Origin of the sequence: Iningainema tapete BLCC-T55, assembly GCF_014698965.1 — a bacterium.
Lineage (GTDB): Bacteria > Cyanobacteriota > Cyanobacteriia > Cyanobacteriales > Nostocaceae > Iningainema > Iningainema tapete.
The window spans coordinates 1-57,428 of the sequence record NZ_JACXAE010000092.1 but is presented as its reverse complement, the minus strand read 5'-3'; the positions used below and the strand labels follow the sequence as shown (position 1 = coordinate 57,428).

General features: G+C 41.4%; 58 protein-coding genes, 1 tRNA gene and 1 pseudogene. 36 read left to right on the top strand and 24 right to left on the bottom strand.

The window, feature by feature from the left end:
- Position 1: 1 nt before the first annotated feature.
- On the bottom strand, positions 2-316 hold the full coding sequence (locus ICL16_RS30900; protein WP_190835419.1) for a YkvA family protein: 315 nt from the start codon (positions 314-316) through the stop codon (positions 2-4).
- Positions 317-513: 197 nt separating this feature from the next.
- Between ICL16_RS30900 and ICL16_RS30895 the strand changes: the two genes are divergently transcribed.
- Positions 514-1,281, top strand: a complete 768-nt coding sequence (locus tag ICL16_RS30895; RefSeq protein WP_190835418.1) for a MotA/TolQ/ExbB proton channel family protein — start codon at positions 514-516, stop codon at positions 1,279-1,281.
- Positions 1,282-1,317: 36 nt separating this feature from the next.
- On the top strand, positions 1,318-1,944 hold the full coding sequence (locus ICL16_RS30890) for an ExbD/TolR family protein (protein ID WP_190835417.1): 627 nt from the start codon (positions 1,318-1,320) through the stop codon (positions 1,942-1,944).
- Between the two features lie 82 nt (positions 1,945-2,026).
- Here the strand turns inward: ICL16_RS30890 and psb29 are convergent, their stop codons facing one another.
- A complete protein-coding gene (gene psb29 / locus ICL16_RS30885; protein ID WP_190835416.1) occupies positions 2,027-2,731 on the bottom strand; it encodes a photosystem II biogenesis protein Psp29 in 705 nt (234 codons plus the stop codon).
- A 302-nt stretch (positions 2,732-3,033) separates the two neighbouring features.
- Between psb29 and ICL16_RS30880 the strand changes: the two genes are divergently transcribed.
- Positions 3,034-3,639: a chromophore lyase CpcT/CpeT gene (locus ICL16_RS30880; RefSeq protein WP_190835415.1), complete on the top strand. Its 606-nt coding sequence runs from the start codon at positions 3,034-3,036 to the stop codon at positions 3,637-3,639.
- A gap of 78 nt (positions 3,640-3,717) precedes the next feature.
- Here ICL16_RS30880 and ICL16_RS30875 read toward each other — a convergent pair whose 3' ends face one another.
- Both ICL16_RS30875 and hemF read right to left on the bottom strand, forming a co-directional pair.
- Entirely contained in the window at positions 3,718-4,089 is a 372-nt protein-coding gene (locus tag ICL16_RS30875; RefSeq protein WP_190835445.1) for an anti-sigma factor antagonist, read from the bottom strand.
- Between the two features lie 159 nt (positions 4,090-4,248).
- Positions 4,249-5,286 (bottom strand): oxygen-dependent coproporphyrinogen oxidase, encoded by a 1,038-nt coding sequence (gene hemF / locus ICL16_RS30870; protein ID WP_190835414.1) that lies wholly within the window; start codon positions 5,284-5,286, stop codon positions 4,249-4,251.
- Positions 5,287-5,641: 355 nt separating this feature from the next.
- Between hemF and ICL16_RS30865 the strand changes: the two are divergent.
- The 9 genes and pseudogenes from ICL16_RS30865 to ICL16_RS30825 all read left to right on the top strand — a co-directional run bounded on the left by ICL16_RS30865 (position 5,642) and on the right by ICL16_RS30825 (position 16,808).
- Positions 5,642-6,167 (top strand): annotated as a pseudogene (locus ICL16_RS30865) (SRPBCC family protein).
- A gap of 129 nt (positions 6,168-6,296) precedes the next feature.
- Positions 6,297-7,367 carry an Mrp/NBP35 family ATP-binding protein gene (locus ICL16_RS30860; RefSeq protein ID WP_190835412.1) on the top strand — a complete coding sequence of 357 codons (1,071 nt, stop codon included), beginning with the start codon at positions 6,297-6,299 and terminating at the stop codon, positions 7,365-7,367.
- Between the two features lie 82 nt (positions 7,368-7,449).
- A complete protein-coding gene (rodA, locus tag ICL16_RS30855) occupies positions 7,450-8,760 on the top strand; it encodes a rod shape-determining protein RodA (RefSeq protein WP_190835411.1) in 1,311 nt (436 codons plus the stop codon).
- A 110-nt stretch (positions 8,761-8,870) separates the two neighbouring features.
- Positions 8,871-9,068: an NAD(P)H dehydrogenase subunit NdhS gene (locus tag ICL16_RS30850; RefSeq protein ID WP_190835410.1), complete on the top strand. Its 198-nt coding sequence runs from the start codon at positions 8,871-8,873 to the stop codon at positions 9,066-9,068.
- 88 nt (positions 9,069-9,156) lie between these two features.
- Positions 9,157-9,810, top strand: a complete 654-nt coding sequence (locus ICL16_RS30845; protein WP_190835444.1) for an HAS-barrel domain-containing protein — start codon at positions 9,157-9,159, stop codon at positions 9,808-9,810.
- A 142-nt stretch (positions 9,811-9,952) separates the two neighbouring features.
- A complete protein-coding gene (locus ICL16_RS30840; protein ID WP_190835409.1) occupies positions 9,953-12,100 on the top strand; it encodes a cation:proton antiporter domain-containing protein in 2,148 nt (715 codons plus the stop codon).
- Between the two features lie 272 nt (positions 12,101-12,372).
- Positions 12,373-13,299 (top strand): UDP-glucuronic acid decarboxylase family protein, encoded by a 927-nt coding sequence (locus ICL16_RS30835; RefSeq protein WP_190835408.1) that lies wholly within the window; start codon positions 12,373-12,375, stop codon positions 13,297-13,299.
- Between the two features lie 67 nt (positions 13,300-13,366).
- Positions 13,367-14,758, top strand: a complete 1,392-nt coding sequence (locus ICL16_RS30830; protein WP_190835407.1) for a UDP-glucose dehydrogenase family protein — start codon at positions 13,367-13,369, stop codon at positions 14,756-14,758.
- Between the two features lie 121 nt (positions 14,759-14,879).
- Positions 14,880-16,808, top strand: a complete 1,929-nt coding sequence (locus ICL16_RS30825; protein ID WP_190835406.1) for an alpha-amylase family glycosyl hydrolase — start codon at positions 14,880-14,882, stop codon at positions 16,806-16,808.
- A gap of 92 nt (positions 16,809-16,900) precedes the next feature.
- On the opposite strand, the gene ICL16_RS30820 is transcribed toward ICL16_RS30825, so the two are convergent.
- Together ICL16_RS30820 and ICL16_RS30815 are read right to left on the bottom strand one after the other, a co-directional pair.
- Positions 16,901-18,196: an amino acid permease gene (locus tag ICL16_RS30820; RefSeq protein WP_190835443.1), complete on the bottom strand. Its 1,296-nt coding sequence runs from the start codon at positions 18,194-18,196 to the stop codon at positions 16,901-16,903.
- Between the two features lie 182 nt (positions 18,197-18,378).
- Positions 18,379-19,173, bottom strand: coding sequence for an LmeA family phospholipid-binding protein (locus tag ICL16_RS30815; protein ID WP_190835405.1), 795 nt, complete (start codon positions 19,171-19,173; stop codon positions 18,379-18,381).
- 172 nt (positions 19,174-19,345) lie between these two features.
- On the opposite strand from ICL16_RS30815, the gene ICL16_RS30810 reads away from it, so the two are divergent.
- Genes ICL16_RS30810 through ICL16_RS30800 form a run of 3 tightly spaced genes read left to right on the top strand, consistent with a single transcriptional unit; the run spans position 19,346 to position 20,743 of the window.
- A complete protein-coding gene (locus ICL16_RS30810) occupies positions 19,346-19,843 on the top strand; it encodes a hypothetical protein (protein WP_190835404.1) in 498 nt (165 codons plus the stop codon).
- Positions 19,844-19,885: 42 nt separating this feature from the next.
- Entirely contained in the window at positions 19,886-20,050 is a 165-nt protein-coding gene (locus tag ICL16_RS30805) for a hypothetical protein (RefSeq protein WP_190835403.1), read from the top strand.
- A gap of 12 nt (positions 20,051-20,062) precedes the next feature.
- On the top strand, positions 20,063-20,743 hold the full coding sequence (locus tag ICL16_RS30800; RefSeq protein ID WP_190835402.1) for a hypothetical protein: 681 nt from the start codon (positions 20,063-20,065) through the stop codon (positions 20,741-20,743).
- A 171-nt stretch (positions 20,744-20,914) separates the two neighbouring features.
- Here ICL16_RS30800 and ICL16_RS30795 read toward each other — a convergent pair whose 3' ends face one another.
- A complete protein-coding gene (locus ICL16_RS30795) occupies positions 20,915-21,241 on the bottom strand; it encodes an aspartyl protease family protein (RefSeq protein WP_190835401.1) in 327 nt (108 codons plus the stop codon).
- A gap of 200 nt (positions 21,242-21,441) precedes the next feature.
- On the opposite strand from ICL16_RS30795, the gene ICL16_RS30790 reads away from it, so the two are divergent.
- The 9 genes from ICL16_RS30790 (at position 21,442) to ICL16_RS30755 (ending at position 28,677) form a co-directional block, all read left to right on the top strand.
- Positions 21,442-21,612, top strand: a complete 171-nt coding sequence (locus ICL16_RS30790; RefSeq protein WP_190835442.1) for a type II toxin-antitoxin system HicB family antitoxin — start codon at positions 21,442-21,444, stop codon at positions 21,610-21,612.
- A 43-nt stretch (positions 21,613-21,655) separates the two neighbouring features.
- Positions 21,656-21,943, top strand: a complete 288-nt coding sequence (locus ICL16_RS30785; protein ID WP_190835400.1) for a type II toxin-antitoxin system HicB family antitoxin — start codon at positions 21,656-21,658, stop codon at positions 21,941-21,943.
- Entirely contained in the window at positions 21,940-22,128 is a 189-nt protein-coding gene (locus tag ICL16_RS30780) for a type II toxin-antitoxin system HicA family toxin (protein WP_190835399.1), read from the top strand. Before ICL16_RS30785 ends, ICL16_RS30780 begins: the two co-directional genes overlap by 4 nt.
- A gap of 560 nt (positions 22,129-22,688) precedes the next feature.
- On the top strand, positions 22,689-24,563 hold the full coding sequence (locus ICL16_RS30775) for a beta-propeller domain-containing protein (protein WP_190835398.1): 1,875 nt from the start codon (positions 22,689-22,691) through the stop codon (positions 24,561-24,563).
- A 543-nt stretch (positions 24,564-25,106) separates the two neighbouring features.
- Entirely contained in the window at positions 25,107-25,280 is a 174-nt protein-coding gene (locus ICL16_RS46225) for a hypothetical protein (RefSeq protein ID WP_238361033.1), read from the top strand.
- Between the two features lie 78 nt (positions 25,281-25,358).
- Positions 25,359-25,841, top strand: a complete 483-nt coding sequence (locus ICL16_RS30770; RefSeq protein WP_238361032.1) for a hypothetical protein — start codon at positions 25,359-25,361, stop codon at positions 25,839-25,841.
- A gap of 376 nt (positions 25,842-26,217) precedes the next feature.
- Positions 26,218-28,128 (top strand): hypothetical protein, encoded by a 1,911-nt coding sequence (locus ICL16_RS30765; protein WP_190835397.1) that lies wholly within the window; start codon positions 26,218-26,220, stop codon positions 28,126-28,128.
- 101 nt (positions 28,129-28,229) lie between these two features.
- On the top strand, positions 28,230-28,481 hold the full coding sequence (locus ICL16_RS30760; protein ID WP_190835396.1) for a hypothetical protein: 252 nt from the start codon (positions 28,230-28,232) through the stop codon (positions 28,479-28,481).
- Positions 28,482-28,515: 34 nt separating this feature from the next.
- A complete protein-coding gene (locus tag ICL16_RS30755; protein WP_190835395.1) occupies positions 28,516-28,677 on the top strand; it encodes a hypothetical protein in 162 nt (53 codons plus the stop codon).
- Between the two features lie 38 nt (positions 28,678-28,715).
- Here the strand turns inward: ICL16_RS30755 and ICL16_RS30750 are convergent, their stop codons facing one another.
- The 3 genes from ICL16_RS30750 to glyA all read right to left on the bottom strand — a co-directional run bounded on the left by ICL16_RS30750 (position 28,716) and on the right by glyA (position 31,836).
- A complete protein-coding gene (locus ICL16_RS30750) occupies positions 28,716-29,105 on the bottom strand; it encodes an STAS-like domain-containing protein (protein ID WP_190835394.1) in 390 nt (129 codons plus the stop codon).
- Between the two features lie 80 nt (positions 29,106-29,185).
- Positions 29,186-30,439: a competence/damage-inducible protein A gene (locus tag ICL16_RS30745; RefSeq protein ID WP_190835393.1), complete on the bottom strand. Its 1,254-nt coding sequence runs from the start codon at positions 30,437-30,439 to the stop codon at positions 29,186-29,188.
- 113 nt (positions 30,440-30,552) lie between these two features.
- Positions 30,553-31,836 carry a serine hydroxymethyltransferase gene (glyA, locus tag ICL16_RS30740; RefSeq protein WP_190835392.1) on the bottom strand — a complete coding sequence of 428 codons (1,284 nt, stop codon included), beginning with the start codon at positions 31,834-31,836 and terminating at the stop codon, positions 30,553-30,555.
- Between the two features lie 273 nt (positions 31,837-32,109).
- Here glyA and ICL16_RS30735 point away from each other — a divergent pair, with 273 nt between their 5' ends.
- Together ICL16_RS30735 and ICL16_RS30730 are read left to right on the top strand one after the other, a co-directional pair.
- Positions 32,110-32,307, top strand: a complete 198-nt coding sequence (locus tag ICL16_RS30735; RefSeq protein ID WP_190835391.1) for a hypothetical protein — start codon at positions 32,110-32,112, stop codon at positions 32,305-32,307.
- A 60-nt stretch (positions 32,308-32,367) separates the two neighbouring features.
- Positions 32,368-32,877: a Tic20 family protein gene (locus ICL16_RS30730; protein WP_190835390.1), complete on the top strand. Its 510-nt coding sequence runs from the start codon at positions 32,368-32,370 to the stop codon at positions 32,875-32,877.
- Positions 32,878-32,951: 74 nt separating this feature from the next.
- On the opposite strand, the gene ICL16_RS30725 is transcribed toward ICL16_RS30730, so the two are convergent.
- Entirely contained in the window at positions 32,952-33,728 is a 777-nt protein-coding gene (locus ICL16_RS30725) for a fumarylacetoacetate hydrolase family protein (RefSeq protein ID WP_190835389.1), read from the bottom strand.
- Positions 33,729-34,004: 276 nt separating this feature from the next.
- Here ICL16_RS30725 and rpsF point away from each other — a divergent pair, with 276 nt between their 5' ends.
- Together rpsF and ICL16_RS30715 are read left to right on the top strand one after the other, a co-directional pair.
- Complete coding sequence (rpsF, locus tag ICL16_RS30720) at positions 34,005-34,331, top strand: 30S ribosomal protein S6 (RefSeq protein ID WP_190835388.1); 327 nt, start codon at positions 34,005-34,007, stop codon at positions 34,329-34,331.
- A 107-nt stretch (positions 34,332-34,438) separates the two neighbouring features.
- Positions 34,439-34,999 (top strand): Npun_F5560 family protein, encoded by a 561-nt coding sequence (locus ICL16_RS30715; protein WP_190835387.1) that lies wholly within the window; start codon positions 34,439-34,441, stop codon positions 34,997-34,999.
- Positions 35,000-35,071: 72 nt separating this feature from the next.
- Here the strand turns inward: ICL16_RS30715 and ICL16_RS30710 are convergent, their stop codons facing one another.
- Entirely contained in the window at positions 35,072-35,422 is a 351-nt protein-coding gene (locus tag ICL16_RS30710) for an STAS domain-containing protein (RefSeq protein ID WP_190835386.1), read from the bottom strand.
- 383 nt (positions 35,423-35,805) lie between these two features.
- Between ICL16_RS30710 and ICL16_RS30705 the strand changes: the two genes are divergently transcribed.
- Positions 35,806-36,429, top strand: a complete 624-nt coding sequence (locus ICL16_RS30705; protein ID WP_190835385.1) for a DedA family protein — start codon at positions 35,806-35,808, stop codon at positions 36,427-36,429.
- Positions 36,430-36,437: 8 nt separating this feature from the next.
- Here ICL16_RS30705 and ICL16_RS30700 read toward each other — a convergent pair whose 3' ends face one another.
- The 4 genes from ICL16_RS30700 to ICL16_RS30685 all read right to left on the bottom strand — a co-directional run bounded on the left by ICL16_RS30700 (position 36,438) and on the right by ICL16_RS30685 (position 41,431).
- Positions 36,438-38,354 carry a hybrid sensor histidine kinase/response regulator gene (locus ICL16_RS30700; RefSeq protein WP_190835384.1) on the bottom strand — a complete coding sequence of 639 codons (1,917 nt, stop codon included), beginning with the start codon at positions 38,352-38,354 and terminating at the stop codon, positions 36,438-36,440.
- Between the two features lie 74 nt (positions 38,355-38,428).
- On the bottom strand, positions 38,429-39,073 hold the full coding sequence (locus ICL16_RS30695; protein ID WP_190835383.1) for a retron system putative HNH endonuclease: 645 nt from the start codon (positions 39,071-39,073) through the stop codon (positions 38,429-38,431).
- A complete protein-coding gene (locus tag ICL16_RS30690; RefSeq protein WP_190835382.1) occupies positions 39,070-40,446 on the bottom strand; it encodes an AAA family ATPase in 1,377 nt (458 codons plus the stop codon). The genes ICL16_RS30695 and ICL16_RS30690 overlap by 4 nt, the downstream gene beginning before the upstream one ends.
- Positions 40,447-40,516: 70 nt before the next feature.
- Positions 40,517-41,431 carry a metallophosphoesterase family protein gene (locus ICL16_RS30685; RefSeq protein ID WP_190835381.1) on the bottom strand — a complete coding sequence of 305 codons (915 nt, stop codon included), beginning with the start codon at positions 41,429-41,431 and terminating at the stop codon, positions 40,517-40,519.
- Positions 41,432-41,561: 130 nt separating this feature from the next.
- Between ICL16_RS30685 and ICL16_RS30680 the strand changes: the two genes are divergently transcribed.
- Positions 41,562-42,530 carry a hypothetical protein gene (locus tag ICL16_RS30680; RefSeq protein ID WP_190835380.1) on the top strand — a complete coding sequence of 323 codons (969 nt, stop codon included), beginning with the start codon at positions 41,562-41,564 and terminating at the stop codon, positions 42,528-42,530.
- 179 nt (positions 42,531-42,709) lie between these two features.
- On the opposite strand, the gene ICL16_RS30675 is transcribed toward ICL16_RS30680, so the two are convergent.
- Complete coding sequence (locus ICL16_RS30675) at positions 42,710-44,602, bottom strand: GAF domain-containing sensor histidine kinase (protein WP_190835379.1); 1,893 nt, start codon at positions 44,600-44,602, stop codon at positions 42,710-42,712.
- Between the two features lie 89 nt (positions 44,603-44,691).
- On the opposite strand from ICL16_RS30675, the gene cobN reads away from it, so the two are divergent.
- Both cobN and ICL16_RS30665 read left to right on the top strand, forming a co-directional pair.
- Positions 44,692-48,585, top strand: a complete 3,894-nt coding sequence (gene cobN / locus ICL16_RS30670; protein ID WP_190835378.1) for a cobaltochelatase subunit CobN — start codon at positions 44,692-44,694, stop codon at positions 48,583-48,585.
- A 21-nt stretch (positions 48,586-48,606) separates the two neighbouring features.
- On the top strand, positions 48,607-49,722 hold the full coding sequence (locus tag ICL16_RS30665; protein ID WP_190835377.1) for a peptidoglycan-binding domain-containing protein: 1,116 nt from the start codon (positions 48,607-48,609) through the stop codon (positions 49,720-49,722).
- Between the two features lie 123 nt (positions 49,723-49,845).
- On the opposite strand, the gene ICL16_RS30660 is transcribed toward ICL16_RS30665, so the two are convergent.
- From ICL16_RS30660 to lipA, 4 genes are all read right to left on the bottom strand, one after another.
- Positions 49,846-50,301 (bottom strand): Fur family transcriptional regulator, encoded by a 456-nt coding sequence (locus tag ICL16_RS30660; protein ID WP_190835376.1) that lies wholly within the window; start codon positions 50,299-50,301, stop codon positions 49,846-49,848.
- 296 nt (positions 50,302-50,597) lie between these two features.
- A complete protein-coding gene (gene sigC / locus ICL16_RS30655; RefSeq protein ID WP_190835375.1) occupies positions 50,598-51,848 on the bottom strand; it encodes an RNA polymerase sigma factor SigC in 1,251 nt (416 codons plus the stop codon).
- Between the two features lie 451 nt (positions 51,849-52,299).
- Positions 52,300-53,226 (bottom strand): NAD(P)H-dependent glycerol-3-phosphate dehydrogenase, encoded by a 927-nt coding sequence (locus tag ICL16_RS30650; protein ID WP_190835374.1) that lies wholly within the window; start codon positions 53,224-53,226, stop codon positions 52,300-52,302.
- 132 nt (positions 53,227-53,358) lie between these two features.
- Complete coding sequence (gene lipA, locus ICL16_RS30645) at positions 53,359-54,237, bottom strand: lipoyl synthase (RefSeq protein ID WP_190835373.1); 879 nt, start codon at positions 54,235-54,237, stop codon at positions 53,359-53,361.
- A gap of 115 nt (positions 54,238-54,352) precedes the next feature.
- On the opposite strand from lipA, the gene ICL16_RS30640 reads away from it, so the two are divergent.
- The 3 genes from ICL16_RS30640 to ICL16_RS30630 all read left to right on the top strand — a co-directional run bounded on the left by ICL16_RS30640 (position 54,353) and on the right by ICL16_RS30630 (position 55,386).
- Positions 54,353-54,426, top strand: a tRNA-Pro gene (locus tag ICL16_RS30640).
- Positions 54,427-54,581: 155 nt separating this feature from the next.
- Complete coding sequence (locus tag ICL16_RS30635) at positions 54,582-54,932, top strand: hypothetical protein (RefSeq protein WP_190835372.1); 351 nt, start codon at positions 54,582-54,584, stop codon at positions 54,930-54,932.
- Between the two features lies 1 nt (position 54,933).
- Positions 54,934-55,386 (top strand): hypothetical protein, encoded by a 453-nt coding sequence (locus ICL16_RS30630; protein ID WP_190835371.1) that lies wholly within the window; start codon positions 54,934-54,936, stop codon positions 55,384-55,386.
- Positions 55,387-55,606: 220 nt separating this feature from the next.
- Here the strand turns inward: ICL16_RS30630 and ICL16_RS47850 are convergent, their stop codons facing one another.
- From ICL16_RS47850 to ICL16_RS44975, 3 genes are read right to left on the bottom strand one after another with little or no spacing between them, the layout of a single operon-like run.
- On the bottom strand, positions 55,607-55,795 hold the full coding sequence (locus ICL16_RS47850) for a transposase (protein ID WP_420485316.1): 189 nt from the start codon (positions 55,793-55,795) through the stop codon (positions 55,607-55,609).
- Positions 55,796-55,809: 14 nt separating this feature from the next.
- A complete protein-coding gene (locus tag ICL16_RS46980; RefSeq protein WP_202895800.1) occupies positions 55,810-56,181 on the bottom strand; it encodes a transposase in 372 nt (123 codons plus the stop codon).
- 7 nt (positions 56,182-56,188) lie between these two features.
- Positions 56,189-56,764, bottom strand: a complete 576-nt coding sequence (locus ICL16_RS44975) for a transposase family protein (protein WP_202895799.1) — start codon at positions 56,762-56,764, stop codon at positions 56,189-56,191.
- Between the two features lie 303 nt (positions 56,765-57,067).
- On the opposite strand from ICL16_RS44975, the gene ICL16_RS30620 reads away from it, so the two are divergent.
- Positions 57,068-57,205 carry a FitA-like ribbon-helix-helix domain-containing protein gene (locus ICL16_RS30620; RefSeq protein ID WP_190835370.1) on the top strand — a complete coding sequence of 46 codons (138 nt, stop codon included), beginning with the start codon at positions 57,068-57,070 and terminating at the stop codon, positions 57,203-57,205.
- Positions 57,206-57,428: the final 223 nt, after the last annotated feature.

Below are 57,428 nucleotides of genomic sequence, written 5' to 3'. Positions count from 1 at the left end.
ATTACTTAACAGAAACGGCATCAACATCAATGGTACTGGCATTGGCAGTGGGAGTTTCAGTGGTATTATTAGTTTGAGCATCCACTTGACCCTTACGCGCTTTGAAGCTTTCAATTAGTAGCCCAGAAACTTCAGAAACTAGCAAAGTTACAAGGAACACATCATCGATCTCTCCCACCAAGGGTAGAAAGTCAGGGACAATATCAATGGGGCTAATGAAATAAACCAAGGTTCCTAAAATAACCCACCAGCGATATTTAGGGTTACGAAGCAAATCGCGATACCAAGCATAAACAGATTGGATAGAAAATTTCATGACTTTTACCTCTAGTTACCTTTAATTTTGGCAAATAATGTCCTACACTTCCTGTGGGAATAACCGTCCTAATTTGTCTGGTAGATGCGAACGAGTAAGTTATTGTCACTCAATCTATAAAAATTCCAATAGTTTTCAGTATTATAAAAATGCTTTGAGAAAGTTAAACTTCTTGCATATGGAGGAAATGAAAAACAGTGGATGTTATACGTGCTTTCATTGAAAAGGTGGGACCAGTAGTCTGGCCGATGCTTTTCTTTTCTGTTTTGTGTTTAAGTGTAATATTGGAACGTCTGTGGTTCTGGTTGCGAATTTTGAGCCAAGAAAGGCAAACAGTTGATCGCGTCTTAGATGCAGCACGTGATAATTGGGGAACAGCTACAGAAATTGCTAGAAGGGCAATCGATCAACCAATCGGCAGGTTTCTATTTGCCCCATTAAGTTTACCAAAAAGTACCCCAGAACTATTTCGCCTCGCACTAGAGTCAAGCGCAGAAACAGAATTGGCGCAGATGCGTCGGGGTGAAAAAGTTTTGGAACTGGTGATTGCTGTTGCCCCTCTGCTCGGGTTGTTTGGAACTGTATGGGGCTTAATTAAGTCTTTGGAAGCAATTAAAATTGGCGATTTAGGCACCGCATCAACGGCTGGGGTGACTACTGGTATTGGAGAATCTCTGTATAGTACGGCTCTAGGGCTAGCGATCGCCATCTTTAGTCTTGTATTTTACCGACTATTTCAAGGTCTTTTAGTCAATCAAGTCAAAATATTTCGTAAAGCCGGCAATGATTTAGAGATACTTTACTTACAGTCACTACCTGATTTAAGTATTGGGAATGCGATTTCTCCGCCAATAGTACAAGAATCCTCAAGAGAAAATTTTACAGGGCGCAAAAAAGGTAGAAAGTTTTCTCCAACGCCTGAACCCCCAGCCGAATCTGATTTATCAGAACCGAAAGATAATTAATAATCAAGCATCTGTCTTAAGTGAGAGAGTGAAATAATGAAAGTTAATCTGCATAATCCAATTGAAGAAGCACAAGTTCAACTCATTCCCTTAATTGATGTCATTTTTTGTATATTGACGTTTTTTATACTGGCATCATTACAATTTACTCGACAACAAGCGATTAATGTTGATTTACCCAAAGCCAGTTCAGCTACAGCTTCTAGTGTAGTCACCTCTCCAAGTGGAAAAGACATACTACCTGTAACTATAGATGCAGTTAATCAATTATACGTAGAAAAACAGCCAGTAGAACGAGAACAGTTAACGGCGATTTTAAAAAGGTATCTTCAACAAAATCCCAAAGGTACTGTAGTTCTGAATGCTTCTAAGTCAGCAACTTACAGCAGTGTCATTGAAATGCTGGAATTACTGCGACAAGTGGGAGGCGATCGCGTATCTTTAGGGATTATACCAGGTTCATCGTCTACTCCCAACACACCTTCATACACTTCTCCCAGTTTCCCCGTTAATCCTAACGTACCAGGAGCAGTACCACCATACACTCCTGTGCTGCCCCAAATACCCAATGTACCCTTACCGCCTCCTTCCAGTCAAATTACTCCGGTAAATCCAGCCCCTGTCTTGCCGCAAGTACCAGCAACTCCTGCACCGAAAAGATGAGTAGGGCAGTAGGGGGGTAGGGGAGTAGGGGAGAATTAGAGTTTATTTTCTCCCTCTCTCATAAACTCCCCCACTCTTTTGATCACGCTTCCTTAGGAGGAGAAATGGTACTTGACTGTTGAGTACGCTGTTCTCGTTTTTTGCGATCGGCGGTAAGCATATCTGCCATTACTACCAGTGCTTGCGCCATTTTATCTAAATTAGAGCGGTATAGCTCCAAATCTTTATTCAGCTTGTCGTCTGATATTTTTAAACCAGTTGCAATGGTTTTCAATGCTTCTGTACGTCGCTTTTCGTCTTTAACTAATTCTGGATCTGAAAATTCCAATAAAGAAAATACACCAATTGCAAATAAGCGATTGTACTTGAAATTGGGATTGTTAGCGATCGCTTCGAGTGTGAGTTGCAAATTTCCGTCTATTTCTGGATGAGGTGCTTTCTGACTTAACCAGCTAATTAGTTCTGGTGTTGGTAAGCTTTGCGCTACCGCTTGCAACATGAGGGCATCTTGTTGATAGAGTTGTGGATCTTGTTGTGTTGCCTGTAGCAGGGCATTAAAAATGGACTCGTGATCCCTTTCTGGCTGATAACCTTGCATGAAGCGGTTAAAAGCGGTGACTACACCCAAGGCATAGATAGGATCGTACCTGAAATCGGCATTTACTGATAATAGGTGTATTTCCACCATCAATTCTTCCACTACTCGACGATAAATCGTATTGATTGGACGAGTGTGAAGGCTGTAAAAAGTTCTTTTTGTATCAGATACGGTACGGACGTTATTCACAAATAAAAATTCTGAGGGCGACGTTTGTTTATTTTCTTGATTTTATGCCACTTTGCCAATTTACGGTATCCGCTCTCAGCAGAAAATGTCAATGGCTTGATAGCTTGATTAAAGCAGCACAATTATATCAGAATATAGCCCTACTATAGCGATCCTAAATAAATTGTAAACACAAGTCCTTCTTTTCTTCTCCTGTCGGAGACGCTGCGCGATCGGGTCGCGTCCCGAAGGGAAGGCTTACTTGGCGTCTTGGCGGTTAAATGATTTATTGGGAATAACACCATTTAGTATACCCGAAGTTTATGCAGTTATCTTCCCAGTTACGTACCCTTGCTAAGTATATGGTAGGGGAATTTAATAACCGAGAACAAGCTTTAAGTGAGCCTGCTTGGTATGTTCACCTACAGATGTGGCAAAGACTTATTCCTATTTTCCCAGAAGATAGCTTAACAATATTTGCCGAACAAGCCAATATTATCAACCTAGATAAACCTTACCGCCAAAGAATCATGCGGCTTGTGGAAGGACACAGCCCTGATAATGCACCTCTACAAGTACAGTACTATATGTTTAAAGATCCAACGCCATTCATTGGTGCTGGACGTAATCCCACTTTACTTCAAGATTTGACTCCGGAGCAATTAGAATTACTACCGAGCTGCATCCTCAATGTCACAGGGCAAACATTAGCCGACAATCGTTACAAGTTTACTGCCATCCCTCCTGTGGAAACCTGTTGCCGCTTTACTTATCTTGGACAAACTATACAGGTTTCTTTAGGGTTTGAAGCCACTGAGCATGAATTTCTCAGTTACGACAAAGGGATTGATCCTAATACGGGAAAAGCTTTATGGGGAGCGATGTTGGGACCTTTTCGCTACACTAAGCAAAGCGGTACTGAATTCTGAATTCGGGTGGAGACGTTCCGCCAGAACGTCTCTACAAATACAGACGTTCCGGCAGAACATCTACAAAAATTCCATTCGTTAACTAGCAGCAATACTTCGAGGTACACCTTCTAAAGCTTCTTCCTCAGTTTCAAAGATTTCAAATACTGTGTCCATCATAGTAACTTCAAATACCAGCTTTGCTTCTGGATGTACGTTACAGATCCGGAAACTACCTTTGACTTTATCAGCATCGCGCATTCCGGCGACTAGTGATGTAAGACCAGAACTATCAATAAAATTTACCTGACCCAGATTTACTACCACATGACGACTGAGTTTGGAAATACATTCCTGTAACTTCAGACGAAACTGCCAAGCTGTGGTAATGTCTAAACGACCTACTGGTGTCAAAACGATTACTGTATTACCATCCTGCGTTGTATAAGTTTTTTGCTCGATATGAATCACACTCATTTCCCCTTAGCATTCTTAAAATCAATGAATATAACAGACAGAAGCTGTAGTTTGAGATTAACAAACCACAGCTCATAATGTCACTTTTATTGCTGTGTGGTTGCTTGTAGTAGTTTAACTCACACAATCGGGTACTAAGTGTAGCAGTAAGGACTACTGATGATTCCAGTTAATCCAATCTTGAGGCTTCAAGAAGGTTTCGTACAACTGTGCTTCAGGGGAATTTGGTTCTGGTTGGTAATTGTATTGCCAGCGTACCAAAGGCGGTAATGACATCAGGATTGATTCTGTGCGTCCATTGGTTTGTAAACCAAAAATGGTTCCTCTGTCGTAAACTAAGTTGAATTCTACATACCTTCCACGACGGTATAGTTGAAAATTGCGTTCTTTGTCGCCATATTCCATTTTGTGCCGTCGTTCTACTATTGGTACGTAAGCTGGTAAAAATGCGTTGCCGCAGTCTTGTACAAATGCAAACAAGTCTTCCCAACTACGTGGCGCAGGTGTGCCGATGGAGTTACTGTAAATAGCGGCTGCATTATCTGGATGAGGACCGCGATACAATTGACTCTGACCATCTTGGTAATCAAAAAATAAACCCCCCACACCCCGCGTTTCTCCCCGATGTTTCAGGTAGAAATATTCATCGCACCAACGCTTAAACACAGGGTAATACTCGGAATGGTGAGCGTCACAAGCTTGTTTTAAAGTTTTGTGAAAATGTATTGCATCTTCTGCAAAAGGGTAGTAAGGAGTCAAATCAGCTCCACCACCAAACCACCACACAGGACCTGCTTCAAAATAGCGATAATTGAGATGGACTGTTGGCACATAAGGACTACGAGGATGTAGTACCATTGAAGTACCTGTGGCATAAAATTTGTGTCCCTCAGCGTCTGGACGTTGAGTGAGAATGGAAGGTGGTAAATGGGTTCCCCAAACTTCCGAAAAGCCAACACCAGCTTGTTCAAAAATTGCGCCTTCACTCATGATACGCGATCGCCCTCCACCGCCTTCCGGACGTTCCCACGCATCTTCTTGAAAACTCCCTACACCGTCTAAAAGAGCCAAAGTTTGAGTAATTTGGTCTTGCAAATGTTGCATAAACTCGCGGACTCTGCTCTTGGCGTCCTCTGGTGGCAAAGATTGCGTTGATTCTGCTGGCAATAAAGTGGAGTGGGATGTCAACATAAACTTTTTTCTTTTTGGCTTCAGTAATTCTCTCTTAAACTGTGTACGTGCTTGTCTGTTGATTGAGTTTTCTCAACTTTTTTTAGCAAAAGTTACCATAAGTTGGAAAACATGAAGGATGACACACAGCTTTAGTACTTAAAATCATCATGGTATCATAATCGGTGACTGCATTACCCAGGAATCCCATCAGTGAAAATTCTGACGCCCATTCAACCTAGCTTCTGGTTGAGCGAAAACCGAAACAAACGACTCCAGGTAAACAGTCTCTCACCAAAAACCATAATTTAGGAGTTTTACACAGTTGTGGAATTTTGCCAGAGTTACCAAACATGTAGCGAGGAGGATTGGGAATATGCAAGAATGGTTGTCCAAACTCATCCACCGCAAAGGGCGTAAGTTTTGCGTTTCTCTGGTGCGGACTTATCGGGAGATTAGTTCAGCTTCTGGCGACGAACTATGGCTAAAGGTAGTTGACTTAGCAGATGTTTCCTGGCATCCACTCCTCAAAAGTACCAACGTTCCTTACGGATTAGTACCCAAACCTGGTTTAATTTTCCAGGCAGTGACACGGTTTTCGCCAATTCCCATTCGCATTTTTGTTGAACGTGTTAACCCCAAAGAGTTACTCTGTATTAGAGTGCTGGCAATTCCGGGTGTGGAAGAAAGGTTAACTTACCGCGTTGAGTCCACTGTATGTGGCACTTATCTATTTTATTCGGTCACACTACGCGGTTGGCTATCACCCTTAATTTGGTCTTTTTCCCGTCCATATGCTCATCGGGTGGCACGGGCTTTAGTCGAGGCTGTGGAAAAAACCGCATTACAGGCTGTCTCAGGTAAAAGAAAATCTAGTCACGGATGGTTGTTTTGATTTTTAGTCATTAGTCATTGGTCATTAGTCATTAATATTAGACAAATGACCAATGACAAATGACCAATGACAGTTAAGATCCAAATGGTGAAAATTTTATTTTCGTTAAAATTTATTACAATTTTGTAAAAATATTATGTACGAAGTAGTTGATACTCAGTCGGTTTTAGAAGTGTTGCGACCAGTGCAAGACCCGGAACTGCGTAAAAGTCTGGTAGAACTGAATATGATTCGCAACATCAAAATTGACGGAGGCAAGGTTAGCTTCACTTTAGTTTTAACAACACCAGCTTGTCCATTACGTGAATTTATTGTCGAGGATTGCCAAAAAGCTGTGAAAAAGTTACCAGGAGTCACAGAGGTATTGGTAGATGTGACAGCGGAGACACCTCAGCAAAAAGGTTTGCCTGATCGCACTGGGATTACAGGTGTGAGAAACATTATCGCTGTATCCAGTGGTAAAGGAGGTGTGGGTAAAAGTACGGTAGCGGTAAATGTAGCGGTGGCTTTAGCCCAAACAGGAGCAAAAGTAGGTTTACTGGATGCCGATATTTATGGTCCTAACGATCCCACAATGTTAGGATTAAGCGATGTGCAAATAACAACACGTCAAACAGAAAAAGGAGAAGTCCTGGAACCTGCTTTTAATCATGGCGTCAAATTAGTTTCAATGGGCTTCTTAATTGACCGCGATCAACCAGTAATTTGGCGCGGACCAATGTTAAATGGGATAATTCGTCAGTTCCTCTATCAAGTGCAATGGGGAGAACTGGATTATTTAATTGTGGATATGCCCCCAGGAACAGGGGATGCTCAGTTAACTTTGACACAAGCAGTACCAATTGCAGGGGCGGTAATTGTGACTACACCACAAACGGTGGCATTGTTAGATTCACGTAAAGGCTTGATGATGTTCCAGCAAATGAATATACCTATATTAGGTATAGTAGAGAACATGAGCTATTTTGTGCCACCAGACATGCCAGAAAAGCAGTATGACATTTTTGGTTCAGGAGGTGGAGAGAAAACAGCCGCCCAGTTGGGTGTGCCGTTGCTGGGGTGCGTGCCATTGGAGATTTCCACAAGAGTAGGTGGAGACAATGGTGTTCCAATTGTTGTAGCTGAACCAGAATCAAAGAGTGCAAGAGCTTTAGTGGCGATCGCTAAAGAAATTGCCGCAAAAGCATCAGTCGTCGCTTTGACATAGAAATTGCAATTTTGTCAGGTTAGTGCTAAAAGACATGGGAATACATATTTTTAGTAGCTTCTAAGTAAAAAAATTAAATGTAATGTTGTTAAAAAGGTCACCGCTACCCAAAATTCGCTTTTCATATTGGGTTAAACCCTGGCAGCAAGTAGACTGGTTATTATTTAGTTTGCCAGTAGCACTATCCGTCTTTGGCGGGATCATGATCCGCAGTACAGAGTTGAACCAGGGATTAGCTGACTGGTGGTGGCACTGGCTAATCGCTGGGATTGGATTTGCGATCGCACTAATTATTGCTCTGATCCGCTACGAAAACTTTATTCAGTGGCACTGGGTAACATATACACTCACCAACATCAGCTTGATCGGAGTCATGTTCGCGGGTACAAGCGCTAAGGGGGCGCAACGATGGATAGAAGTCGCTGGGTTCAGAATCCAACCCTCGGAATTTGCTAAGGTAGGGTTAATTATTACTTTGGCAGCTTTATTACATAAGCGCACTGCCTCCACTCTACCCAGCGTGTTCAGGGCTTTGGCAATTACAGCTGTGCCGTGGGGATTGGTATTTTTACAGCCAGATTTGGCAACATCACTAGTATTTGCGGCGATCGTGTTAGGAATGTTGTACTGGGCAAATGCCAACCCCGGCTGGTTGATACTGATGATTTCTCCGATTGTTGCCGCAATTTTGTTTAGTTCAACTTGGCCCTTCCCAATCAAATTATCAAATGATTTAGTTTTTGGACCTTTGGGATTACTGTGGTCAATAGCAATGGGTATAGTTGGTTGGCAAACTCTCCCTTGGCGAAGATTTGGGATGAGTGGCTTTGGTGCATGGGGTTTAAATATGCTGGGTGGCGAATTAGGAATCTTTCTTTGGAACCACGTTTTGAAGCCATATCAAAAAGCCCGACTCACCTCATTTCTCGATCCCAACCGCGATATTCTGGGCGCTGGGTATCACCAACATCAATCTCGGATTGCTATCGGTGCTGGGGAATGGATTGGATGGGGTTTAAATAAAGGTCCCATGACTCAACTAAATTTTGTTCCCGAACAACATACAGATTTCATCTTTTCTGCTGTGGGAGAAGAATTCGGTTTTATTGGCTGTTTGGTAGTACTGTTTGTCTTCTGCGTAATTTGTCTGCGCTTATTACACATTGCTCAAACTGCCAAAGATAACTTTGGTTCGTTGTTGGCAGTTGGCGTTTTGTCCATGATCGTGTTTCAAATGATTGTTAACATAGGAATGACCGTTGGTTTAGCACCAGTGGCAGGGATTCCCTTACCGTGGATGAGTTACGGTCGTTCTGCCATGTTGACAAATTTCTTTGCCTTGGGACTGGTAGAATCAGTGGCAAACTATCGTCAAAGAAGACAGAAGTATTAGTACAGACGCGATGTTCCTCGCGTCTGTACATTTGTCAATTGTCTAAATCAATGACCAATGACCATTGACAAAGATTAAGCTAGTAATAGGAAACCTATAACTCAAAAACCATGATTCTACCTGGAGCAACTGTTCGCGTCAAGAATCCGGCAGATACCTACTATCGCACTGAAGGACTCGTGCAACGGGTAAGTGATGGCAAGGTAGCTGTACTTTTTGAAGGTGGCAACTGGGATAAATTAATTACCTTTCGCCTATCAGAGTTGGAACTTGTAGAAACCACAGCAAAAGGAAAAAAAGGTAAATAAATTGAGTTATTTGTCCTAAGTAATTAGTCCTAAGTCATTTGGTAAGGACTAATGACTTAGGACTAATTACTAATGACTAATGACTACTATGCGCCTTCCCTTACCACAGTTTGACAATCGCGATCGCCATCCCAATCACATCGCTGAGGTGATTGAAACTTCGAGTTGTGAATTTTTAGCTCAGTGTTTAGAACCAGAGGATTTAAGCTTTCCGCCTATGCCCCCCTTTGGCAGTTGGGTTTGTTCACAAGATGAAGAGTCGGGCAATCAAATTTATGCTGTGGTATACTATGCAACGACAATGCCGATAGATTCAGTACACCGGGCAGTAGCTTTGGGGTTGTCTTTACAAGATTTGCGCGAGGAACAACCCCAGATATTCGCTATGCTCAAAACTGAATTTCGGGCGGCGATCGTTGGGTTTGCTCCTTCAGAAGATGCTAATTCGGCGCGGGGTTTATATCAATATATACCTCCACGTCCACCGCAAATTCACCAAGCCGTTTACCGTTGCGAACCGGAAGCAATCATCAAGTTCACTGAAGAGCTAGATTTTTTAAGAACATTGCTATCTATTAGTGGCGCACCTGTTGATGCTTTGGTAGCAGCAGCCATTCGGTTCGTGTACCAGTTACGCAAAGCTGATAGAGAATGGCTAATTAAAGCCGGACGCACTCTCAGTATTTTGCTCAAAGATGACTACGATCGCCTACGATTTATTTTAAGTCAAATCCACCCATAGGTAGTTATGCCTTTAATGCTGCTTCAGGTAATCTAGTTAAGATTTTTTTTTCATCAGGGTGGTTAATTCCAGTTGCATTGATTAAGAGCGATTATCGTAACGGTAATTGCAGCTTCACCACGCGCTTAAACAATTCCTACCTATGGAACTGATATCACAACTTCTTGCTCTGGAACCAGCTACCCAAGTCCTTGGCAAGGAACCAATTGTACCTTTCGCTATTTTACTGGTAGTTATCTTAATCGTACCCATCCTGTTTGAGCGGCTCAAGCTACCAGGTTTAGTAGGTTTACTCGCGGCAGGGGTAGTGCTAGGTCCCTACGGCTGGAATATACTAAACACAAACTCGCCAATGATGAACTTGCTATCAGACATTGGCTTAATTTATTTAATGTTTGTCGCCGGGTTAGAAGTTGACATTGAACAATTTCGTTCCTACAGAAACCGCTCTTTGGGGTTTGGCATATTTACCTTCAGTGTCCCCCTATTAGTAGGAACTTTTGTTGGGCGAATTTTTGGCTTTGATTGGAATGCTTCGATCTTGATTGGTTCTTTGTTCGCTTCTCATACCCTCTTAGCATATCCGATGATCAGTCGCATGGGTGTGGTAAATAATGAAGCAGTGATTGTCACAATCGGGGCGACTATTTTTACTGACGTTGGCGCACTACTAGTGTTAGCTGTATGTGTAGCTATTCATACTGGGGAATTCAGCTTATGGCAGTTAATTACTTTATTGAATTCTTTAATTATCTACTCACTGGTAGTTTTATTAGGTTTTGATTGGGCAGGTAAAGAATTTTTCCGTAGATCGGGAGATGATGAAGGTAACCAATTTTTGTTTGTCCTCATTTCCGTATTTCTGGCATCTGTAGGCGCTCAGTTAATTGGCATCGAAAAAATTGTCGGAGCTTTTTTGGCGGGTTTAGCAGTCAACGAAGCTGTTGGTAATGGACCAGTCAAAGAAAAGGTAGTATTTGTTGGTAATGTACTATTTATTCCCATTTTCTTTGTTGACTTGGGCTTACTGATAGATGTACCTGCTTTTGTCAAAAGTGCTGGCACAATCAAATTAACTTTATTTATTGTCGTCGGTTTGATTGTGAGCAAATTTCTAGCTGCACTACTGGCAAAATTGATCTACCGCTACAACTGGCAAGAAACGCTAACAATGTGGTCGCTGTCAATGCCGCAAGTAGGTGCAACGTTAGCGGCAACGTTAGTGGGATACCGGGCTGGGTTACTAACAATAGACGTTTTAAACGGTGTTATAGTCTTAATGCTTGTAACATCAACATTAGGACCGCTAGTTACTAGCAAAGTAGCTGTAGGTTTGACCAATAGACAAGCAAGTACGGAACGCTTTAATTACCCACCTGAGCGCAACTCGCAAAAAACAGACAGTCCTTTCACTATAGTTGTACCTGTATACAATCCCCAGACGCAACAGTATTTGATTGAAATGGCGTCTTTATTGGCACGTCAATCTCAAGGTAGGATTGTGCCACTGGCGATCGCAACTGCTTTTGCCCATATGGATGCGCCCCAGTTGGAAGCTTCTGTACAACGCAGTGAACGTTTACTCGCAAAAGCTTTGGCATTTAGTCGAGTTTTGGAAGTAGAGGCAGAACCTTTACTGAGAATTGATGATGCTTTTGCTCAAGGTATTAGTAGAGCATCTCGAGAACAAAATGCTAATTTAATTGTCATGGGTTGGGGTAAACGTACTGGGTTGAAAGCACGTTTGTTTGGCAACGTGATTGATAACGTTCTGTGGGCATCTCATTGCCCAGTTGCCGTGACACGACTAGTAGAATCACCGAAAAAAATTCAGCGTATCTTGGTGCCTGTGGAGAATTTAACTACACCAACTTTAGAACCTGTAAAATTTGCGCAAATTCTAGCAGAAGCGAATCAAGCACAAGTTACCCTTTTGAATGTGTGTGAACGTCGCACTAGTTCCAGTAAGATTGCGTGGCGGCGATCGCAACTTTCTTTAATCATCTCTAAACTGGCTTTACCAAACCCACCAGAAATTCAAATTCTTGCCCATGAAAATGTCGCTCAAGCGATTTTGCAAGCTGCGCGATTATACGACTTGGTAGTATTGCCGTTTATACGGAGTAGAACTAGCCCAGGCGGATTAGCTATCAGTGATGTCACTACTCAGTTAGCTAGACAACTCACCTGCTCTATTGTTATGCTTGGAGAACCCCAACAAAAACAAACCTCGATTCTCCCAGAAGGTGTTACTAGTGCTACAGCCACTATGTCAGAGGGAATTATTTAATTGTTATCAATTATGCGAAAAACTTCATAATCTTAAAGATTTTGTAAATTTTTGGCAGATAGCTAACAATTACCTAGTGATGTTTGTTAATTTGCTAATTGAATTGTAAAGAAATGCAAAAAACAAACAAAACAAAAACGCTTTAAAAAATGATTTACATTGTCAGATGACAACTACTCAAAATATCTAGCTCGGCAATATTTTAATTGCCAAACTGGGTATTCTAAAAACAAGTGTAAAAGCTGTAAATATCCGTAAGTATCTGGGACACTATGAGAATATTGGTAACGGGCGGCGCTGGATTCATTGGTTCTCATTTAATTGACCGATTGATAGCAGACAAACATGAAGTTATTTGCTTAGATAACTTCTACACAGGACATAAACGCAACATCCTGAAGTGGATGGAAAATCCTTACTTTGAATTCATTCGCCATGACATTACCGAACCAATTCGGTTAGAAGTAGATCAAATATACCACTTGGCATGTCCTGCTTCACCGGTACATTACCAGTACAACCCAGTCAAAACTGTGAAAACTAGCGTGATGGGAACGCTAAACATGTTGGGTTTGGCTAAGCGCGTCAAAGCACGGGTACTGCTAGCTTCTACAAGTGAAGTGTACGGCGATCCAGAAGTTCATCCTCAAAGCGAAGAATACTGGGGCAACGTTAATCCCATTGGCTTAAGATCCTGCTACGACGAAGGTAAACGGATTGCAGAAACACTGGCGTTTGATTATTATAGACAAAATAAAGTCGATATTCGGGTAGCTCGAATTTTTAATACCTATGGACCTCGGATGTTAGAAAACGATGGTCGGGTAGTAAGTAATTTTGTCGTTCAAGCACTCCAAGGCATTCCTTTAACGGTATATGGTGATGGTTCCCAAACACGTAGTTTTTGCTACGTGTCTGACTTAGTAGAAGGACTGATGCGACTCATGAATGGCGAATTCATCGGTCCAGTAAATTTGGGAAACCCCGATGAGTACACAATTTTAGAATTGGCGCAAGCTGTACAAAATTTAGTCAATCCCGATGCGCAAATAAAGTTTGAACCACTACCATCAGACGATCCTCGTCGCCGTCGCCCTGATATCACTAGGGCAAAAACTTGGTTAAATTGGGAACCTACCGTTCCGTTGCAACAAGGGTTAAAACTGACAGTAGATGATTTTCGTCAACGGATTCTGTAGAGACGTTCCGCCGGAACGTCTCTACAACCAATGAAAAATTAATCCCAAAAAAAACGAGGAAAATTAAATGCGTGTTTGCGTAATTGGTACTGGTTATGTTGGTTTGGTGACAGGCGCTTGCTTAGCTCACATTGGACATGATGTAATTTGTGTAGATAACAACGAAGAAAAAGTCAAAATCATGAAGGCTGGGCAATCGCCGATTTTTGAGCCTGGACTTTCAGATATTATGCAAGCTGCCATAGCTACAGGAAAAATCCAATTCACTACAGATATTGGCGCGGGAGTGGCTCATGGCGATATATTATTCATCGCTGTAGGAACACCGCCTTTGCCCACAGGTGAAAGCGACACTCGTTATGTTGAAGCTGTAGCTCGGAGTATTGGTGCTCATTTAGATGGTGGGTATAAGGTAATTGTGAATAAATCCACAGTGCCAATCGGTTCGGGCGACTGGGTACGAATGATTGTTCTTGATGGTATTGCCGAACGGCAAAAAACTTTAGTCCCCGCAGGTGGAGTACCAAGTGATAACACCGTACCTGAGATTGCCGCCAAGTTTGATGTAGTCAGTAATCCAGAGTTTTTGCGGGAAGGTTCGGCAGTGTATGATACCTTTAATCCTGATCGCATAGTTTTGGGAGGCAATAGCCCCAGAGCGATCGCGATGATGCAAGAATTGTATGCTCCCATCGTCGAACGTAAATTTGCGGAAAACCCAAATTTACCCCCAGTACCAATTTTAGCAACCGACTTAAGCTCGGCGGAAATGATTAAATACGCCGCAAATGCCTTCTTGGCGACAAAGATTAGCTTTATTAACGAAGTCGCTAACATTTGCGATCGCGTTGGTGCTGACGTTACTCAAGTTGCCAAAGGCATCGGTTTAGACTCCCGCATTGGTAACAAATTCTTAAACGCTGGTATCGGCTGGGGTGGTTCCTGCTTCCCCAAAGACGTAGCTGCGCTGATTCACACCGCTGATGACTACGGTTACGAAGCCCAATTGCTAAAATCCGCTGTGAGCGTCAACGAACGCCAACGCCTGATTGCGATGGAAAAACTCCAGCAAGTCCTCAAAATCCTGAAAGGTAAAACAGTCGGATTGCTAGGTTTAACCTTCAAACCAGATACCGATGATATGCGCGACGCCCCATCACTGAACTTAATTGAACAGTTGAACAGATTGGGCGCTAAAGTCAAGGCATACGATCCCATCGTTTCCCAAACAGGAATGCGTCATGGTCTTTCTGGTGTACTAGTAGAAACCGATGCCGAACGACTTGCTGACGGCTGCGATGCATTAGTACTTGTCACAGAATGGCAACAATTCAGCCACTTAGATTATACCAAAATGGCTCAGTTGATGAACCACCCCGTCATGATCGATGGTCGTAACTTCCTCGATCCGGAAATGATGGTAAGAGCCGGCTTCCAATACGTAGGCGTAGGAAGATAAAACCCCCCCAACCCCCCCCTTATAAGGGGGGGCAAGAGGGGGTTCCAAAAGAAATACAAAAAATTTGCAACTTTTCTAAAGTTTGAGAAAATGGGGAAACATATCAGTAGTAGAGCATCGTATGGTATCCACTCCTCCCTCTCAAGCTTCAGAATCACAATATGAAGTAACCGATCCACAAATAAAAGTAGAAGCTCTGGTAGAAGAAGCCCAACCGGGAAGTGATATTGACTTAGAGTTTCTCTACACTAGAGATATTGAATTTCGCCAAGAAACAATTTACTTTATTGTTGTAGATCGCTTTTATGATGGCGATCCTGACAACAGTGCCGGACCAAACCCAGAACTGTACGATCCAGAACAACAAGATTGGGGTAAATATTGGGGTGGTGACATCCAAGGAATTATTGACAAACTGGATTACTTAAAAAACATGGGGATAACAGCCCTGTGGCTTACACCCTTATTTGAGCAAGTTGAAGCATTATTTGTTGAACAAGCTGCGATTCACGGCTACTGGACTAAAGATTTTAAGCGCATTAACCCTCGTTTTATTAGCAAGGACGAAGAACCTTCTCTGAACAAAACTCAAACTACCAGAGATACAGTTTTTGACAGATTGATTGATGAGCTACACAAACGCAACATGAAAATGGTGCTGGACATTGTGTGTAACCACAGCAATCCTGATTTTAGCGGCAAGAAGGGCGAACTCTACGACGATGGAGTGAAAATTGCTGATTTCAATGACGATCCCCATAACTGGTATCACCACTATGGTGAAGTAACAGATTGGGAAAACGAGTGGCAAGTACAAAACTGTGAATTGTCTGGATTGGCAACCTTTAATGAAAATAATCCAGACTACCGCAACTATATTAAATCAGCGATTAAACAATGGTTAGACCGAGGCGTTGATGCTTTGCGGGTTGATACAGTTAAGCATATGCCTATCTGGTTTTGGCAGGAGTTTAATGCTGATATTCTCACCCACAAACCAGATGTGTTTATTTTTGGTGAGTGGATTTATAGTGATCCGAGAAACGATCGCTCAGTTGAGTTTGCCAATGAGTCTGGGATGACGATTTTAGATTTTGGACTTTGTGTGGCGATTAGAGCGGCTTTGGCTAAAGGGGCTGAAGGGGGATTTCACCTCATGCAAGATGTGCTTAACTTAGATCATCACTACTACGGGGCAACGGAGTTGATTACATTTATTGATAATCATGATATGCCCCGATTTCAAAGTTTGAATCCAGATCCAGAAATGCTGCGAGTAGCGATCGCTTTCATTATGACTTGTCGCGGCATTCCTTGCATCTACTACGGCACAGAACAGTACCTCCACAACGATACTAACGGGGGTGACGATCCTTATAATCGCCCAATGATGGAGAAATGGGACACAGACGCGCAGATTTATCGAGATATCCGCTTACTATCTGGTTTGCGACGACTCAATCCAGCCGTATCGATGGGCAGTCATTGGCAAAAGTATCTCACGCCCGATATTTACTGTTATGTGCGCCGTTACCGTGATTCAGTTTTGTTTGTAGCGATGAATCGTGGGGAAACTGTAACTCTAGAAACTGTAGCCACAGATTTACCCGATGGAGAACATACCGATGTTTTATCACGGCGCAAGTTTGAAGTTAAAGATGGTAATCTGTATAACTTAGAACTAGGAACGCGAGATGTAATTGTCCTTAGTCACGTTGGGGAGCGCGTTAAGGCACAAACAATTGTACGGGCGCAACTTAATAATGTCCAAACTCAGCCTGGTGAGATTGTTGCGGTAATAGGAGATTGTCCAGAGTTAGGTAACTGGGATATTTCTAAAGCTTACCGACTGGAATACATTAACACTAACACCTGGTTTGGGGAGATTCCCTTTAATGAAAGTGCTGGTAAATTGATTGCTTACAAATACGTGCTACTGCGTGAAGGAACTTCACCGTTAAGAGAAAATCTCGTCTGTCGTCGCTGGGTAATTGCCAGTGAAGGAACAGTCAAATGGCGAGATAAATGGGCATCTGGGCGTGAGTCTTAAATTCAGAATTGTTAATGGCTAATAGCTAATTGTTAATTGCTAACAGCCAGTCTTCCATTAGCAGTTAGCCATTAACTATTAGCCAATAGCAGTTAGTTACGCACCACTTTTTGGGCTACTGCGTGCCAAATTAGCCCAGCAACAATCAGTGCTACACCGACTTGCCAAATAAATGGTTCTACCCAAAAAGCTAAGAACAAGCAAGCTGCTAAACCCAATCCGGCTAGCCATTTGGGATAGAGTCGTTGTGATTTGGGCAGGTAAAATGCTGCTAGATTAGTAACTGCGTAATAAATTAGAACAGTAAAAGCACTGAATGACCAAGTAGTTTTGACATTGCCAACCAAAACTAAAAGAGCGATCGCCACACCTATACCAATAGTAGCTGGTACTGGAGTTGTGCCTGATTGATTTAAGTGAGCAAAAATTTTCGGCATATCACCGCGTCTTCCCATTGCCAGGAGTACGCGAGATAAACCCAAAATTAGATTGAGTAGTACTCCCAGCATAGCAGTGATTGCACCAACCGCTAGTATCTGGGATGCACCTGGAATACCGAAATTGCGGGATGCTACTTCCAAAGGTGCTGCCTGCCCAACAGCAGCGGAATTACCTAAAACATTTACCCCAACTGCACCAACTGCCACCACCGCTACTGATACATATACCACCATTGTCACAATCATTGCGGCAATGATTGCTTTTGGAATAGTTTTGCGGGGTTCCTTCGCTTCTTCACCCAAGGTAGCAATTCGACCATAACCAGTGTAGGCTACAAACATTAAAGCAGCGGCTTGAAGTACAGTTGCTGGAGAATCGCGAAAAAAAGGCGTGAAATTTTCTGCACTAGATGCGATCGCTTTTGGCGTACCCGCAATTACAAAAAATCCCAAAGACAGTAGCGTTAGCGAAACAATAACAATATTAGTAACATTAGAGCGACGAATCCCACTTAAGACAACAGCCGTGAGAATCACCACAGAGCCTAGAGCTAACGGTACAAGCAAATTCCGCTCCGCCACACCCAAAGTATTGAGCAAATAGCCAGCAAAACCCAAAGCCGCAGTAGCCGCCGAAGCAGTTTTAGCCAACAAAAACATCCATCCAGCCGTAAACCCCAGCCAAGAATTAAGATACTTATACCCATACTCATAAGTGCCACCACTTACCGGATGATTAGCAGCTAGTTGCGCACTATTCAGTCCGTTACAAATAGCCACTAACGCCCCAATAATAGCAGCTAAAATCACCGCAGGACCAGCGATTCCCGCCGCAATACCAATACTGACAAACACCCCAGTACCGATAATCGAACCTAATCCCATCACCGTTGCACCCACAACCCCCAACTCTCGTCGTAGTTGTGATGATGTTGTACGCGACACGATACGTCTCCCTATAGATGATAGTTCTGTGAAAATTGTACAGAAGATATTTAAATATTTATAAATTTTTAATCACTGTGCTGGGAATTTAGAGGATGAAACCAAAAATAAACACAGACAATGCTTTCATCTGTGTTTATCTGTGTCCATCTGCGGTTCTTAATTTAAGAGTATTGGTATCAAAACTAAGGATTACGTGGAATACGCTCTATCTCGGCATAACCACTGAAAATCATCTTTTGACCATCAGTTTCTAAACGATTGAGCCGCATTTTCACCCCATCTAAGTCAAAGCGATCTAAATCAACCATATTATCCAAAATTTCTACTAAAGCTAAACTTAAATTTTGGGATATTTCCCGTTGTGCTTCTGGCACTGTATCAAGTAAAATTTCCGGGTCTTTAAATGAAATACGCCGCCGCCGTTCAATGCCTATAGTTAAAGTCATATTTAGCGGTACAAGTTCACCATTGTTTAAATCTGCCAATGCTTCCAACCGTACCCTGTTTTTAGGCAGTAGCTGCAATTGGACTGCGGTAAAGGAAACTGGTTTACCGTCAGATAATGCTGTTAGTGCTGGTAAGGTAAGGTTTTCCAGGCGCTTTCTCACCAATTCTGCTTTGAATGACTGATTAATGCCTGATTCTGACAAAACAACTTGAGCAACAGCTTGGGTAGGTTGCTTCAAACGCAGTTTACCGCTCAAAACGGAGCCAAAGTCAATAGCGACAGCATCTGTTTCTACGAAAATTTCCTCAGCGGCAAACTGTCTGCGGATAACTAAACCACGACCTTTCATTTGGAAACTGTCTATGCTACCTTGCAAGAGTTTGCTGGAAGGATAGCAGCGTACAGAAACCTCTACTGACTCGCACCGAGTAAACATATGGCGAATCGTTTGGCTAGCAACGGTGTTGAGCATCCGCTCTCCCCAGTCGCTACCTTTGGGATCTGTTAAACCAGTAAGTCCGCCAAGCATTTGGTTAAGCTATATATAGAACTTCTTTGTACTCTTGTAACAAATTGTAAAGAATACAGCAACCTTCCGATGATAGGTTGTGCTAATAGGTAGAGGCGGGATGGTTGATGACGGAGGGAATACCATATACTTGTCGTTCCACACTTAAGGTATGACACGGAGGTGACAAATTATGCTTAGAAGCAAAGATCTAAATATAGCTATTGCTCAGTTAGTCATTTTTACGCCAAATGTTTCAGCTTTCTCCGCTCCAAAAGCATTGGCGCTCATTTTGGGGAAATACTCTCATCGGTACGATGGTAGTGTTCAAGCACTACCCCTACCAGAAGAAATTCCTCAAGAAGTTCCCAGAGTCGTACTTCAGAGCAAAGATGGAACTTACAGGATGGATGTATCTCCTGTGCGAGTTACCTCTTATTGGATGCAAGCTAGTGAGGCACAGGTAAAGCTAGAAGACATACTTAGCAATTCGATGGAAGTGCTAAAGCATTATGTTGAAGGCATGGAAACCCAAGTTGGTCGTTTAGCATTGGTTTTGACGCGAGTATGTAAAGCAGAAAACCCAGCGCAACTAATTGTTGAGAGATTCTGTAAACCAGAGTTACAAACTACTATTTTTAATAAATCAGAAAACTTTGAAATTCATAATCAAAAAACCATTGAGCTTTAAGGGTTTTCTGTCAATTCATGGATACGTTGTAAGACTGGAGTATTGGTAATTAATAATGTTGCATTTAAAGGAGTGGTTGTTGAGCAAGATTTGAATACTCTTGCAGAGGAAATAGAACAGCGCAGATTTAAAAATGAGGAAATAAAAAGTTATTTTCAGTCAGCGGCAGTAGAAGCAGAAGCCAATATTAACGTTATATTCCCCTAAGGAATGTTAGCTATGGTTGTAATATACAAACAAGAAGAAATTACTGCAAATAAAGCAGATAGAAATAATTTAGAATTTTTAATGGAAGACGTAATTTCGTCTTTGCTTGATTATAAAAGGCATAATATTATTGCTGTTTTATCAGAACGTCAAAAATCAACTGAAATTGCATATACCTGGCTGCAATATCAAGATGCTAATTCGCTAAAATTATTGACAGATTATATTTTTAACCTAAAAAATGAGATTCAGCAGTATAAGATTCAGGAGAAAACAGAGCCAATTCAAGAAATATCGATTAAAGTAAATAGTCTAGGTAGAAGAAATAGTGAAGCTAATCTTGAAATTACTCAAAAGCGTCTGATTGAACTTTTACAAGAAGAGGATGACGATGATGATGGCATGTTGAAACCTACTCCTTATGCTTTTGATAAAGCATGGAAATTGGTTTCTGCTGCATCTGAGTTCATGAGAGATAGCTTCCCAAAAGCATGGGTTTCTACGAATGATGAGGGTAGTATTCGACTCACATGGAGTCAGTTAGAAACAAAAGCAGAAGTTCGTCTAATTTGCGCATCCCAAGCCAACAAACAGACCTACCTTTATCACGAAAAGGGTGAGAAGTACGGTGTTGTTAATGATGTGTCAGGTTTGAGTTTAGCAGGTTGGCTACAATGGCTTAATAAGGTGTGAATGAATGAATGAACAATCTGCCTCTCTTGAGCCAAAGTCAGAACCTTTGCCTTGTAGCGAAGAATGTTTATCGAGCATTACTTAAGAAGCGGTGGATCAATGAAGATACAGGAAAGGTAGAAGCTGGCGCTTATTTTATGCGTGAAAAAGAAAAAGATCGGGGACTTTCTGTTAACATTGCTGCAACTTGCTCACCTCAGCAATGTGCTGAAAAGTTCGACAAATGTTTCGGGGTAGCCAGTCTTCATGTTGGACGTATTCGTGAACATCACCCGTTACTAGAGCATCTTCAGTTGTTTGACGACCTTCACACTCAATTAATAGAGCTTCTGTAACTCCCACCCATCCCTCACGTCCATCAGCATACTTGGCTTTCTGTTGATCCCGAATCCGCAAGCCCAGCTTCTTTACTATATCTTCTGAAATCACCAAGTATGTCGCACCTGTATCAACTAAAGCCTCAATTTCCAACTCACCTAGCAAATGAGGCGCAAGCATTCCCCTACTTACTAACGCCTCATCAATAGCATTCGTCAGTTTTACATTTATGTGAACTGCTCCGATTAATTTTGTTAATTAATAAATAGTGTTTACTTCAATCATAAACCATAATATTTTTTGCTAAAAAAAGGTTTTGATTGCGTAGGTGAGCGATCGCCCAAGCGCTAAGATGTATAGCACAACGTGCAAAATTCGTGATGAAAATCAAAGCAGTTATCTGGCAAGAGGATGGTGTATGGTGTGGCTCTGTACCGACTTTACCCGGATGTCACACATGGGGAGAAAGCAAAGAACACCTGCTAGAAATGCTTAAAGATGCTATTCAAGGTTGGCTTGAAGTAGCCATAGCCTTGGAGGAAGCGTCATAATAGTGTAGTTAGGCTGAGTACTAAATTCTGTAAATTAACGAGAATGCTAACATATAAAGCAATGTATAAGTTCCTCAATGAGGGCGTACATGGAGAGGTATTGGACTTCCCTGGAACAATTACATTTGCTCCTAATCTAGAAAAAGCTAGAAACTCATTAGCAAATGCACTTGTGGAGATGGCAGAGACAAACCTTATGAATGGCGAGCCTTTGCCCAACCCTAATCCGCTATTGACTGATTCTGAAGCTGATATAGAAGAACCTATTCACCTTATTCTCACAGCAGCTTCCCGTATACGCATTGTTCCGGAGAATCTAGCTGCATCATGAAGCGTCGGGATTTGATTCGCCATTTGAACCAGCATGGCTGTACATTGGTACGTGAGGGAGGAGAGCATTCTATCTGGGAGAACACGGCAAATAACCATCGTACCTCCGTACCTCGTCATAGAGAAATTCCTGAATTTACAGCACTCAGAATATGTAAGCAGTTGGATATCCCTCCGCCATTCTAGGCTAGCTTAGATTATTTCATTCTTGGGCAATCAGCCTAGAACTGAAGTTCTAGGCTTATAGCTCAAGTCGGTTAAAACCGACTCAATTGTTGATTTTCAGTTTGTTTTGAAATTGGCGCTACTCTGCTATGTACTTGAGTAAATGGCGATCGCGTATAGAATTAAATAGCCCTGTAATTTGCCTAGAGTATTAAAACTCATTACTTTCACTTTTCCTGAATAAAAATCAATTTTTGGCATCTCATTTTCATACTAAAAAATAAAAATCGTAACTTCAATCTTACCGCTACCTATATTAAAGAAAATGTAAATACCTGGTTCTACTTGCCGTGGAACAGTTTATGAATAAACTCCTGCCGCTATTTTTAGAATAACAAAACAAGATTCATCAGGAATATCGAATCTTAATTAAATCATGATTATCAAGCCGATTTTTTCCACTCTATGGTAGTGTGAGCGAGGTAGATTTGAGTCAAATAACTACCTCACTACTACCAACCCTCAAACTTGACTTGACAATAAAAGAGCATCACTCAAATTAGTACAAATAGGTGGAAAAAATGGCTGTTACACAGTTAAATGAACAATCATCAACCTTTGAAAAATTTACTTCTGAGGAAGAATTAAAAGAGTACTTAGTCAATGATGCTGTGAAGAAGTACTCGAATTTGTTCGGCACACAGTTGGGGACTACTATTAATTTTGATCTCAATAGTTACCTGTTCACTATTGGTGCAGGTGCAGTATTTAACGGTGGAGTAACAACCAACACCGTCAACATTGCCTTCAACAGAAGCGCTGACTTCTCTCAAACCAACACCCAAGTATCGGGAGTGGACGAGGCGGACTTGGTCGAAACCGATGGCAAGTATATTTACCAGGTTACTGGTCAGAATTTAACGATTGTTGATGCGCGTAATCCAGAACAACTTGGCATTGTCTCGCAAACTGATTTAAAAAATCTCGGCAATATCCAAGGAGCTTATCTCTATGGAGATAAATTGACAGTAATTTCCACTGTCTCACCTGTATATTTGTATAACTCGCTTTTCAACTATAATTTCACATCATTTAACCCTAAAGTTAACGTCAGTGTATTCAATGTGTCCGATCGCACGAACGTAGTTTTGGAAGAAAAGACACAAATAGAAGGGTCTTTAATCTCATCACGTGCTGTAGGCGACCAGGTATACGTAGTTACCCAGTCTGGTTTTGGATTACCTCGACCGCAAGTAAGTTTACAACGCTACGAAACACAAGAAGAATACCTAACCAGATTAGAAGGTCGAGTCACAGAAGTTGGCTTACCAAACTTTACTACCTTTGACAGTCAGAATAATATCCTGCTTGAAGGGTTGCTCAATTCAGCCCAGAACATCTACAAACCTTTAGAAGACAATCCTGTGCAGTTGACTTCTGTCTCTACCTTCGATGTAGATGACAACCAAGTAGGACCCCAATTATCAATTGGTATTCCTACTAGTAGTGTCAGGGAAATTTTCTCGTCGCGGGAAAATCTCTACTTGCTGGAGCCAGATGCCAGTGGTACAGACCTTTTCAAGATTAATCTCGACAAGTTAGATTTAGTCGCCGTGGGTAAAGCACCCGGTCGGGTACTTAACCAATTCTCAGTGGATGAAGACAAAGGCTTTGTGCGAGTCGCTACGACCATCGGCTCCGGTAATAGCTCGAAAAACAATGTGTATGTTTTGGAGCAAGTCGGGCAACAACTCAACGTAGTCGGGAGCATCGAAGGTATAGCTCCTGGTGAAAGGATTTATTCGGCTCGATTCCAAGGTGACTATGGCTTTGTGGTCACTTTCAGACAGATCGATCCCTTTTTCACCTTAGACTTGAGTAACCCTACTAACCCTACAGTGGCTGGGGAATTAAAACTTCCTGGCTTTTCCGAGTATCTTCAGGTGATTGAGAATGAAGACACCACTCAAGTGCTAGGCATTGGTCGCGATGGGAGTGCTTTAAAAGTCTCTCTGTTTGACGTCACAGATTTTCAAAATCCTCAAGAGGTAGATAGTTTCTTGTTCGGTAGATACAGTTCATCAGAAGCTCAATGGGATCAGCAGGCAGTCAGTTATTTTCCTGAGACTCAACTTCTGGCTATTCCCTTCCGAAATGATGGGAAAAACGGGCTGCGGGTGTTCGACATCGATCCCCAAGAGGGTTTGACGAACCTTGGAGATATCTCGCACGAAGGCGTAAGCATTCGACGCAGTTTACGAATCGGCGCAGATTTGTACGTGATTTCCAACGCAAAAATCACTTCCCATGATTTATTTACCCTGGGACAAAAGAGCGAGGTAATTTTACCTAACTCTAGTAGCCCAACGCCAATTCTATCAATAGATCCAATTTTCACAAGACCTATTGTGTTCAACCCAACGCCAATTCTTGATGTGTCTGTCACCACCTTGTAATTGTTCTTTGCTACCGCTAATTTTTTCCTTTGTTGATGCGATATTGCTTACTCACAAATAAGCTAATATTCATTTATTTTTCATAAGTAATTTGTTTGTAGTAAGGGCTTTAGCCCTTTAAATATGTAATTTAAATGCTCATTAGCTTAGTCTACACTCAACAGTGTCAAAGCGAACCTATGTAGGCGATCGCATCACCTTCCATAGCAATCCTAAATCATTCGTAAACAACAAGATCCCCGACTTCGTAAAAGTTGTCGGGGATCTGAGCCTAAGAGCGTGTTTGTAAATCAAACAGGATTGATATATATGGGTAATTCATATTTAATTACTTCTTACGGAAGAGGTTGAACAAGTAGATATAAATCAATTTTTTACTTAAAATAGAAAAATTTTGAACATTTATAAACTCTCTCCTGAGAAAGAGCTAATCATTTTTTTGATTAGCTAGATTAATTTTAGTAAAGGTGAGAAGAAGGTAACCCATCTCAGCCTTTAAGTAAGATTAATCACCAAGATAAAAGTATTTGAGTGTAAATAGTAATGGTCAGTATACTAAGTAAAAACTTATCAAACGAACGAAGTACGCAAGAAATTAAGGAAGAACTTGTGGAACTGGTTAAAGGTCGAGACACAGAACCTTTGAAAGCGAAAATAAGTTTTTATAAAGATGAATTGCAACCGTATTTTGAAGAATTAAATCGGCGTAACCATTGAAAAATTGTTGAGAAGCAACTACCGATTGTACTGGGTGTTTGGACACCAGTATGGTCTACTATACCTTTTCATGAAAATTTGCCTGGACGAATACACGAACAGTCTTACCAAATCTTTCATGATGATGGTTACTATGCCAACATTGCCCGTTATGCTCCAGGGCAACAGTCTTCTTTCTTGAACAAGGTTTCATCTAGACTACCTGCTTACGACTTGATGGTAATGCAAAAATATGAAGTCCGCAATCATCAGTGGTATATCCAAAATGTGGGTATATTCCAGGCTTTTAGGAACAGAGACATTCCGTTGAGTATTGACGAGGCAGATAATTGGTTTAAGAATGTCGTTAATACGAAAGTCAAACCAGCCGTGCAAACAGGATTGCCTACAGAACTCAAATTAGAAAATCTTGACAGGAATACCGTCAGGAAATTTGAAAAAACATACTTAGCAACTCCCGTTTTTGAGCATATATATATAGACTCTGATTTGCGACTAGTAAAGACTCAAAGAGAAGCATCACAGCGACCTAGTTACACAATTGCTGTTAGGAGACGATAATTAAACTATGCGATCGCCACAACGTCCAGTAACTGACACCAACAGCGACAATTACTTGCTTTTGGACACAAACCTATAACAATCCCGCACTATACGATTGGTTTTTGCAGCAAAGCGCGTTGATTGCTAACTTCTTAAGCTTGTTTAAAGCAACTTTTTTTTCAGCAGAAGTATTTACTCTTGCTAAGTATGGCAATCCTGATAGCTGATGAAGTTGATGAGGAAGAGCGATGAAGTCTTAACTGTGTAAGAGGGGGGTTATTGCTTTTCCTTACCTTTATTCTTGATTACCATGCTCAACTCTCCGGAATATCCGTAAAATTTATAGTACATGTTTAATGAGGATATTACGTAGATGAAGATGAGTAGAGGTTAGATGAAAGGCACAACGTTACTTGGTTTTGGGGTGAGCTTGGCAGTTTTAGGTGCTTGGTTATTACCAGTTTTTGCACAGTCTCAGCGATACCCAACAGACGCAGAAGTACAGCAACAAATGAGACAATTCCAGAAACTGATTCCAATTATAGGAGACGGTCGAACTCCATCTGAGACGGCAAGTCGAGAGTCTTTTGTGAAAGCTTGGTCGCAGGTTGAACCAGCCGTAGCACCTTTTATGGGTGAATGGTCAGAAAAGAGTCAAGTAATGAGTATATTTCCTTCAAGTGTCAAAGGTCGTGTGTGTATTATTACCCTTGACTTGGGTGAAACTAATAGCGCTAGCTTTGAGTTTGGCTCTATATCCAAGGGTCAAATCCGCACGAGTTCAACTCTTGCAGTGATTGTTAAGCGAGGAGACTACATAGGAGTAGCATTTCCGGGCTGGACTTTTGTTTTTGGTTCCCCAAGAATTGTTAGGACACCGACAAATTCCTCTCTCCTCAGAAACCCTAAAACATCTAGGATTATCCAACAATTTAAAGCTGCTGGCTGTACTGCTTCTTTGCCACAAAATTCTGAGAATGCAACAAGGCGATCGCCTTCTACTGGGCAACAGAATACTACAAGGCGATCGCCTTCTACTGGGCAACAGACTGCGACAGCACCAACACGACTTGTAAGACAAACTTTCAGAGACGTTAAATCATTAGGACTGACACAGGTTTTGCGCGGAAACAGAAAAGTGATTTCTGCTTATGAAAAGTTAAAGCTTGCAGCTAAAAAGGAGTACGACAAACCTAACATTCCCAATAGTGATTTTCTGACAAAGCCATTCACGTCTGTTGGAACATCAAAATGTGGATTTTTGGGTTGCGAAAGAAAACCTGTCAGTTATACTGATTATCTTCAAGAAAAGTTAAAGTTAAAAGCACAAGAGAAGGTTTTAAATAGCGGTTCAAGTATTATCCAAGAATTAGACCAGTACAACAGTAAGCTGAAAAATGATAATCGCTATGGTGGTAGAGATATATCTCAAAGAATCGTTTCTAACTTTCAGGACTATTGGCGGCGTGTAGAAGAACAGACAAAAAAACCTTCTCTATCACTTGAAAGTATAGCTAGAGCTTTACCTTATGCGCTAGAAGAGAGTCGCGTATCGACACTAGGTTTTATAGAATCAACATTTAAGACAGGTGGAAAACTAGCTTCGGCTTTTACAGATTTAGGAGAATTTGTTCAAATTCTTAATCTACCTGAATTAACCAATCCTGAATTATTCAAAAAGAGAGGTCGTAGCCTCGAATACATTGTCACCGTTAAGGAAAAATTGGGTGAAGTAAAAGATGCAGTTAGTGAGGGAAAATATGAAGAAATTAACAATATTACTCTTGAGGTAGCGAGTGAGACTATAAAATTAATGGATTTACAGGATTCAACACTCTCGAGGTCGGCTGATGCAATAAAAATTCGTTCTGCGGCTCAAAAACTAATAGAAAGACATGATTTCCTACAGCAGCCTCAAGTAGCTGAAGTGCTAGATAACTTCGATAAAACCTATTTACTTACAGCCCAAGTTGCTTCTACGGTTGAGTTGGTGACATCCACTTTGTCGTTTATAGCTCCTGGGAAACAAGCCGTTACTAAATTTGCCGATAAAGCAGATGCCGTTAATGCGCTTTTGTTTAATGCTCTTGAGTTTACTTACAAAGATGATGTTCGTAGACAATATGAGCGATTGAGAGTTTACACAAAACGCAATCAAGAACTAATTTCAGGTTTATCTTCATCGATTGATTTCTCTGCCCAAGAGGTAGGACAATACCTAATGAGAAGCAGGACTGATGTAGTCAATCGTCGCTCAGATGGCACGATAGCTGTAAGTGTTGATGGTGTTCTGTATCCGCCGTAAGTAGGGAACCCTCTTCACCAACTGGCAGATTGATAATGGCAAAGAAATTCCCCGGCTGATTACAAACTGGCTGGAAGTAGATAAATCAGAGGAAGATAACCATGAAAGCTAAATACGACCAAATCAAAACATTGGTAGAAGTACAAGCTGATTTTAGCGACCAGATTATTTCTAAAAATACATTGGGAACAGTTGTAGAATGCTACGAAAATCCCGAAGGTTATGCAGTGGATCTTGCCATTCCTAATCAAAAGTTAGTTGGAGGCTTTGAATACGTAAATGTTATCCTTAGTCCTGACCAATTCGCACTTTTTGATCCTGCTTCTCAACCAGTTAATATTGCCAGCTTGTAGGTGCAAGCCTTGACTGCAGAAACTCAGTATAGCCATGAGGATGCACAGTGCGATCGCCACAAAATCTCATGTCAATAATTTGGAATTAGCTGTGAGAATGGTCAAATTGGAACCGCTAAAATCACCATCATGCGTCACGAGCTTCAGATTAAATGAACAACCAGATATTAGCATCAAACAACAGAGTATCAGTTGAGCTAAATCTATATTTGTTGATGCGGTAAACTTTCTTACTTATAAATAGTCTGCGCCCAACACTTCCAAGGTGGCGTAGGTGAACCGTTGCGGGTCTTCTAAATACTTTTTTGTATCTCTAATGACATCTTCCATCATATCAGCATCATCAGGTTGAATATCAATTACTCTGAGAGAAGCTTCAATTTGCTCCTCAGGAAACCAATGGTATAACTGACCAATGGCAAGGTTAAGGAAAGCTGGAGTAAGATCTTCACCATTTTTAAACGAAAGAACCACACTCTTACCTTTCCTTAAAGCTACTGCTACCTGTTCGTATACTTTCTGTCCATCTTCACAAGCTATACATAGCGTGTCTCCAATCACGTCAGTGACAACAATCGTGACTGTATTCTCGGTTTGGTTGGGAGTTGAGGTGAGGGAATTCATAAGCAAACGGGTGAGTTGGTTTTAAAAATCATTTTAGCTGGGTAAAATGCGGTGCGTTACACTGCGTGAACGCACCCTACTTAACGCACCCTACGTAACTTGCGGCGTAGATTATCTAAGGCGGTACAGGCGCTAACGTGACGAATTAAAGAACGCCCTCGCATTGCACCAAAGCGATACTCAAAACTTTCTACTTCCCCGTTTGGTCCTGCTAAACCGATGTAAACTAAACCTACTGGCTTAGTCTCAGTACCACCACTAGGTCCTGCGATACCTGTGATACTCAATGCCCATGTAGTAGAAAGACGCGATCGCACCCCAACTGCCATTTGTTCTGCCACAATCGAACTTACTGCCCCAAACTTTGCCAAATCATCAGGATTTACTCCCAACAGCCCAACTTTCACTGAATTATCATACGAGATTACCCCACCCCAAAAGTAATCAGAACTACCTAAATTCTCTGTCAACATCTGTCCCAGTCCACCCCCAGTACAAGATTCTGCCACCGAAAGCGTTGCTCCCGACGCACGCAACAACTCACCAACTACTGAAGCTAGAGTGTCATCATCAGCACCGTAATAATCCAATCCGGCAATTTCTTTAAGTTGTTTCTCCACAGGCGCAATCAACTCCTGCGCTTCTGCAACAGATGCAGCTTTAGCAGAAACTCGTAACTTAACTTCCCCTTTACCAGCGTATGGTGCTACCGTTGGGTTGGGCATGTTGAGATAAGTGGCGACTTTTTCTGCCAAAGCCGATTCAGCGATCCCCCAAAACTTCAACATTCGACTGTGAATAATTTCCTTACCCCAACCCTTACCTTTGAGATAGGGTACAGCAGTTTCTTCCCACATCCGGTGCATTTCACTTGGCACACCAGGAAAGGTGAAAATTGTCAATCCCGGACGAGGTTGCCAAATAATACCCGGTGCTGTACCTGTGGGGTTTGGTAAAATTCCTGCTCCCTTAGGTATCAAAGCTTGCTTACGGTTACTTGGTGACATTACCCGTCCCCGCAAGGCGTATTTTTGAGTGATATCCTTTATAATATCTGGATGTTCTACCAAAGGAACGTCAAAAAAATCGGCTATAGTTTCACAAGTAAGGTCATCTGGTGTAGGACCAAGACCACCAGTAAAGATGAGAATTTGCGCTCTAGAAATAGCAATTTCTATAACCTGCTTTAGTCTTTCTACGTTATCCCCCACCACTGTTTGATAGTAATGGGGAATACCCAATTGCGCTAACTGCTGCGCCAAATATTGAGCATTGCTGTTGAGAATATCTCCCAACAGCAATTCTGTACCAACACAAATAATTTCTGCAGTCATTGAATGGGGAATGGGGAATGGGGAATAGAGAATGGCTAATCGCTAATCGTCAGAACGCAATTAGCAATTAACCATCAGCAATTAACAATTAGCAATTAACAATTAGCACTTTCTTATGCTAGTGCTGGTACGGGGATCGCTAGGTGTGAGTATAAGGGGAAGCGATCGCACAACGCTGCAACTCTTTGCCGACAATCATTTTGGACTGCATCCGAGTCTGGATTCAGCAGGCGATCGGCAATAATATTACCAATCTCAGTAAATTCTGCTGCTCCCATCCCGCGAGTTGTCATAGCAGGCGTTCCCAATCGTAAACCACTGGTAACAAATGGTGACTCTGGGTCAAAAGGAACCGTGTTTTTGTTAGCGGTAATATTCACACCGCTTACCAAAGAGTCGGCAACCTTACCAGTCATGCCAATATTACGTAAATCCACTAGCATCAAATGATTATCTGTACCATTTGAAACTAACTTTAAACCACGATTTTGTAGTTGGGTAGCCAAAGCACGGGCATTTTCAACTACTTGAGCAGAATAGGTTTTGAACTCTGGTTTGAGAGCTTCGCCAAAAGCCACAGCTTTACCAGCAATTACATGTTCCAAAGGTCCACCTTGAGTACCGGGGAAAACAGATTTATCCAGCTTCTTCCCAAGTTCAGCATCACGAGTTAAAATTAAACCACCTCTAGGACCACGGAGAGTTTTGTGAGTTGTTGTTGTCACTACATCACAATAAGGGATGGGGTTGGGGTGATGACCTGTCGCCACCAAACCTGCAATATGAGCTATATCTGCTAATAAGTATGCACCAATTTCGTCAGCGATGCTGCGGAACTTTTCAAAGTCAATAATACGAGGATAAGCTGAGTAACCACAAATCAAGAGCTTAGGACGCTCCCTAAGCGCCAGCTCCCGAATTTGATCGAAATCCAGTTTTTCCGTTTCCTGACTTACACCGTAATGACAAGCTTGGAACCATTTACCAGACACATTCACAGGTGAACCGTGGGTAAGATGTCCGCCATGAGACAAATCCATTCCCATGAATTTATCTCCTGGTTCTAGCAGGGTGAGAAAAACGGCAAAATTAGCCTGTGCGCCAGAATGAGGTTGCACGTTGGCATGAGCAGCACCAAACAGTTGTTTAGCACGATCAATTGCTAGCTGCTCAATTTTGTCTACGAACTCGCAGCCACCATAGTAACGTTTACCTGGCAATCCTTCAGCATACTTGTTGGTTAACACCGAACCTTGAGCAGCTAGTACGGCAGCGGAGGTAAAGTTTTCGCTCGCAATCAACTCTAAGTGATCGCGTTGACGCTGTAGTTCTTTGTTGATTAATCCCGCAACCACGGGATCGTTTGAGGTAAGAAAGTCTGAGTTAGTCAGAGTCACTTCATCTATCCTTAAGGAAATTAGCGGTTGGGGTGAAAACTGTATCTACTCATTTGACTAATGACTAGTTAAGTTTATTTGTCCCAACTTACTCAATTATAAGGATGGTCGGTGGAAAACCTATGATGTGTAAATTTATGTATTATATTTGACTACAAAGTTACATATCTAACATACAATAAGTTACAATTTATTCAATCTGATTAGATTTGTGTCACTGACTTTGGGAGAAGCACCGAAGCAAACAAATAAGTTTTGTGGAGCCTGTAAGGAATGCTAGTAATTGTGATGGAAAACCAAATCCTTACCACAGGGCAGGTTTGCCAATCTTGTTTACTTGCTGATGGGAGTGGTAAACCTCGGTGGCGTGAAGGTAAACTGCGCTGCGGATGGGCGATTCGCAAGCTGGGCGAACAGCAACCAGACCAGTACGAGTGTATGATGGGTTTTCGGATAGCTAATATAGAATAAGCTAAGATTGAGTTATCCTGAGCTAAATAGCTATCAATACTTAATGCAGGAGAACAAATAATGACTTGGCGGAGTTCTTCAACTACTAAAGACCGCATTTTTTCTAGTCTAACTTATATCATACCTATATTAGAAGTACTAGGGTTAGGAAGTTTTCTGTTTAATCTTATTCCCCCTTTAGCATTATTGTTTATTCCCTTTGTTCCCCTGGCAGGAATTTACTTTTATAACTACGGCGGATTAAGTATAGTGCAATTTGCTGTATTTATCGGTCTGTTTGCTGGTGTAGTCAGAAATTATAAATTAGGACACTTATTGCGTTACAACGCTATGCAAGCATTAATGCTCTCCATAGTCGCATTTTTATGCCAAGCAGTATTGGGGCTTTTGCGTGAGATGCAAGTGTTTGCACTAGCAGGATCTTCAGGAATGCTGCTTAGCTCTACACTAGCTAGTACGATTTTTCTAGTTGTTGTCAGTGCATCTGTGTACTCTGTAATTCAAGCTTTGAGAGGGCTTTACGCAGAAATACCAATTATCTCTGAAGTAGCTCACTCTCAGGTGCGCTAATTGCTAATTGTTAATAGTTAATTGCTATTAGCAATTGACAATTAACTATTAACAGCCCAAACTAACCCATGAGCTTAAGATCGCGCTACAACTATATTTTCTAAGCGCCCAATCCCTTCTATTTCAATCCGGATGCGATCGCCTGGTTGTACTGCTCCCACCCCCACAGGAGTACCCGTTAGCACCACATCCCCAGGTAACAGCGTCATTACCTTACTGATATAAGACACCAAAAAATCTGGGGAAAAGACCATTTGATCTATACAAGCAGATTGCACCGGAGTTGTCTCCTCGTTTAAGAAAGTTTGTAATCTGGCGCTGGGATTTAATTCTCGCACAATCCACGGTCCTAGTGGGCAAAAGGTATCAAAACCCTTAGCTCTTGTCCATTGTCCATCCCGTTTTTGTAAATCTCTGGCTGTGACATCATTAGCGATAGTGTAACCCCAAATTTTAGTTTGGGCTTCCTCTGGACTGCAATCAACAGTGCGATCGCCGATTACCAGCGCTAATTCTCCTTCATAGTCTACTCGCTGTGACTGTGACGGGTACACAATCTCTTCTTCATAGGCAATGATCGATGTGGGTGGCTTGAGAAAGATCAATGGCTCAGGTGGTACATCTGTTCCCATTTCCGCCGCATGATCCGCATAATTCTTACCTACCGCAACAATTTTTGAAGGTGCGCAGGGGGCGAGGATTTGGTATTGATCCGCTTCTAATGTTAAATCAGTAGGTTGTCCTTCCATCCAAGGCGGAGCATCCAGTACCTGGACTTTAAGAGATATTTGTAGTAAGCCATAGAAAATAATCCCTTCTTGATTTTGAACTCTTACATAGCGCTGTGCCATAAATTTGGAATATTTGCGCTTGGGCTATACTAAGTCTACAGTTTAGTTTAGCTATAATATCCAGCAAGTACCTAGATCATGTTGATACAATTACTGTACCAAATGAACTAGTACAAATAAGCGTCAGGATATAAGATGAATCGAGCTTTTTACTCATTAATGTTGTAAAATTATAATTCCTTGTTGTCTTAAAAGCTAATTGGCTCTGTTTAAACAGCAGAACAATGAAAGTTAACGCTCGGCAGCCATATTGTCCATAAGGAGATTAGACAAATCATGCAGATAGTTTACGAAACAATGTTCATTTTGCGTCCAGACTTGGGAGATGAGCAGGTAGAGGTGGCGATCGCCAAGTACCAAAATATCATTCGGGAACAAGGCGCAGAAAATATCCAAATTCAGAATCGTGGTAAGCGGCGTCTGGCTTATGAAATTAATAAACATCGGGATGGCATTTACATTCAGATGAACTATACTGGTGCAGCAAATGCCATTGCTACTCTCGAACGTGCTATGCGTTTGAGCGAAGAAGTGATTCGCTACCTAACAATTAAGCAAGAACTGAAACAGCCCGAAGCTGAGCAAGAAGAAGTAGCAGCGTAACTATTAACAGTTAACAGTTAACAGTTAATATTTAACTGTTAACAATTTACACTACCAAGTTTATACTGAAAACCGAGCCATAACCTCAATGGGAGCATGATTGCACTGTGAGCCAAACTGACCGCGACACTATCCAAGCTCTATCAAAAGAAGTAGCGAAGTTACGCCAAGAGCTACAGCTTCGCGATCAACTAGTGCAGCAGCTGTCTCAAGAATTATTTCGACTGGTAAAGGGCAACACTAATTTTATGCCTCAACCAGAGATATCTGAATATCATCTCACTCAAATGCAAGCTTTGCGAGAACAACTGCAACTAGTTGAACAGCAAGTGACATTTTATCAAGAGCAAATTGCCACTCGCGATGCTGATATCTACCAATTGCGTTCCTCAGTGCAAGAACTAACGGATCGCAGTCGAATGCTAGAGCAAGTAGTTCAAGAATTACCGCAAATTTATCGTCAGAAGTTTGAGGAGCGCATGGCTCCAGTGCGAGAAAAAGTAGTGATGCTACAAAGGGAGAACCGACAGCTTCAATCTGAACTACAAAGCGTGAGTTACCGCTTAGCACTAAAAAGCCGTACCTCTAATCACAGTGGTATAGATTTGCCTTCTTTCCCTCGTGCAGCATCTGAGCAAGAAAGTGTCTCTCCCATGCCAAACACATAAGGAAATCAGAAATATGATTTTTTCCGCATCTGGTAAAGACGTTACGCCGGAACGTCTTTACACCTGAAAAATTCAGCCAGCTACTACTAAAGCTGGATTGTTCACTGCGGTAATAATTTCTTCGTAGGTATGAAAAATTTCAAATACTGAATCAAGTTGGGTGAGTTCCAAAACTAAACGAACAGGCGCTTGTACGTTACAAATTACCAAACGACAACCATTTTGACGCGCTACTTTTAAACCTTGAACTAAGCTGACTAAACCAGCACTATCCATAAAGTCAACTTGAGCTAAGTCAATGATCCAAAGTTGATCCTGATGTGGCACGACAGCAGACATTTGTTCGCTCAAAGCCATGCCACCCTGTAAGTCTATACGCCCTTGAGGTTTGAATAGAATCATGGGCCATTCTGATGTAATCATAAATTTCACGCTGGTAGTGGAAATTTTTCACAACAAAGCAAAAAACGGACATAAACACAGTCTTTTCTCCATCAAATACTTTGCTCTACCCACATAAGTGGGTTGCTTTAGCAGTAAGATGGTGAGAATTTGATTCAGTATTCATGCCGTATAATTTGTCTTAACCTTCCTCAATATAGGCGTAACTCTGAGAAAAGTTGAGTAGCACTAAAATATTTTACAAGATTTTTACAAAGCAAGGCAAGTTTTATAAATCTTTTATGAAGAAATTTCGCTTTCTTTCCGTAACTACACAAAAAAAATAGATACATCGAGTTTGGGTGTAGAGAAAAGATTTCTTTGATACTCTAGAACAAGAAGAAATGTAAAGATGGTGGTTTTGAATGTCTCCTGAGTTAATTTCTATAGAAAACATTCAAAAAATTGCCCACGAGTACGGTTACTGGGCAATTTTTTGTGGTATATTATTAGAAAATTTAGGAATTCCTATTCCTGGTGAAACTGTTACCTTAGTAGGCGGGTTTCTAGCTGGAAGCAAAGAATTAAATTACTGGTTAGTTCTTGCTGATGCTGTAGTAGGTGCAGTAATAGGTGGTATTTGCGGTTATTGGATAGGCAGACTAGGCGGTTGGTCTTTATTGGTAAAAGTTAGTAGTCTATTTAGAATTTCCGAACAAAGATTAATTCAGATTAAAGCACAATTTAGTGAAAATGCAGCTAAAGCAATATTTTTCGGACGCTTTTTCGCATTACTAAGAATTTTTGCCGCACCCCTAGCAGGAATAGCCGAAGTACCTTTTGGCAAATTTTTCTTGTACAACTTGGTAGGAGCGATCGCTTGGGGTGGTGTTATGGTAACGTTAGCTTACTTTGCCGGCTCAATTGTGTCCTTAGAACAGTTAGTTGCTTGGGTAGGACAGTTTGCGATCGCTGCTTTACTCATCCTAGTCGCTATAATTGTCATACCGTTATGGCTAGAATCCCGGAAAAAAGAAGTGGGGGAGTAAGGGAGTTGCTAGTTCTTGTGTACTAAATTAGAGATTGCAGTCACTAAATCTATAGGATCAACTGGTTTGGACAAATACATTTGAAAACCTGTAGCCAAAACTTGAATCTTGTCTTCTTCTCTGGCGTAAGCTGTAAGTGCAATAGCTGGTAGATTCCTACTTTGCCCTGCCTCAAGGGAGCGAATTTGACGCATTAATTCGTAACCGTCAATTGGTTGCATCCCAATATCACTTACAAGTACATCTGGATTAAGTTCTGGCAAAATTTGTAAAGCTGCATCTGCTTGTGATAGTGCTGTGACATTTGCTCCTTCACCTTGGAGAATTTCTGCAATCAGTTCTAAGTTATCAACATCATCATCAACTGCCAAAATTTTTAAACCATGAAGTAGAGTAACACAGCTAGAATTACTCCTAGCTTGTTGCTCTTGTTTCAAATCCTTTAAAAGTGGTAGCTTGACTGTAAAGGTTGCGCCCAATCCCAGTCCATCACTATGTGCAGAAATTGTACCACCGTGCATTTCCACAAGTTGATTGGCGATCGCTAATCCCAAACCAAGTCCATTCCGAGAACGCGAATTTATACCATCTCCCTGACGAAAACGCTCAAAAACATAGGGAAGAAAGTCAGGACTAATGCCAATTCCATTATCACTAACTGTGATTTGAGCATAGCTGCCATCCTCTTGTTTTACCGACCGCACCTCCACTTTACCACCATTTTGAGTATATTTAATCGCATTAGCAAGTAAATTCCAGACAACTTGTTGCAAACGATTTGCATCACCCTTAACCAAAACCTCTTGACTATCAATTATAGAGACTAAAATAATAGACTTAGCTTCGGCAGACAAACGTACAGTATTGAGAGCATTTTCCATCACTGTGACCAAATTAATCACGGATGCTTCAAGTTGCATTTGTCCCCGTGTTAAAACAGACGTATCGAGAATATCGTTAATCAAAAGGTTCTGCTGAATTGCGTTGCGTTCAATAATTTCTAGACTACGATTTTGGGTTGCTTGATCAAAGTTACGGCTACGTAAAAGCTTTGCCCAACCTAAAATCGCATTCAGAGGAGTGCGCAGTTCGTGGGAAACCACAGCCAGAAATTCGTCTTTCAAACGATTTGTCTGCTCTAATTCTTCTTCTCGGCGTTTGCGCTCAGTAATGTCCAGAACTACCCCAATCATCCGCGTCGCTTGACGAATCTTATTGTAGTAAAATTTACCCCTACTACTTATCCAATGGATACTACCATTAGACCAAACTACGCGAAATTCACAATAAAAGTCAGTTTTTGTTTCTAAAGCACTGGTAATAGCATGAGCAACTCGCTCTTTATCGTCTGGATGAAGACAAGCGAGAAATGCTTCATAAGTTCCGCCAAAGCTACCAGGAAGCACACCAAATAACCGTTCATGATTTTCGGACCAAACTATTTCACCTGTAAGCACATTCCAATCCCAAGTACCCAGGTAAGCTGCTTCTAGTGCCAGTCTCAGACGCTCTTCACTTAACTGCAATTGTTCAACAGCCATAGCATATTCTTCGCGTATTCTTTGCTGCTCTAAACTTTGCCGTAAAGCTAGCGATAGCCGTTGTGGTTTCCCCTTCAGGACATAATCACTGAGTCCAGACTTCATTCCGGCAACAGCCACTTCTTCGCTACCAGTGTCAGTAAACATAATGACAGGACAATCTGGGTACTTAGCTTTAATGGCATTAAGAAGTGTTAAGCCATCATTCCAGCGTAACTGGTAGTCTATAATTGCCGCATCAAAGTTACCAGCATCCAGTACTTCTTCAAAACTATTAGCATCGATTACTGAACAGACTTCTAACTGAGAAAACTCTTGCTGAAGTTGTCGCGTTACTAGCAAGCGATCATCTGGATTATCATCAATTAAGAGAATGCGTAGCATGGTTGTGCTATACCTAAGAACCTCCAAAAGAGCGTTTTTCTGGTGCGTTATTGTAACGCACCTTGCACATTCTACTAAAAATACTGCTCAAGTACATAGGCAATGACATGACAAAAAGGTGTATATCGCCCCTGTGCATCTAATTGCTGAAAACCTTGAGCCAACTGCTTTATCTCATCATCAGTCAAACTTTGACTTGCTTGCAAAGCCGCATCTATTGCTACACGACGTAGTTTTCTCAGCTTACTTATGTCAAGAGCAAGCTTTGTAATTGTGGTTTTAGCTGCTAGTTGCTGATCGGGATCGTCTGCAGGTAAAATTTCTCCAAACCCGGAGTACTTAAAAAAATCTGCACATTTTGGATTAAGGGGAGAAATCATTAGCTCCTCATCATACCAGGCTTGTTTTTTATGTCCACAATGTACTGGTACGCGGGGTCTGTCTTCATCTTCACCTTGACATGAAGCTATTAAATTAGTGTACTCAAATGTCAATTCTTTGTAAACACTTTTCGGCTTAAAATGTTCAATATGACATTCTTTTCTACTAATCGGTCTACCACAGTAGCAACAAATGTAACCTTGCTCTTTTAGTAATGAATGGTATACATCATTTTTGACTGGTTGAGAAAAAGATTTCCAATTGGGTGGCTTATTTCCACGTCTCTTGTTCCATTCTGTTAAGCTACTGGGTTCTTGACTCTTTTTAATATATTTCATCGATTGAGAATTTCCTTACGTCGAATCAGTACATCTGCCCTCACAAACTCTGGATCATCTTCTCCTATTTCGTTGGCTAAATTTTGGCGCAATTGCCGCGCACCACTGAGATTTCCTTCATCAATAAGTCGAAACATCTGAGCAAGGTTCTCTTGAATTTCTGTTGGACGTTCTGGAACATCCATAATGTCTTCTAAAATCTGATTACTATCTCTACCAAAAGAACTTTCTGGTTGCTGAGCTATAATACCTTCATCTGTTCTTGTTAATAAATAAATTCCCTCTGGTTTAATATGGCTAAGTACTTGTGGTGAATGGGTAGTAAAGATAAACTGACAATTGGGGAATGTTGTTGTTAAAGCAGGAATAATTTGCCGTTGCCATCGTGGGTGCAAGTGCAGTTCAATTTCATCAATTAAAACAACACCAGTACCTTGAAGTGGATTTGCTGAAACTGGGTTAGCGATCGCCAAACGTCTAGCCAAATCACCCACCATTGCCAACAAACATTTTTCTCCATCAGATAACTGATTAACCACCAATTCCTGACTTTGTTTTTCTATAGTCATTCGCAATGGACTACGTCTCACCCGTAAGTTTTCAAATCCAGGTAATAATGATTTGATTGCTTGTCTTGTTGCTTGAAGTTGAGGATCTTGGTAGTTTAAGTTATTCACCCGTAATTCGTTTTCTAAATCTTCTCGATTTCTAAACCAATCAAAGAAGGTTTTGAAGTCAATTCTTCCGCCTGTAAGTGCTTGTTGGTAGGCATCTGTTGGTACAAACTCAGATTTATCGGTAATCTCTAAAGGAATATCAAGCACAGCACGATTCACTGGGTAGTAAACTGCTACAGGTAAGGCTTCGACTTGCGATCGTAGTTCTTCAACGATTACTCCAACATCTTCTGGCAAATCTCCTCCGGCAATAGTTGAAAGCGTGAATTGTATTTGCTCTGCAAAAGCTTCCATCAAAGGGTTTATTTTATTTCCACCAGGGCGTGAGTCTTTTTTAATCTTCGCGTTTAACTTTTCTAAATTATTACTCAGAGCTTTAAAAGCTGATAACGGATCTTCATCCCTAGCCTGAGTAAGGGACCAAGTCAATTCCTTCGAGTCTATTAAAACTTGTATTTCATTATTTGTCTCTCTGCTTCCATAGGTAATATCATCCTTACCTAAAGAACGTATAGAATCAGAAGATATTTGAATTCGTCCTGTAAATTGCGAGAGCAAAATCGCCAGACAATCAAGAATGCTTGATTTTCCTACCCCATTGATCCCAATTAGTACCGTTGGACTAGTTTCATCAAACTCCAACGTCATATCATCAATGCCACGGAATGAATTTATAACTAAACGTTTAATTCTCATAATGATTAAATTTATTGCAGTTTACTCGTTCCCAGAAACCCGGTTTCTTTAAGAAACCGGGTTTCTGAGATTACGCTGACACTAAAGGAACAACACCCTGATCGAAAACTTGGTTATCAGTACCGATCCCACTAATTTCTATTCTATCTGCATAAACTTCATAGGTAGCGAAACTTAATTTCTCAGCCGAATAAGCTGTCCAAGAAGAACGTCCGACACGACGAGTACCTGCACCACCACCACAAATTAAATAAGTTGTGCCATTAATAGAACTACTACGTTCATAATGGTGTTCGTGACCATTAATATAAAGTTGGACGTTATGTTTTTGAAATATGGGAGTGAAGGTTTTGACGAAAGTTGGATTAGTACCATAAACACCAGAGGCATATACTGGATGATGCCCATACACAATTTTCCAAGGAGCATTAGAACGGCTTAATTCTTGCTCTAACCAAGAAAGTTGGTTTTGCCAATCAGCATTATGGTTAGTATCTAAAACAAAAAATTGTACTTTGTCCCGACGAAATGTGTAGTAACGTCCACTCATATTAAAGCCAGGATATTTGAGTTGCAAATCACCGTTAGCAGTGCGAATATCGTGATTTCCTAAACAAGCTTGAAATTTGACTCCTTTTTGGAGTAAAGATGCATAAGGACGTTCAAATACTGCGCCAATTTTTTCCATTTCGCCATTGGTATAAATATTATCTCCAGCGAGAACTACTAAATCGTAGGGCTTTTGACTATGATAACTAGTCATAGCCTCAGCTACAGCATACTGCCCTCTGTCACCAGTGCCTGTATCTGCTACGGAAACAAACCGCAGTAATAAGTCTTGTTTCGCTGGGTTGGCGGCGATCGCTATTTTTGCAGTGGCAACCTGAGTATTTTTACTGATTTGACGACTTACGCAACCTAAAAATCCGATGCCAATAGCGCTGAGGCTACTAAAATATATAAATTGACGGCGTTTAAGTTTCATATTTGACCAAATTTAATCTTGTCAGAAGTCAATTTAGTTGTAATGGAGTGATAAATTAAGGCAGAGAAAGCAGCACCAGCTTTGAATATAAGTCATTTGTCCTTGATTCGCAGCCAAGAGTGAAAGTTCCATGCCCCAAGATAACGATAATTCACAACCACCATACTCAAGCGAACCAGAAGCGAATCAATCGGAATCGACGCTTGAGCAAGTAACTCAACCTCCCCAAAAACCTTATCAAACAGTTCAGCCATTTTGGAAGGCTAAAACGATCCAAATTCTCAAAGGGACGATTGGGGTTTTAGAAGCAACAGTCCAGAAATTGGAGACAGAACCCGCCCCAGGAACCGTAAATTGGTGGAGTACAGTTTTAGCAAGGCTCCGCTCTTTGTTTCCAGCTTTATCAAGATTGTCAAATACTGCTTTGACAGGAGTTATTGTAGCAACTGTTACTCTCATAGTTTGGACTGGAGCAACTATTTTTGGTAGTAAGCCTAACGAAGTGGTGACTATTCCGCCTACTTTAGAAACACCATCAGGAGCAGTTGCTACTTCACCCCAAGTAGAAACATCTCCCCCACCACAAGTTGAGGAAACCCCGTCGCCAACACCAGAAGTAACCCCACCTCCAACTGTAGAGGAAACGCCACCAACCGCCGTTGAAACCCCGCCGCCTGTAGAGGAAACTCCAGCCTTGGTTGAAACTCCGCCACCCGTAGAGGAAACTCCACCACCAGAACCGGAACCAACACCAACGCCGACAATCATCTTGACACCAGAGCAAACCTTGATTACGGCAATTGAAAATCAAGTGGCACAGGTGAGCGATCGCTTTGCCTCCGGCTTGATCAAATCAATTCAAGCTAACTTCCGTACTAGTAATCTTACTATAAAAATTAGTGATGATTGGTACACACTCAAACAATCCCAACAGGAAAAATTAGCAGCTGATATGCTGCAACGTTCTAAAGAACTAGATTTCACCCACTTAGAAATTATTGACTCTCAAGGTAGGCTTGTAGCACGTAACCCTGTTGTCGGTACTGAGATGATCATTTTTCAACGGCAAGCGTTAACAGTACCAAATTCTGAGTCCTAATCACATCACTCCGCGTTCTACTACCCAAGCTTCCAATTCTCCATTGCGGAACTCATAACCCAGAAATCGGCATGGTGTAACACCATCAGCACAGGTTGTATAGATTGTTATGCCATTTCTGATGGATATGAAAGCATAAAGTTTCCCAAAATTTTGCGCTCTTGTCTCCTGTCTCCTGACTACTCACTCAACACTGGCGCTGGTTGTACTGGTATCCATACGGTAAAAATAGAACCAACGTTTGGAGTAGATTCTACTTCAATTCTACCGCGATGAAGTTCTACAAGTTGTTTGGTTAAAGCTAAACCTAGTCCAGTGCCTTCGTAGCGACGGCGGTATGGGGTATCAAGTTGGTGGAATTTCTCGAATAATAGTGATAGTTGATCTTCGGGAATGCCAATGCCTGTGTCTTCTACTTGAAACACTGCATTTTTGTCTTCTCTCCAAAGACGTAAAATAATATTACCACCTTGTGGTGTAAATTTAATCGCGTTACTGAGCAGATTCCAAAGAATTTTTTCCACTCGTAGTGCATCAGCGGTAAAGCGATCGCCTTGTTGGTTGATTTGTAAATCAAGTTGAATATTGACTTGTTGAAGAGTTGCTTTTTCTTCTAGCTGCTTTAGTGTAGTTTCAACTGTATTCACCAAAGAAAATTCTGTAATATTTAATACTGCTTTACCTGCCTCTATTTGAGACAAGTCAAGGATGTCATTAATCATTGCTAACAAACGTTCTCCACTGTCATGGATTGTTTGCAAATAATCTCTTTGACGCTGACTCAACTCACCAAAAGACCAACGTAGTAAAGTAGAAGACATCCCAATTACATAAGTCAAGGGTGTGAGCAATTCATGACTGATGGTAGCAAGAAATTCACTTTTTAAGCGGCTAGCTGCTTCTGCTGCAACTAAAGCATCATGTAGCGCCATTGTCCGCTCAATCACTCTTTGCTCCAAACTTTGTTTTTCTTGAGTGAGATTTTGCATTAACTCAGCTTGGTAAATAGCAATAGCTAGTTGTTCCGCAACACCGCTGAGCAAATTTTTTTCACTCTCACTCCAGTGATATGGCTCATAACACTTGTGAGCAATTAGCAACCCCCAAAGTTTGTCCTCAAATATAATTGGGGAAGCCAACTTTGCCCGAACTTTAATTTTTCTTAAGAAATTTAATAGACATTTTTCTAGGGTATAAGTTTTTTCCACATCATCCACCACTAGAGTAAAGCCGTGGCGATACTTCTCCCAACATTCAGTTCTTGGTTGTAAGCAATTTTTTTCTCGATAATTCAATACCGAACTGATGGAGTGATCAGAAAGGACTTCATAAACAATACAACCAGTATATCCTGGTAAATCCTCCTCTAGCGGGATGTCAGGAATGGGATTTTTGTTATGAGATTTTAATTGATTAAATTTATAAACAACTAGTCTATCTAACTCTAAAAACTCTCGTACCCGTGCAACTGCTGTTTCCATAATTACCGATAAATCCATACTTGTACGGATTTGAGTGGTGACTTGATTCAACAGCCGCTCTTGAGCAATCTGTTTTTCCAGAGCATCTTCTACTGGCTGACAAACAGAACTATAAAGAATTGTTGAAGGTTGTGTCATCGCCCCTGTTGATTCTGGGAGAAAATATTTTAATAACAAAAGCGAAAATTTACTCACAAGCGTGGCATCATTAGAACCGGGAATTTGACTTAATGCTTGGAGGTTGTGATAAGTTTGAGAATCATGCCCAAACAAGTCACGCAATTGGCTCAGGAACGAGGCGCAAGCTTCGGAATTAAAACTAAAACTTACGTGAAGTTGTGAATCCTGAATCTGAGCTAGCGTATTTTGCGGAGAACCTAACAACAGCGCACAAAATTGCTCGTAAACAACCATTGTAAACCTTCGCCTCTCCCACTCCTGAGGGATGCGAATTGACACCAGCACTGCTTCTGTAAGTACCACGGCTTGATTTCCCACTGCTTGAGCCATCTGTTGTAATAACTCCCCAAGCTGATTAAATACATCAACGGACAAAGTTTGCTCAAAGCTCAAATCAGGAGAAATCAGCATGTTCCATCATTTGGTGAAAGGAGCTAAATGATCAGCTAGAGATTTTTTAATTTTGTCTAACCAACAGTTTAAGATCGTAATAGAGGATTATGCATCGTATAATTGCGTTATCGGGGGGATGGAATCCTCAATCGGAAGGGGTATTCTTCTTAGAACAAACTCCGGCTCCCTTGGTGTTTATCACCGCTGCTGATACAGACATACAAACTTTGGCAGCTGCTGTTGCCAAATTACCAGCTACATTTTCCGCATTTAGAGTTGCCAACTTATTGCAATTGCAGCAGCAAATAAGTATTGACTCCTACGCCGAGCAAGTCTTAGAACGTGCCTCTGTAATTATTTTACGTTTATTAGGAGGACGGTCTTACTGGACTTATGGCTTAGAAGTAGTAGAGGAAATTGTACAACGTAATGGTACTACTTTAATTGTAATGCCAGGAGACGATGCTCTCGATCCTGATTTAATGTCTCACTCTACTCTACCTTTAAGTAAGGTCAATCAAATATGGCGTTACTTCAATGAAGGCGGGATAGAAAATATTGTTAACGCTCTTTTGTATATCAGCGATACTTGCTTGTTAACTTCCTTCCATCCCAAACCACCCTTGGCAATTCCTCGGGTTGGTTTGTATGAGTGGGAAGCCCAATCCCCAATCCCCAATCCCCAATCCCCAATCCCCAAAGTAGGCATCCTCTTCTACCGCGCCCATTATTTGGCAGGAAACACAAAAGTTATTGATGCTTTGTGCGCTGCTTTAGCAAAGCAAAATTTAGAACCACTACCAGTGTTTGTTTCTTCTTTGCGTGAACCTGATGTTACCGCAAAGTTATGCGAACTTATCCAACCTCAAGACTCACCACAAATAGCGTTATTAATCAATACCACCAGCTTTTCTCTAGCACGTCTGGATGCCGATACGCCGCAAACGGAACTGTGGCAGAAATTGGATGTACCTGTGTTGCAAGCGATTAACAGTAGTGGTTCGGTTGAACAGTGGGAGTTAGGGTTGCAAGGACTTTCGCCTCGCGATATAGCCATGAATGTAGCGCTTCCGGAAGTGGATGGGCGAATTATTAGTCGCGCTATATCTTTTAAAGCATTGCAAAGTAGTAATTCCAGTCTAGAAACTGATGTGGTGATTTATGAACCAGAAAATTCACGTGTTGAATTTGTTGCCCAATTAGCAGCTAATTGGGTACGTTTACGTAATAAGCCACCTCATGAACGGCGTGTAGCTCTGATTTTGGCAAACTACCCTAGCCGCGATGGACGCCTCGCTAATGGTGTAGGTTTGGATACGCCTGCAAGTTGTGTGGAAATTCTCCAGGCTTTGCAAGAGTCGGGGTATGGGGTGGTAGATTTACCTAAAGATGGGAATGATTTGATCGAATGTCTGCAGGCTGGGGTGACAAACGATCCGGAGGGTGGGGATTTGCGTCTGGTGCGGCAATGTGTTTCTTTGGCGGAGTATCAGGAGTATTTTGCTTCGTTGCCGGAGGAGGTGCGGAGGGATGTTGATGAGCGGTGGGGGGGGGTTTTTGATTTGAACCGCAAAGACGCAAAGGGCACGAAGGAAGAAACAGAGGGAGAAGATGTTTATTTTCCTTTCTCACAAACTCCCCTAGTTCCCTTCTCTTTTCCTATTTCTGGTGTTCAGTTCGGTAATGTGTTTGTGGGTGTTCAGCCTTCTAGGGGTTATGATGTTGATCCTAGTTTGAATTATCATGCGCCGGATTTGGAACCTACTCATGGTTATTTGGCTTTTTATTTTTGGGTGCGGGAATGTTTTGGTGCTGATGCTGTGATTCATGTGGGGAAGCATGGTAATTTGGAATGGCTTCCTGGTAAGAGTGTGGCTTTATCTGATACTTGTTTTCCGGAGGTGGCTTTGGGTGCGCTTCCTCATTTGTATCCGTTTATTGTTAATGATCCCGGTGAGGGTTCACAAGCTAAGCGTCGCGCTCAAGCTGTGATTTTAGATCATTTGACGCCTCCTTTGACGAGGGCAGAACTTTATGGTAGTTTGCAAAAGTTGGAAAATTTGATTGATGAGTATTATGAGGCTTTAAGTTTAGATCCTAGTAGGTTGTCTGTGGTTTGCTCGCGCATTCAGCAATTGGTGATTGAAGAAAATCTTCACCGTGATTTGGGATTAGAGATCGAACAAACCGAGTTTTCCATCCAAAATTTCCTCGGACGTGCTGATGGTTATCTTTGTGAGTTGAAGGAGGCTCAAATCCGCGATGGTTTGCACGTTTTTGGTGTATGCCCTAGTGGGCGACAGTTACGAGATTTAATTGTGGCGATCGCTCGTCATCCTAATCGTTATCATACAGGTATTACCCGCGCTTTGGCTTTTGATTGGGGTTTAGATTTTGATCCGCTGACGGAAGATTTTGGGACTGAGTTATCAGCGTCGGATGTTCAGATTTTGGCTGATAAACAAGAGCGCATTTGTCGTACTGTTGGTGATGCGGTTGAGGTTTTGGAAGAATTTGCTGCTGGTTTGGTGGAACAGATTATTCATGATTTGGGTAAAAAAGACGCCCCACCGGGGCGTCTCTACGTGTGTCTCGATTGGATTGGCTCTACTCTTCTTCCGGCTTTGCAACAAACTGATGAAGAAATTACTAATTTGTTACGTGGGTTGGATGGGAGGTATATCCCCAGTGCTCCTGCTGGCGCACCTACGCGGGGACGCCCAGAGGTTTTACCAACTGGTAAAAATTTTTACTCTGTAGATATTCGCGCTATTCCGACAGAATCTGCTTGGAGTGTTGGTAGAAATGCGGCTGAGACATTGATAGAGAATTATACTCAAGAGCATGGTGAGTATCCTAAAACACTGGCTTTGTCTGTGTGGGGAACGGCAACAATGCGGACTGGGGGTGATGATATCGCTGAAGCTTTGGCTTTACTAGGTGTACAACCTGTATGGGATGGTGTGGCAAGGCGGGTGGTGGATTTTGAAGTTTTGCCACTTTCTATTTTAGGACGCCCGCGTGTGGATGTCACATTACGCATTTCTGGCTTTTTTAGGGATGCTTTTCCTAATTTGATTGATTTATTTGATCGGGCTGTGGCAAAGGTGGCAGCTTTGGATGAACCACCAGAACAAAATCCTTTGAGTGCGCAAGTACGTGAAGAAACGCAGTTGTGGACTCGATTGGGTTTAAGTTTAGAACAAGCAACGGTGCGATCGCACTACCGGATTTTTGGTTCTAAACCTGGTGCTTATGGGGCGGGACTTCAGGGTTTAATGGAATCACAAAACTGGACAGATGACCAAGATTTGGCTGCCGCTTATATAAACTGGAGTTGCTATGCCTATTGTGCACAATCAGGAGAGCCTGTGAGAGAGGGAGTGGGGGAGAAAATTTCTCCTGTACCCCCCTCCTCTCTGGGGGGGCAACCAGCACTCTTAGCGTTTAAGCAGCGGTTGCAGAGTCTTCAAATTGTTTTGCATAATCAAGACAACCGTGAACACGATTTACTTGATTCTGATGATTATTATCAATTTCAAGGTGGCTTAACAGCGGCAGTACGTGCTTTTGGGGGAAATCCCCAAACCTATTTTGGGGATAATTCTATTCCGGCTAAGCCAAGAGTCCGTCAACTCAAGGAAGAAATTGCACGAGTGTATCGTTCTCGTGTAATAAATCCTAAATGGATTGCCGGAGTCATGCGTCATGGTTATAAGGGTGCGTTTGAAATGTCGGCAACGGTGGATTACCTGTTCGCTTACGATGCTACTGCTAAATGTGTGGAAGACCATATGTACCAAGGAGTGGCACAGGCGTATTTATTTGATTCGGTTGTTTCTTCGTTTATCTTAGAGAATAACCCTCATGCTCTGCGGGACATTTCGGAAAGATTGTTAGAAGCACACAAGCGCGGTTTATGGGAAGATGTAAATATACAAACACTGGAAAACTTGCGCAGTTTAGTTCACCAAGCCGAAGCAGTGATTGAAGGAAAATAAGTGGTGTAGGACACAACTACTATGGAATATCTTGCGTATTTGCACTCAGCTTTTGTTTATGAAAACACCTCATCCAGTGAACTGGTTTCTCTTGGCTGTTTGTTAGATACAGCAGCTTCCCCCAACTGGAAAAGACTTTCAAGTAAAGCTTGGAAGTATATGTTACCCCTTGCCATTACTTTATCTGTTCTTAGTGTTGTTGGTCACGCCTCAGCTTTAGAAAAAGGAGATCGAGGTCCTTCTGTAAGAAGTTTACAACAACAACTAAGGCGGACAGGGTTTTATCAAGCTCCTATTACTCAAATATATGATGCTCGCACAGAAGATGCTGTGCGACGCTTCCAAACGGCAGCAGGGTTGGAGGTTAATGGTGTTGCAGGATCTGCTACTTTACAAAAATTAGACACGTGGCGTCGTGCTAATGGTGTTAGTCAACGTAGAAATGAACGTACTAACAATTCTTCAAATGAAGAAAGAACCACTGAGACGGCACTTAAACGTAAGAACCCAAACTTCTTACAAAAAGGAGATGAAGGTGAAGACGTGAAAGTTCTGCAAGAAAGATTGCGAGTAGCAGGGTTTTATTACAATAACTCAACAGGAGTATTTGGTCCGATTACTGAAGAAGCAGTTAAGCGATTCCAAAAAACATACAATTTAGAAGTTGATGGTGTTGTTGGACCAGTCACTCTACAGAAATTGCCACCACTGAGTGTTGGCTACGGAGACGAGACTCCTAAGACTATTAGTAATAGTGATAAACTCCGTTTGGGCAATCGCGGTGAAGCTGTGAGAGTTGTACAAGAACAGTTGATCAAGGCTGGTTATTTACAGGGAGAACCCAATGGCTATTTTGGCCCTTATACAGCAGATGCTGTACGGCGTTTCCAAGCAGATAATTACTTAGCTATCAGTGGTATTGCAGGTCCTACTACCCGAGCTAAATTACATAGTTCAGTTAGTCCTACGGACAAGAGTGATTTTAGTGTCCTAGAAATACAGAGACGGCTGCGCGATCGTGGTTTCTATAAAGGCTCCCTTAATGGTGTTATGGGCGAAGAAACCAAGAAAGCGATTAGACAAGCTCAACAATTCTATGGTGTAAGTTTGAGTGATGTGAGGAGCGGACGCTTTTAGCATCCGCACTCATTATTTGTCAATATTTCCAATCTGTTGCCAACCTCCAATTACAGTTAGCCAAAAACTGCAAAACTGTGATTAAGTAGCTCTGGGCGCATCTACCATAAACCTGCCTCTTTGTTACAAAGGCATCAATGCCCTTTGACACTTGGGGCAGACAGCATGAATTGTCAGTTGACAGTCGAGGAGGTGAAAGCCTTCTTTTTGTGCTGTTTTTGCGCCAATTTTTAAAATTGAGTCGTTTTTGAACTCGATAGTCGCGTTGCACCTGACGCAAATTAGGTGATGATGGTGATGAGGGTAAGGCTGGTTAATTTCATAATGTTTATGTCCCTCTCCTAGTTCTAGTTCTCGCAAAATTCCCATCCGTGCCATCAACTTGAGTGTCCGGTAGATGGTTGATAAGCTGATTCCTTCTCCGTCGCTTTCTAAGCGATGGTAAAGATCCTCTGCGCTGAGGTGTTCTCCTTGTGGTAGTTCTTGAAAAATGTGTAGAATTACTTCGCGTTGAGGTGTTAAGCGCCAGCCACGTTCGTTTAATTCTGCTTTAAGTGATGTTGTAGTGTAGACAGTCATACAAATTTTTCTCAACAAACTCTGTTAGTTGCGAATATAGCAAAAGTTTTGCTCTATTTGCAATAACAATTATTTATTGAGAACATTTGTTAAATGCTCATAGTCATTCATAAAATCTTGACAAGAAAGGTAATTCACTATCCCTGCCTCAAACATATCCCTAGTAAAAAACGGCAAGACTATAGCCTAATCAAATGCAAATAATTTGCCATAAGTCAAGAAGGGAGTTGGGAATGGCTAATTGTTCAGTGTTTCAACCATTAGCCAGTCTTCCATTAGCCATTCTCCATTCCCCATTAGCTTAAAGACTCCAAATAGTCGCGAATAAGGTTACGCCGCTTGGGTTGGCGCAACTTTTGCAGAGCTTTGGATTCAATTTGGCGTACTCGTTCCCGTGATAAGTCTAAGGCACGACCAATTTCTGCTAAAGAGTAAGGATGACCATCTGACAACCCAAATCGCATCAGAATTACATCACGTTCACGGCTAGTTAAATCAGCTAAAAGATGCTGCAAGTCTCTTTGTAAAGATTCTCGCATTAATGTTTCTTCTGGTGATACACTGTCTGTTTCTAGTAATTCTCCTAACTCAGTATCTTTATCTTTTCCGACTTTGGTTTCCAAAGAAACAGAGCGGGGCACTCGTAATAGAACTTCTCGCACTTGGGCTGGTGTCATTTCTAGCTCAACAGCAAGATCTTCTAAGGTGGGAGTACGACCTTTTTCTTGTGCTATTTTGCGTTGAGCCTTTTTGATTTTGTTCAGCTTTTCTGTAATGTGAACAGGTAGGCGGATTGTACGGCTAGAAGTAGCGATCGCCCGTGTAATTCCTTGACGAATCCACCAGTAGGCGTAGGTACTAAAGCGATAACCCTTTGTGGGATCAAACTTCTCCACTGCTCGTTCTAAGCCGAGAGTGCCTTCTTGGACTAAATCCAACAATTCCAAGCCACGATTTTGATACTTCTTAGCAACAGATACTACCAAGCGAAGGTTCGCTTTGATCATGTGTTCTTTTGCCTGAAGTCCTTCGCTTTGAATTTGCTCAAGTTCTTCTACAGTCAACTTGGCAACCTCAGCCCAACGGCGTTTTCCTAACCCTAAAATCTGCTTTAACTCGAACACGTCTACACCAGCGGTACGCGCCCAACGTTCTAGAGAAGGACGATGTCCCAGTTCTGATACTAAACGCTCTTGGATTTCAATGATCCGAAGATAGGGTGAAATAATCTCATCTCCCAGCTTAGCTGAGTGAGATAGGAGAGTACGCATACGCAGGTAGCGCTGGACTTTTTGCGCTTCAGAAACCTCTTCATCCCGCCCTAACAACCGAACTCGTCCAATTTCTTGTAGATATAGACGTACTAGATCTGTGCTACGACGGTTTGGTTGATTCACAAAGCTAGCAGAGTCAACAGAAGCCATCTCCAGATCTTCCAAATCGTCTATCGGCTCACTCAATTCATCAACCGTGAGATCTGAGTCAAAGTCCTGGGAGGACAGTTTGGCAGCGTAGGCGGCATCTGCGTAAAAAGATGTTGCTGGCATAAAGATCGTCTCAATGGCTCCAGGTAACAATAGGTTCCGGTCGGATAATCAACTGATGCTATTGTTCCCGTGATTTTAGATGAACTAACAGAATTTACAGGTTTCATCTAAATTTTTTTTCCACGGTTGCGGGTTCCATCTAGGTTTTTTTGTAAAAAAAACCTATACTGGTTGTATTTGACACAGTACAGCAGAACTAAGTCGGCTGCCTCTCTTCTCCCATTGAACCAATAGCTATTCAAATAAAAATACAGACTTTAGTTTTTTTCGTACTAAGTCAAGACTTGAACTTAAATAAATCTTGACGGTATTTTTTGTTACGTGTTATAAACATAGTCTGTAAATAATCCTATTTTTCACATACACATCCATATCTACAGAGCTACTTAAGTGATTTCCTGAAGGTTTTTCTACTAATTTTTCTTGCTTTGCTGATAAAAGGTGACATTTCTTAGATAAAATGCTCCGGCTTCATGTCCCGCACCATCAATTCTTCAAGGGCTTGACGGGGTGTAACCTCACTTTGGATTAAGCGATAAACTTGTTCTGTAATCGGCACAGAAATATTTTGCTGCTTGGCTCGCTGCATCAAAACAACAGTAGTGTTGACTCCCTCAGCGGTTCCTTCTATATGAGCAAGAATTTCTGTGAGTGTTTTGCCGCATGCTAGTTGATAGCCAACTTGGTAATTGCGACTCAAGGGGCTGTTACAGGTTGCTAACAAATCACCTAAACCAGATAAACCGTAAAATGTTTCCATCTTGGCACCCCAGTGGACACCGACGCGAACCATTTCTGTAAGTCCACGGGTAATTAGAGCAGCTTTGGCATTGGTTCCCAGTTGCAAGCCATCACAAACACCAGCGGCGATCGCAATTACATTCTTCAACGTTCCCCCCAGTTCCACACCCAAGGGATCAGAATTGGTATACACCCGGAAACGATGAGAAGAAAACACCAATTGCACCGACTGTGCAGCCGCTGCACTCTCTGAAGCAACCACTGTAGCAGCGGGCAGTGACATTTGAATTTCTTTAGATAAATTAGGACCACACAGAACTACCACTGCATGAGTGGGAAAAACTTCTTGCCAAATTTGCAACGGCGTGCTGGTAGTTTCTGGCTCTAAACCCTTCGTCGCCGTCACAAAAATAGTTTCTTTGGAAATAGGTAAAGATTGTACTTGAGCCGCAACCGCTCTCACACCTTTCATCGAAATAGCTGAAAGGATAATATCAGCATCTTCTACCACCTCCAAGAGAGTTTTCGCCCCTCCACGCGACCACAAGCGCACACTGTACCCATTTTCACTTGCCAGGGTTGCCAACGCCGATCCCCAAGCACCCGCACCTAAAATCGCTATAGTAGTTTCTCGCACCTTTCATCATTACTGTTATTTTTAACCGCCAAGACGCCAAGAGCGCCAAGAAATGTTTTCTTTTGCGCTTTTGCGCGGCAGGTGCTTCAACGGGGGGAACCCCCGCAACGCACTGCCTTGCCTTTGCGTGAGCTAAAATCTACTACGTGGGTAACGTTCCATCAATTCCCTCACCTGTTCAGCATGATATGAGCTTCTTGTCAAGGGTGAAGAAACAACTTGTAAAAATCCCATTTCCTCACCAAACGCCTTCCACGCAGCAAATTGCTCTGGTTTGATAAATTCATCAACTTTCAAATGTTTTTGACTAGGTTGGAGATATTGTCCAATAGTCAGAAGATCGCAATCCACTGCGCGTAAATCCTGCATAACTTGGCGAATTTCCTCGTCAGTTTCTCCAAGTCCCACCATAATACCGGATTTCGTGTAAATTCCCGGAGCGATTTGGCGCGAGTGCTTCAACAATTCCAACGTCCGTTGATAATTTCCTTGAGGGCGTACCCGCCGATACAGACGTGGAACTGTTTCTGTGTTGTGGTTGAGAACTTCTGGTTGAGCAGAGAGAATTAATGAGAGAGCATCCCAGTTACCGCACAAGTCGGGAATTAGTACCTCAATAGTTGTGTCTGGAGATACAGCACGAATAGCTTGAATACAGTTGATAAACTGCAATGCACCACCATCTGGTAAGTCATCGCGGTTCACAGAAGTGATGACGACGTGATTGAGTCGCATCCGGCGTACCGCTTCCGCCAGTCGTGCAGGTTCTGTGGAATCGAGGGGTTTGGGTTTTTTCTCAAAATCAATATCGCAGTAGGGACAGGCGCGTGTACAAGCAGGTCCCATAATTAAAAATGTAGCAGTACCCGCGTTGAAGCACTCCCCAATATTCGGACAGGATGCTTCTTCGCAAACTGTATTCAGGGCTAAATCCCGCAAAATTTCTTTAACGTTACCAACGCGCTCCCACTGAGGCGCTTTTACCCGCAACCAATCTGGTTTAACACTCACAATCTACTTTTACATCTATATATATACAGATTTAATCCTAGCAAATCATGTTTTAGGCGATCGCTCCCCCACTCCCCTACCATTTTTCACTCAATTGTGCTATCCTTATATCTGCCGGGATGTAGCGCAGCTTGGTAGCGCACTTCGTTCGGGACGAAGGGGCCGCTGGTTCGAATCCAGTCATCCCGATTTTTGTGTGTCGATTGACAAGTTGGTTGTCGTGATTATAGGTTTATGACTAGAGTATTTTAGAAATTGAATTGAGTTTAGCAATTTTTTAATTTTAGAGTTGATATAAAAAAATGATTTTTGGAAGATAATGTACTAAACTCTCGTTGGAGTTGATGGTTATTGCTATGTTTTTACAAAAAAAAGGGATTGCAAAAATATCCAACTTGGCATTAAAAGAAAGCACAGCATTAAAAAAAGCAAATTTTACTAGTTTAAATGTAAAAAAACTAAAGGCAGTTTTGTCTTACTTTTCTTACTTGCGTAACAATGGAGAGATTAGCGATAAGGCATTTGAAAATTTAGTTCGTTATGCCTGCTCTATTTTCATTGAAAATGAGGTAGAAGAAATAGTTCAAGAAGCTTTAGAGCTAAAGCTTGCGCAGTTTTTAAAATCCAACTTTTCCTTTGTAGATGAAGAAGTTTATGAAATGGAAAATATCTCTCGGCTAATGAGGAGCAGATAAGATGTCTAGTAACCAGTCTGAATCTAATGAAAGCTTGGAGAAGAAAAAGGAGGAACAAGACAAGCCAGGAAAATTAAAACAGCTTCCTGATGAATTAGAAGATTTACCTCCAGAATTAAAGAGAGTTGTAGAAGCAGCTTTTTCCATACAGCGTATTTCTAGTACACCATTACTCTCGCCAATTCAAGACAAGATTAATGAATCTCACATCTCAAAAATACTTGAGATTGTAGAAAAGGATGATGAAAGAACCTTTGCAGATGCCCAGGCATCTCGCAAATATACTCTTATTAATACAATTATAATTTTGCTCGTATTTGTATTTTTAACAGTTTTTTTAGTCAATAAAGATGTAGAAATTTATAGAGAGTTATTAAAGTTAAGTATTGCCTTTGCTGGTGGCTTAGGTAGTGGATTTGGTCTAAAAGGTTATTTAGACCGAAAAAACAAGTAGCCTTCGCAAATAATGTGTCAAGGAAGAGAAAAACCTTACTCTGCTTCAGCTTTAGGTGTTTTGATATCAATAATTTGTTAAGATTAAATTTAGGGTCTTCAGACTTTATGGTGATAAAATTATTTGATGAATACCATAACTAACAAATTTTATAAACATAGAAGTATCATGAAAAATATCCGGCTATTTTTTCTTATTCAACTGACGCGCAACAATCTTTTTAGTCAAGAAAATTAACTAACATACGCACCCGGAAATTTTCAAAATTAGTAAATCCGTATGCTGTTCGTTTAATTTGTTTAATTTTGTTATTAATACCTTCCATAATTCCACTACTTGTGTGACTCAGAAAATAATTGCAGATTGTATCTAAATGATTTTTGATTGTTTGTATTACTTGACCATACACCACAGATGCTTTTTCTAACCATTCTGGTACCGTTCTTTTCCTGATTCTACTGTCTCACTTGTCTCATAAATATTGCGAAATTCTTCTTTATAATTGTAAGCTATTCTCAATCGCTTAGACTGATTCAATAATTTTTCTAATGACTCTAACTCCGACTTATCTAAATCTTTTTTATTCCTGAGAATTAATGCTTTCTGTTTCCATTCTCTAATTCCTACTTGTTTGGTAATTGTATTCAGTTCTTTAATTAAGTGCTTCATTACATGAAATCTGTCAGTCACGATTTGAGCATTTGGAAAAATTTGTGGGATGATTTTCGCAAATCCGGACCACATATCTATACTTACCTCCTCAACTTTCTCTCTCACCTCAACTGGTTGCTCCATAAGCTTTTTAACGATTATAAGAATGCGTGTGACCATCAATTACATCAATTAGTTTTCGTCCCGACAAATCACTGACTACTGTTTTAAAACTTTTGTGACCTTTACGCATAGCGATTTCATCTATACTTATGCGGCTTACTGGTTGCCAATTTTTTTTTAAATGCCGACGACTGACATGATTAAATATTCCTTCGGTTTCATCAAAACTCAATCCTTCTTCTATTGCAACTTTTTCAATACTCGACCCTTTAATTCTCTCAAAAATATTCTCTTCATATCTTTGAGTGTGTCGTCTTTGCCAATCTATCCACTCCCAACGCTCTGTTGAGTAATGTTGACATTTAGAACAATAAAACTGACGCCGTGGTACTCTCAAATAAACTACTTTTCCAAACACTGATAAATCTCTAATCAAAACTGGTCTATTTTGATTAATTTCCGTTATATAATACTGACAATGCGGACAATTAATTCCAACATTTTTTAGTTCCAGATGCAAACATATGCTATCCTCAATTTTTGAGTAACCAATCACACTTACATCAGGTAACTCCAGTAATTCTGTCAAATGGCTTTCCATCATTTTTAGACTTAACTCAATTATTATAAGTTAATATTATCCCAAAAATTCTCATATTTAAAACATTTATCTGGCTAAATTTGTCTAACTAAACTAAATTAAACCTTTTTATTGAGAATTGTAGCTTTTAACATACTATTTTCCCTAGAGCAGTTCGACTGTAAGTTATGCTATATAAGTGTTTCAGACTTTTTTTGCTTGTTTCATGCTATTAACTATTAAAAAAATTAATCACCATAAAATCTGAAGACCCTAAATTTATTTTGTTACTAGACATTATAGAAAGTTGTTAGGGAGGTAAGAGCGATGGCTGAAGTTATTATCCAAGATTTAGAACCAACCTTGCTCCAGAAATTGGAAACGCTTGCTCAGCTTAATGGGCGATCGCTACAAGCTCAGTTAAAGCACATTCTACAAGCAATCCGTATTCACACTCTCACGTAATACGATATTGCATAGTTTTTGTGCAACATCAGAGCGTTCATGTGCAGGGTGCGGGATGGTATCTTGTTTCAACCAATCAGCGATATCCTTAAGCAGTTCGTAGTTTTCAAGATTTATTAATGTAGAACTATGTACAGCAGGCTCTACTGACTTTTCCCGTTAAGTCTCTATAGCAAGCTGCCAACCCTCGCAGAGGTCGTGTAATTTTAACCAACCTCGCCAC

What these genes read in the sequence shown, in the direction of transcription:
- ICL16_RS30745 (WP_190835393.1), bottom strand. Translation starts at nt 30,439, where the DNA reads ATGACTGCAGAAATTATTTGTGTTGGTACAGAATTGCTGTTGGGAGAT.
- ICL16_RS30775 (WP_190835398.1), top strand. Translation starts at nt 22,689, where the DNA reads ATGGCTGTTACACAGTTAAATGAACAATCATCAACCTTTGAAAAATTT.
- hemF (WP_190835414.1), bottom strand. Translation starts at nt 5,286, where the DNA reads ATGTTGACATCCCACTCCACTTTATTGCCAGCAGAATCAACGCAATCT.
- ICL16_RS30705 (WP_190835385.1), top strand. Translation starts at nt 35,806, where the DNA reads ATGTCTCCTGAGTTAATTTCTATAGAAAACATTCAAAAAATTGCCCAC.
- ICL16_RS30685 (WP_190835381.1), bottom strand. Translation starts at nt 41,431, where the DNA reads ATGAAACTTAAACGCCGTCAATTTATATATTTTAGTAGCCTCAGCGCT.
- ICL16_RS44975 (WP_202895799.1), bottom strand. Translation starts at nt 56,764, where the DNA reads ATGATGGAAAGCCATTTGACAGAATTACTGGAGTTACCTGATGTAAGT.
- ICL16_RS30890 (WP_190835417.1), top strand. Translation starts at nt 1,318, where the DNA reads ATGAAAGTTAATCTGCATAATCCAATTGAAGAAGCACAAGTTCAACTC.
- ICL16_RS30620 (WP_190835370.1), top strand. Translation starts at nt 57,068, where the DNA reads ATGGCTGAAGTTATTATCCAAGATTTAGAACCAACCTTGCTCCAGAAA.
- ICL16_RS30785 (WP_190835400.1), top strand. Translation starts at nt 21,656, where the DNA reads ATGCTAACATATAAAGCAATGTATAAGTTCCTCAATGAGGGCGTACAT.
- ICL16_RS30850 (WP_190835410.1), top strand. Translation starts at nt 8,871, where the DNA reads ATGATTCTACCTGGAGCAACTGTTCGCGTCAAGAATCCGGCAGATACC.
- ICL16_RS30710 (WP_190835386.1), bottom strand. Translation starts at nt 35,422, where the DNA reads ATGATTACATCAGAATGGCCCATGATTCTATTCAAACCTCAAGGGCGT.
- ICL16_RS46980 (WP_202895800.1), bottom strand. Translation starts at nt 56,181, where the DNA reads ATGGAGCAACCAGTTGAGGTGAGAGAGAAAGTTGAGGAGGTAAGTATA.
- ICL16_RS30660 (WP_190835376.1), bottom strand. Translation starts at nt 50,301, where the DNA reads ATGACTGTCTACACTACAACATCACTTAAAGCAGAATTAAACGAACGT.
- ICL16_RS30825 (WP_190835406.1), top strand. Translation starts at nt 14,880, where the DNA reads ATGGTATCCACTCCTCCCTCTCAAGCTTCAGAATCACAATATGAAGTA.
- ICL16_RS30700 (WP_190835384.1), bottom strand. Translation starts at nt 38,354, where the DNA reads ATGCTACGCATTCTCTTAATTGATGATAATCCAGATGATCGCTTGCTA.
- rodA (WP_190835411.1), top strand. Translation starts at nt 7,450, where the DNA reads ATGTTGTTAAAAAGGTCACCGCTACCCAAAATTCGCTTTTCATATTGG.
- ICL16_RS30725 (WP_190835389.1), bottom strand. Translation starts at nt 33,728, where the DNA reads ATGGCACAGCGCTATGTAAGAGTTCAAAATCAAGAAGGGATTATTTTC.
- ICL16_RS30800 (WP_190835402.1), top strand. Translation starts at nt 20,063, where the DNA reads ATGGTTGTAATATACAAACAAGAAGAAATTACTGCAAATAAAGCAGAT.
- ICL16_RS30835 (WP_190835408.1), top strand. Translation starts at nt 12,373, where the DNA reads ATGAGAATATTGGTAACGGGCGGCGCTGGATTCATTGGTTCTCATTTA.
- rpsF (WP_190835388.1), top strand. Translation starts at nt 34,005, where the DNA reads ATGCAGATAGTTTACGAAACAATGTTCATTTTGCGTCCAGACTTGGGA.
- ICL16_RS30880 (WP_190835415.1), top strand. Translation starts at nt 3,034, where the DNA reads ATGCAGTTATCTTCCCAGTTACGTACCCTTGCTAAGTATATGGTAGGG.
- ICL16_RS30675 (WP_190835379.1), bottom strand. Translation starts at nt 44,602, where the DNA reads ATGCTGATTTCTCCTGATTTGAGCTTTGAGCAAACTTTGTCCGTTGAT.
- ICL16_RS30795 (WP_190835401.1), bottom strand. Translation starts at nt 21,241, where the DNA reads ATGCTTGCGCCTCATTTGCTAGGTGAGTTGGAAATTGAGGCTTTAGTT.
- ICL16_RS30780 (WP_190835399.1), top strand. Translation starts at nt 21,940, where the DNA reads ATGAAGCGTCGGGATTTGATTCGCCATTTGAACCAGCATGGCTGTACA.
- ICL16_RS30750 (WP_190835394.1), bottom strand. Translation starts at nt 29,105, where the DNA reads ATGAATTCCCTCACCTCAACTCCCAACCAAACCGAGAATACAGTCACG.
- ICL16_RS30760 (WP_190835396.1), top strand. Translation starts at nt 28,230, where the DNA reads ATGAAAGCTAAATACGACCAAATCAAAACATTGGTAGAAGTACAAGCT.
- ICL16_RS46225 (WP_238361033.1), top strand. Translation starts at nt 25,107, where the DNA reads ATGGTCAGTATACTAAGTAAAAACTTATCAAACGAACGAAGTACGCAA.
- ICL16_RS30695 (WP_190835383.1), bottom strand. Translation starts at nt 39,073, where the DNA reads ATGAAATATATTAAAAAGAGTCAAGAACCCAGTAGCTTAACAGAATGG.
- cobN (WP_190835378.1), top strand. Translation starts at nt 44,692, where the DNA reads ATGCATCGTATAATTGCGTTATCGGGGGGATGGAATCCTCAATCGGAA.
- ICL16_RS30730 (WP_190835390.1), top strand. Translation starts at nt 32,368, where the DNA reads ATGACTTGGCGGAGTTCTTCAACTACTAAAGACCGCATTTTTTCTAGT.
- ICL16_RS30815 (WP_190835405.1), bottom strand. Translation starts at nt 19,173, where the DNA reads ATGCTTGGCGGACTTACTGGTTTAACAGATCCCAAAGGTAGCGACTGG.
- ICL16_RS30840 (WP_190835409.1), top strand. Translation starts at nt 9,953, where the DNA reads ATGGAACTGATATCACAACTTCTTGCTCTGGAACCAGCTACCCAAGTC.
- ICL16_RS30830 (WP_190835407.1), top strand. Translation starts at nt 13,367, where the DNA reads ATGCGTGTTTGCGTAATTGGTACTGGTTATGTTGGTTTGGTGACAGGC.
- ICL16_RS30680 (WP_190835380.1), top strand. Translation starts at nt 41,562, where the DNA reads ATGCCCCAAGATAACGATAATTCACAACCACCATACTCAAGCGAACCA.
- ICL16_RS30690 (WP_190835382.1), bottom strand. Translation starts at nt 40,446, where the DNA reads ATGAGAATTAAACGTTTAGTTATAAATTCATTCCGTGGCATTGATGAT.
- ICL16_RS30755 (WP_190835395.1), top strand. Translation starts at nt 28,516, where the DNA reads ATGAGGATGCACAGTGCGATCGCCACAAAATCTCATGTCAATAATTTG.
- ICL16_RS30860 (WP_190835412.1), top strand. Translation starts at nt 6,297, where the DNA reads ATGTACGAAGTAGTTGATACTCAGTCGGTTTTAGAAGTGTTGCGACCA.
- ICL16_RS30735 (WP_190835391.1), top strand. Translation starts at nt 32,110, where the DNA reads ATGCTAGTAATTGTGATGGAAAACCAAATCCTTACCACAGGGCAGGTT.
- ICL16_RS30810 (WP_190835404.1), top strand. Translation starts at nt 19,346, where the DNA reads ATGCTTAGAAGCAAAGATCTAAATATAGCTATTGCTCAGTTAGTCATT.
- ICL16_RS30665 (WP_190835377.1), top strand. Translation starts at nt 48,607, where the DNA reads ATGGAATATCTTGCGTATTTGCACTCAGCTTTTGTTTATGAAAACACC.
- ICL16_RS30900 (WP_190835419.1), bottom strand. Translation starts at nt 316, where the DNA reads ATGAAATTTTCTATCCAATCTGTTTATGCTTGGTATCGCGATTTGCTT.
- ICL16_RS30790 (WP_190835442.1), top strand. Translation starts at nt 21,442, where the DNA reads ATGAAAATCAAAGCAGTTATCTGGCAAGAGGATGGTGTATGGTGTGGC.
- ICL16_RS30845 (WP_190835444.1), top strand. Translation starts at nt 9,157, where the DNA reads ATGCGCCTTCCCTTACCACAGTTTGACAATCGCGATCGCCATCCCAAT.
- ICL16_RS30635 (WP_190835372.1), top strand. Translation starts at nt 54,582, where the DNA reads ATGGTTATTGCTATGTTTTTACAAAAAAAAGGGATTGCAAAAATATCC.
- ICL16_RS30630 (WP_190835371.1), top strand. Translation starts at nt 54,934, where the DNA reads ATGTCTAGTAACCAGTCTGAATCTAATGAAAGCTTGGAGAAGAAAAAG.
- ICL16_RS30765 (WP_190835397.1), top strand. Translation starts at nt 26,218, where the DNA reads ATGAAAGGCACAACGTTACTTGGTTTTGGGGTGAGCTTGGCAGTTTTA.
- sigC (WP_190835375.1), bottom strand. Translation starts at nt 51,848, where the DNA reads ATGCCAGCAACATCTTTTTACGCAGATGCCGCCTACGCTGCCAAACTG.